This window comes from Pseudarthrobacter sp. MOO13, assembly GCF_058267655.1.
Window position 1 is genome coordinate 397,037 of record NZ_CM177848.1, and the last position, 52,768, is coordinate 449,804.

General features: G+C 66.1%; 63 protein-coding genes and 2 pseudogenes (2 of these 65 cut by a window edge). 25 read left to right on the plus strand and 40 right to left on the minus strand.

Features of this window, described 5'->3' with window-relative positions; translation table 11 throughout:
• The 5 genes from AC4EEO_RS01750 to AC4EEO_RS01770 form a co-directional block, all read right to left on the minus strand.
• Positions 1-604: the 5' portion of an ABC transporter ATP-binding protein gene (locus AC4EEO_RS01750; RefSeq protein ID WP_491339735.1), read on the minus strand. The gene continues 167 nt to the left of window position 1, outside the view; only the first 604 of its 771 coding nucleotides appear in the window; its start codon is at positions 602-604; the stop codon falls past the left edge of the window.
• Complete coding sequence (locus AC4EEO_RS01755) at positions 580-1,434, minus strand: ABC transporter permease (protein WP_491339736.1); 855 nt, start codon at positions 1,432-1,434, stop codon at positions 580-582. Before AC4EEO_RS01755 ends, AC4EEO_RS01750 begins: the two co-directional genes overlap by 25 nt.
• Positions 1,431-2,546 carry an ABC transporter substrate-binding protein gene (locus tag AC4EEO_RS01760; protein ID WP_491339737.1) on the minus strand — a complete coding sequence of 372 codons (1,116 nt, stop codon included), beginning with the start codon at positions 2,544-2,546 and terminating at the stop codon, positions 1,431-1,433. Before AC4EEO_RS01760 ends, AC4EEO_RS01755 begins: the two co-directional genes overlap by 4 nt.
• Before the next feature lie 318 nt (positions 2,547-2,864).
• Complete coding sequence (locus AC4EEO_RS01765; protein WP_491339738.1) at positions 2,865-3,512, minus strand: hypothetical protein; 648 nt, start codon at positions 3,510-3,512, stop codon at positions 2,865-2,867.
• A gap of 62 nt (positions 3,513-3,574) precedes the next feature.
• Positions 3,575-4,468 (minus strand): helix-turn-helix transcriptional regulator, encoded by an 894-nt coding sequence (locus AC4EEO_RS01770; protein ID WP_133831754.1) that lies wholly within the window; start codon positions 4,466-4,468, stop codon positions 3,575-3,577.
• A 140-nt stretch (positions 4,469-4,608) separates the two neighbouring features.
• Here AC4EEO_RS01770 and AC4EEO_RS01775 point away from each other — a divergent pair, with 140 nt between their 5' ends.
• Together AC4EEO_RS01775 and AC4EEO_RS01780 are read left to right on the plus strand one after the other, a co-directional pair.
• On the plus strand, positions 4,609-5,622 hold the full coding sequence (locus tag AC4EEO_RS01775; RefSeq protein WP_491339739.1) for a zinc-dependent alcohol dehydrogenase family protein: 1,014 nt from the start codon (positions 4,609-4,611) through the stop codon (positions 5,620-5,622).
• A gap of 149 nt (positions 5,623-5,771) precedes the next feature.
• Positions 5,772-6,812 (plus strand): NAD(P)-dependent alcohol dehydrogenase, encoded by a 1,041-nt coding sequence (locus tag AC4EEO_RS01780; protein WP_018760997.1) that lies wholly within the window; start codon positions 5,772-5,774, stop codon positions 6,810-6,812.
• Positions 6,813-6,901: 89 nt separating this feature from the next.
• Here AC4EEO_RS01780 and AC4EEO_RS01785 read toward each other — a convergent pair whose 3' ends face one another.
• From AC4EEO_RS01785 to AC4EEO_RS01860, 16 genes are all read right to left on the minus strand, one after another.
• Positions 6,902-7,939, minus strand: a complete 1,038-nt coding sequence (locus AC4EEO_RS01785; protein ID WP_491339740.1) for a nitronate monooxygenase — start codon at positions 7,937-7,939, stop codon at positions 6,902-6,904.
• 145 nt (positions 7,940-8,084) lie between these two features.
• A complete protein-coding gene (locus AC4EEO_RS01790) occupies positions 8,085-8,429 on the minus strand; it encodes a hypothetical protein (RefSeq protein WP_109045706.1) in 345 nt (114 codons plus the stop codon).
• Positions 8,426-9,001, minus strand: coding sequence for an anti-sigma factor (locus AC4EEO_RS01795; RefSeq protein WP_240617783.1), 576 nt, complete (start codon positions 8,999-9,001; stop codon positions 8,426-8,428). The genes AC4EEO_RS01790 and AC4EEO_RS01795 overlap by 4 nt, the downstream gene beginning before the upstream one ends.
• A 2-nt stretch (positions 9,002-9,003) precedes the next feature.
• Positions 9,004-9,570 (minus strand): RNA polymerase sigma factor, encoded by a 567-nt coding sequence (locus AC4EEO_RS01800; RefSeq protein ID WP_018761001.1) that lies wholly within the window; start codon positions 9,568-9,570, stop codon positions 9,004-9,006.
• A gap of 114 nt (positions 9,571-9,684) precedes the next feature.
• Positions 9,685-9,915: a CsbD family protein gene (locus AC4EEO_RS01805; RefSeq protein WP_018761002.1), complete on the minus strand. Its 231-nt coding sequence runs from the start codon at positions 9,913-9,915 to the stop codon at positions 9,685-9,687.
• 34 nt (positions 9,916-9,949) lie between these two features.
• Positions 9,950-10,570 carry a hypothetical protein gene (locus tag AC4EEO_RS01810; protein ID WP_491339741.1) on the minus strand — a complete coding sequence of 207 codons (621 nt, stop codon included), beginning with the start codon at positions 10,568-10,570 and terminating at the stop codon, positions 9,950-9,952.
• Positions 10,567-11,148 carry an Asp23/Gls24 family envelope stress response protein gene (locus AC4EEO_RS01815; protein ID WP_133831748.1) on the minus strand — a complete coding sequence of 194 codons (582 nt, stop codon included), beginning with the start codon at positions 11,146-11,148 and terminating at the stop codon, positions 10,567-10,569. Before AC4EEO_RS01815 ends, AC4EEO_RS01810 begins: the two co-directional genes overlap by 4 nt.
• Complete coding sequence (locus AC4EEO_RS01820) at positions 11,145-11,516, minus strand: hypothetical protein (RefSeq protein WP_133831747.1); 372 nt, start codon at positions 11,514-11,516, stop codon at positions 11,145-11,147. The genes AC4EEO_RS01815 and AC4EEO_RS01820 overlap by 4 nt, the downstream gene beginning before the upstream one ends.
• The gene (locus tag AC4EEO_RS01825) at positions 11,513-11,704 is read right to left on the minus strand and encodes a DUF2273 domain-containing protein (RefSeq protein ID WP_133831746.1); all 192 of its coding nucleotides are present in this window, start codon (positions 11,702-11,704) and stop codon (positions 11,513-11,515) included. Before AC4EEO_RS01825 ends, AC4EEO_RS01820 begins: the two co-directional genes overlap by 4 nt.
• On the minus strand, positions 11,701-12,180 hold the full coding sequence (locus AC4EEO_RS01830) for an Asp23/Gls24 family envelope stress response protein (protein WP_491339742.1): 480 nt from the start codon (positions 12,178-12,180) through the stop codon (positions 11,701-11,703). The genes AC4EEO_RS01825 and AC4EEO_RS01830 overlap by 4 nt, the downstream gene beginning before the upstream one ends.
• Positions 12,181-12,374: 194 nt before the next feature.
• Complete coding sequence (locus tag AC4EEO_RS01835) at positions 12,375-12,572, minus strand: hypothetical protein (protein WP_018761008.1); 198 nt, start codon at positions 12,570-12,572, stop codon at positions 12,375-12,377.
• A gap of 233 nt (positions 12,573-12,805) precedes the next feature.
• The gene (locus tag AC4EEO_RS01840) at positions 12,806-13,567 is read right to left on the minus strand and encodes an ANTAR domain-containing response regulator (RefSeq protein WP_491330625.1); all 762 of its coding nucleotides are present in this window, start codon (positions 13,565-13,567) and stop codon (positions 12,806-12,808) included.
• A complete protein-coding gene (locus AC4EEO_RS01845) occupies positions 13,564-13,818 on the minus strand; it encodes a hypothetical protein (protein WP_491339743.1) in 255 nt (84 codons plus the stop codon). Before AC4EEO_RS01845 ends, AC4EEO_RS01840 begins: the two co-directional genes overlap by 4 nt.
• Entirely contained in the window at positions 13,815-14,543 is a 729-nt protein-coding gene (locus tag AC4EEO_RS01850) for a GAF domain-containing protein (RefSeq protein WP_491330624.1), read from the minus strand. The genes AC4EEO_RS01845 and AC4EEO_RS01850 overlap by 4 nt, the downstream gene beginning before the upstream one ends.
• 168 nt (positions 14,544-14,711) lie before the next feature.
• Positions 14,712-15,053 carry a hypothetical protein gene (locus AC4EEO_RS01855; RefSeq protein WP_133831743.1) on the minus strand — a complete coding sequence of 114 codons (342 nt, stop codon included), beginning with the start codon at positions 15,051-15,053 and terminating at the stop codon, positions 14,712-14,714.
• Between the two features lie 7 nt (positions 15,054-15,060).
• The gene (locus AC4EEO_RS01860; RefSeq protein ID WP_109045715.1) at positions 15,061-15,777 is read right to left on the minus strand and encodes a GAF and ANTAR domain-containing protein; all 717 of its coding nucleotides are present in this window, start codon (positions 15,775-15,777) and stop codon (positions 15,061-15,063) included.
• 114 nt (positions 15,778-15,891) lie between these two features.
• Between AC4EEO_RS01860 and AC4EEO_RS01865 the strand changes: the two genes are divergently transcribed.
• The 4 genes from AC4EEO_RS01865 (at position 15,892) to AC4EEO_RS01880 (ending at position 18,315) form a co-directional block, all read left to right on the plus strand.
• Positions 15,892-16,626 carry an ANTAR domain-containing protein gene (locus AC4EEO_RS01865; RefSeq protein ID WP_491339744.1) on the plus strand — a complete coding sequence of 245 codons (735 nt, stop codon included), beginning with the start codon at positions 15,892-15,894 and terminating at the stop codon, positions 16,624-16,626.
• A gap of 81 nt (positions 16,627-16,707) precedes the next feature.
• Positions 16,708-17,040, plus strand: a complete 333-nt coding sequence (locus AC4EEO_RS01870; RefSeq protein ID WP_018761015.1) for an ArsR/SmtB family transcription factor — start codon at positions 16,708-16,710, stop codon at positions 17,038-17,040.
• Between the two features lie 12 nt (positions 17,041-17,052).
• A complete protein-coding gene (locus AC4EEO_RS01875) occupies positions 17,053-17,550 on the plus strand; it encodes an SRPBCC family protein (RefSeq protein ID WP_018761016.1) in 498 nt (165 codons plus the stop codon).
• Positions 17,551-17,715: 165 nt separating this feature from the next.
• Positions 17,716-18,315: a DnaJ family domain-containing protein gene (locus AC4EEO_RS01880; RefSeq protein WP_491340383.1), complete on the plus strand. Its 600-nt coding sequence runs from the start codon at positions 17,716-17,718 to the stop codon at positions 18,313-18,315.
• A gap of 50 nt (positions 18,316-18,365) precedes the next feature.
• Here the strand turns inward: AC4EEO_RS01880 and AC4EEO_RS01885 are convergent, their stop codons facing one another.
• Positions 18,366-20,537 carry a transglycosylase domain-containing protein gene (locus AC4EEO_RS01885; protein ID WP_491339745.1) on the minus strand — a complete coding sequence of 724 codons (2,172 nt, stop codon included), beginning with the start codon at positions 20,535-20,537 and terminating at the stop codon, positions 18,366-18,368.
• Between the two features lie 179 nt (positions 20,538-20,716).
• Here AC4EEO_RS01885 and AC4EEO_RS01890 point away from each other — a divergent pair, with 179 nt between their 5' ends.
• A complete protein-coding gene (locus tag AC4EEO_RS01890; protein ID WP_133831738.1) occupies positions 20,717-21,343 on the plus strand; it encodes a PadR family transcriptional regulator in 627 nt (208 codons plus the stop codon).
• 80 nt (positions 21,344-21,423) lie between these two features.
• On the opposite strand, the gene AC4EEO_RS01895 is transcribed toward AC4EEO_RS01890, so the two are convergent.
• A complete protein-coding gene (locus tag AC4EEO_RS01895; protein WP_491339746.1) occupies positions 21,424-22,773 on the minus strand; it encodes an ammonium transporter in 1,350 nt (449 codons plus the stop codon).
• Positions 22,774-23,098: 325 nt separating this feature from the next.
• On the minus strand, positions 23,099-23,893 hold the full coding sequence (locus AC4EEO_RS01900; protein ID WP_491339747.1) for a carbon-nitrogen hydrolase family protein: 795 nt from the start codon (positions 23,891-23,893) through the stop codon (positions 23,099-23,101).
• 32 nt (positions 23,894-23,925) lie between these two features.
• Between AC4EEO_RS01900 and AC4EEO_RS01905 the strand changes: the two genes are divergently transcribed.
• Complete coding sequence (locus tag AC4EEO_RS01905) at positions 23,926-24,582, plus strand: GntR family transcriptional regulator (protein ID WP_491339748.1); 657 nt, start codon at positions 23,926-23,928, stop codon at positions 24,580-24,582.
• Here the strand turns inward: AC4EEO_RS01905 and AC4EEO_RS01910 are convergent, their stop codons facing one another.
• Positions 24,583-25,992, minus strand: a complete 1,410-nt coding sequence (locus AC4EEO_RS01910) for an MFS transporter (protein WP_109045721.1) — start codon at positions 25,990-25,992, stop codon at positions 24,583-24,585.
• Between the two features lie 158 nt (positions 25,993-26,150).
• Between AC4EEO_RS01910 and AC4EEO_RS01915 the strand changes: the two genes are divergently transcribed.
• Positions 26,151-26,837 carry a DUF2848 domain-containing protein gene (locus AC4EEO_RS01915; protein WP_026264390.1) on the plus strand — a complete coding sequence of 229 codons (687 nt, stop codon included), beginning with the start codon at positions 26,151-26,153 and terminating at the stop codon, positions 26,835-26,837.
• Between the two features lie 80 nt (positions 26,838-26,917).
• On the opposite strand, the gene AC4EEO_RS01920 is transcribed toward AC4EEO_RS01915, so the two are convergent.
• Positions 26,918-27,154, minus strand: a complete 237-nt coding sequence (locus tag AC4EEO_RS01920; protein ID WP_109045723.1) for a DUF2630 family protein — start codon at positions 27,152-27,154, stop codon at positions 26,918-26,920.
• Positions 27,155-27,240: 86 nt separating this feature from the next.
• Between AC4EEO_RS01920 and AC4EEO_RS01925 the strand changes: the two genes are divergently transcribed.
• The gene (locus AC4EEO_RS01925) at positions 27,241-27,639 is read left to right on the plus strand and encodes a DUF3592 domain-containing protein (RefSeq protein WP_018761026.1); all 399 of its coding nucleotides are present in this window, start codon (positions 27,241-27,243) and stop codon (positions 27,637-27,639) included.
• Between the two features lie 9 nt (positions 27,640-27,648).
• On the opposite strand, the gene AC4EEO_RS01930 is transcribed toward AC4EEO_RS01925, so the two are convergent.
• Genes AC4EEO_RS01930 through AC4EEO_RS01945 form a run of 4 tightly spaced genes read right to left on the minus strand, consistent with a single transcriptional unit; the run spans position 27,649 to position 30,027 of the window.
• Positions 27,649-27,981, minus strand: coding sequence for a DUF202 domain-containing protein (locus tag AC4EEO_RS01930; RefSeq protein ID WP_018761027.1), 333 nt, complete (start codon positions 27,979-27,981; stop codon positions 27,649-27,651).
• Complete coding sequence (locus tag AC4EEO_RS01935; RefSeq protein WP_133831733.1) at positions 27,981-28,385, minus strand: YidH family protein; 405 nt, start codon at positions 28,383-28,385, stop codon at positions 27,981-27,983. The genes AC4EEO_RS01930 and AC4EEO_RS01935 overlap by 1 nt, the downstream gene beginning before the upstream one ends.
• A gap of 39 nt (positions 28,386-28,424) precedes the next feature.
• Positions 28,425-29,627: an L-2-hydroxyglutarate oxidase gene (lhgO, locus tag AC4EEO_RS01940; protein ID WP_491339749.1), complete on the minus strand. Its 1,203-nt coding sequence runs from the start codon at positions 29,625-29,627 to the stop codon at positions 28,425-28,427.
• A gap of 40 nt (positions 29,628-29,667) precedes the next feature.
• The gene (locus AC4EEO_RS01945; RefSeq protein ID WP_018761030.1) at positions 29,668-30,027 is read right to left on the minus strand and encodes a YnfA family protein; all 360 of its coding nucleotides are present in this window, start codon (positions 30,025-30,027) and stop codon (positions 29,668-29,670) included.
• A gap of 55 nt (positions 30,028-30,082) precedes the next feature.
• Here AC4EEO_RS01945 and AC4EEO_RS01950 point away from each other — a divergent pair.
• From AC4EEO_RS01950 to AC4EEO_RS01960, 3 genes and pseudogenes are all read left to right on the plus strand, one after another.
• A pseudogene (locus AC4EEO_RS01950) lies at positions 30,083-31,111 on the plus strand (LLM class flavin-dependent oxidoreductase).
• 142 nt (positions 31,112-31,253) lie between these two features.
• A complete protein-coding gene (locus tag AC4EEO_RS01955) occupies positions 31,254-32,351 on the plus strand; it encodes a ferredoxin reductase (RefSeq protein ID WP_026264392.1) in 1,098 nt (365 codons plus the stop codon).
• A gap of 13 nt (positions 32,352-32,364) precedes the next feature.
• Positions 32,365-33,534 carry a fatty acid desaturase family protein gene (locus AC4EEO_RS01960; RefSeq protein ID WP_018761033.1) on the plus strand — a complete coding sequence of 390 codons (1,170 nt, stop codon included), beginning with the start codon at positions 32,365-32,367 and terminating at the stop codon, positions 33,532-33,534.
• Positions 33,535-33,603: 69 nt separating this feature from the next.
• On the opposite strand, the gene AC4EEO_RS01965 is transcribed toward AC4EEO_RS01960, so the two are convergent.
• Positions 33,604-34,503 carry a cation diffusion facilitator family transporter gene (locus tag AC4EEO_RS01965; protein ID WP_491339750.1) on the minus strand — a complete coding sequence of 300 codons (900 nt, stop codon included), beginning with the start codon at positions 34,501-34,503 and terminating at the stop codon, positions 33,604-33,606.
• On the opposite strand from AC4EEO_RS01965, the gene AC4EEO_RS01970 reads away from it, so the two are divergent.
• Positions 34,489-34,659, plus strand: coding sequence for a hypothetical protein (locus AC4EEO_RS01970; protein WP_491339751.1), 171 nt, complete (start codon positions 34,489-34,491; stop codon positions 34,657-34,659). The two genes, AC4EEO_RS01965 and AC4EEO_RS01970, sit on opposite strands and share 15 nt — an antisense overlap.
• A gap of 17 nt (positions 34,660-34,676) precedes the next feature.
• Here AC4EEO_RS01970 and AC4EEO_RS01975 read toward each other — a convergent pair whose 3' ends face one another.
• Entirely contained in the window at positions 34,677-35,054 is a 378-nt protein-coding gene (locus tag AC4EEO_RS01975; RefSeq protein ID WP_081624115.1) for an ArsR/SmtB family transcription factor, read from the minus strand.
• A 149-nt stretch (positions 35,055-35,203) separates the two neighbouring features.
• Between AC4EEO_RS01975 and AC4EEO_RS01980 the strand changes: the two genes are divergently transcribed.
• Positions 35,204-36,040, plus strand: a complete 837-nt coding sequence (locus AC4EEO_RS01980) for an alpha/beta fold hydrolase (protein ID WP_491339752.1) — start codon at positions 35,204-35,206, stop codon at positions 36,038-36,040.
• A 52-nt stretch (positions 36,041-36,092) separates the two neighbouring features.
• Here the strand turns inward: AC4EEO_RS01980 and AC4EEO_RS01985 are convergent, their stop codons facing one another.
• Positions 36,093-36,500 carry a response regulator transcription factor gene (locus tag AC4EEO_RS01985; protein WP_491339753.1) on the minus strand — a complete coding sequence of 136 codons (408 nt, stop codon included), beginning with the start codon at positions 36,498-36,500 and terminating at the stop codon, positions 36,093-36,095.
• 68 nt (positions 36,501-36,568) lie between these two features.
• Entirely contained in the window at positions 36,569-37,312 is a 744-nt protein-coding gene (locus tag AC4EEO_RS01990; RefSeq protein ID WP_133831729.1) for a GAF and ANTAR domain-containing protein, read from the minus strand.
• 290 nt (positions 37,313-37,602) lie between these two features.
• On the opposite strand from AC4EEO_RS01990, the gene AC4EEO_RS01995 reads away from it, so the two are divergent.
• From AC4EEO_RS01995 to AC4EEO_RS02005, 3 genes are all read left to right on the plus strand, one after another.
• Positions 37,603-38,196, plus strand: coding sequence for an adenylate kinase (locus AC4EEO_RS01995; protein ID WP_491339754.1), 594 nt, complete (start codon positions 37,603-37,605; stop codon positions 38,194-38,196).
• Between the two features lie 41 nt (positions 38,197-38,237).
• Entirely contained in the window at positions 38,238-39,116 is an 879-nt protein-coding gene (locus AC4EEO_RS02000) for an NAD-dependent epimerase/dehydratase family protein (RefSeq protein ID WP_491339755.1), read from the plus strand.
• A 118-nt stretch (positions 39,117-39,234) separates the two neighbouring features.
• Positions 39,235-40,032, plus strand: coding sequence for a phosphatase PAP2 family protein (locus AC4EEO_RS02005; RefSeq protein ID WP_491339756.1), 798 nt, complete (start codon positions 39,235-39,237; stop codon positions 40,030-40,032).
• A 34-nt stretch (positions 40,033-40,066) separates the two neighbouring features.
• On the opposite strand, the gene AC4EEO_RS02010 is transcribed toward AC4EEO_RS02005, so the two are convergent.
• On the minus strand, positions 40,067-40,381 hold the full coding sequence (locus AC4EEO_RS02010) for a MerR family transcriptional regulator (RefSeq protein ID WP_491339757.1): 315 nt from the start codon (positions 40,379-40,381) through the stop codon (positions 40,067-40,069).
• A 142-nt stretch (positions 40,382-40,523) separates the two neighbouring features.
• On the opposite strand from AC4EEO_RS02010, the gene AC4EEO_RS02015 reads away from it, so the two are divergent.
• From AC4EEO_RS02015 to AC4EEO_RS02025, 3 genes are all read left to right on the plus strand, one after another.
• Positions 40,524-40,949, plus strand: a complete 426-nt coding sequence (locus AC4EEO_RS02015; protein WP_026264393.1) for an Hsp20/alpha crystallin family protein — start codon at positions 40,524-40,526, stop codon at positions 40,947-40,949.
• Positions 40,950-41,045: 96 nt separating this feature from the next.
• On the plus strand, positions 41,046-41,423 hold the full coding sequence (locus tag AC4EEO_RS02020; protein ID WP_018761045.1) for a hypothetical protein: 378 nt from the start codon (positions 41,046-41,048) through the stop codon (positions 41,421-41,423).
• Between the two features lie 95 nt (positions 41,424-41,518).
• Entirely contained in the window at positions 41,519-43,066 is a 1,548-nt protein-coding gene (locus tag AC4EEO_RS02025; protein ID WP_491339758.1) for a glycoside hydrolase family 1 protein, read from the plus strand.
• A 27-nt stretch (positions 43,067-43,093) separates the two neighbouring features.
• Here the strand turns inward: AC4EEO_RS02025 and AC4EEO_RS02030 are convergent, their stop codons facing one another.
• Together AC4EEO_RS02030 and AC4EEO_RS02035 are read right to left on the minus strand one after the other, a co-directional pair.
• Positions 43,094-44,206 carry an App1 family protein phosphatidate phosphatase gene (locus AC4EEO_RS02030; RefSeq protein WP_133831726.1) on the minus strand — a complete coding sequence of 371 codons (1,113 nt, stop codon included), beginning with the start codon at positions 44,204-44,206 and terminating at the stop codon, positions 43,094-43,096.
• A 31-nt stretch (positions 44,207-44,237) separates the two neighbouring features.
• Positions 44,238-44,969: a DUF72 domain-containing protein gene (locus tag AC4EEO_RS02035; RefSeq protein ID WP_285319797.1), complete on the minus strand. Its 732-nt coding sequence runs from the start codon at positions 44,967-44,969 to the stop codon at positions 44,238-44,240.
• Between the two features lie 40 nt (positions 44,970-45,009).
• Here AC4EEO_RS02035 and AC4EEO_RS02040 point away from each other — a divergent pair, with 40 nt between their 5' ends.
• The 4 genes and pseudogenes from AC4EEO_RS02040 to AC4EEO_RS02055 all read left to right on the plus strand — a co-directional run bounded on the left by AC4EEO_RS02040 (position 45,010) and on the right by AC4EEO_RS02055 (position 49,157).
• Positions 45,010-46,818, plus strand: coding sequence for a glycoside hydrolase family 15 protein (locus AC4EEO_RS02040; protein ID WP_491330611.1), 1,809 nt, complete (start codon positions 45,010-45,012; stop codon positions 46,816-46,818).
• Between the two features lie 114 nt (positions 46,819-46,932).
• Entirely contained in the window at positions 46,933-47,223 is a 291-nt protein-coding gene (locus tag AC4EEO_RS02045; protein WP_018761050.1) for a YegP family protein, read from the plus strand.
• Positions 47,223-47,933, plus strand: coding sequence for an HAD family hydrolase (locus AC4EEO_RS02050; RefSeq protein ID WP_491339759.1), 711 nt, complete (start codon positions 47,223-47,225; stop codon positions 47,931-47,933). Before AC4EEO_RS02045 ends, AC4EEO_RS02050 begins: the two co-directional genes overlap by 1 nt.
• A gap of 43 nt (positions 47,934-47,976) precedes the next feature.
• Positions 47,977-49,157 (plus strand): annotated as a pseudogene (locus tag AC4EEO_RS02055) (zinc-dependent alcohol dehydrogenase).
• A gap of 87 nt (positions 49,158-49,244) precedes the next feature.
• On the opposite strand, the gene AC4EEO_RS02060 reads toward AC4EEO_RS02055, so the two are convergent.
• The 3 genes in view from AC4EEO_RS02060 to aceB are tightly spaced (at most 16 nt apart) and all read right to left on the minus strand, a layout consistent with a single transcriptional unit that may run on beyond the window.
• Positions 49,245-50,057 carry a bifunctional allantoicase/(S)-ureidoglycine aminohydrolase gene (locus AC4EEO_RS02060; protein WP_018761053.1) on the minus strand — a complete coding sequence of 271 codons (813 nt, stop codon included), beginning with the start codon at positions 50,055-50,057 and terminating at the stop codon, positions 49,245-49,247.
• Between the two features lie 16 nt (positions 50,058-50,073).
• Positions 50,074-51,348 (minus strand): DUF6986 family protein, encoded by a 1,275-nt coding sequence (locus tag AC4EEO_RS02065; RefSeq protein ID WP_285319802.1) that lies wholly within the window; start codon positions 51,346-51,348, stop codon positions 50,074-50,076.
• A 1-nt stretch (position 51,349) separates the two neighbouring features.
• Positions 51,350-52,768, minus strand: partial view of a malate synthase A gene (gene aceB, locus AC4EEO_RS02070; RefSeq protein ID WP_285319803.1) — the 3' portion only. The gene runs 180 nt beyond the window's last position; the window shows 1,419 of its 1,599 coding nt (coding positions 181-1,599); the start codon falls outside the window, past its right edge; its stop codon occupies positions 51,350-51,352.

Consider the following 52,768-nt stretch of genomic DNA (forward strand, 5'->3'; position numbering starts at 1 on the left):
CGTCCACGTCGTGCGTGACCAGCAGGACGGCGGGAAGATGTGCTGCCACCAGGTCCTGGAGCAGTCCGTGCATCCTGATCCGGGTCAGCGCGTCCAGGGCGCCGAACGGCTCGTCGGCCAGCAGCAGCTGGGGTTCGCGGACCAGTGAACGGGCCAGCGCCACACGCTGCTGTTCGCCGCCGGAGAGTTGGTGCGGCCATGCTTTTTCACGTCCGGCGAGCCCCACTTCCGCGAGGGCCTTGCGGGCCCGGGCCCCGGCGTCGTGCTCCCGGACGCCCAGGGTGACATTGCCCAGCACGCTGTCCCACGGCAGCAGCCGGGAGTCCTGGAAGACCACGGAGACGCGGTCCGGGACGCTGATCACGCCGCTGCCGCGGACGTCGTGGTCCAGCCCGGCGAGGGCGCGCAGCAGCGTGCTCTTGCCGCAGCCGCTGGGTCCGAGCAGGGCCACGAACTCGCCGGGCGCGATGTCCAGGTCCACACCGTCCAGGACACTCTTGGTACCGAAGCTGCGGATGAGCCCGCGGACTGAAACAGCGGCGCCGGACTTAGTGCCGGCGGGGGAGGGGGCGAGGGCGGTCAGCCCGCCAGGGTGCGCTGCCATGAGAGGGCCTTTCGTTCGATGAAACGGACAATGCCGTCGGAGAGGAGGCCAAGGATGCCGTAGACGGCAAGGCCCAGGATGATGATGTTGGTCTGGCCGTAGGTGCGGGCGAGCTCCATCATGTAGCCGATCCCGCTGGTGGCGTTGATCTGTTCCACCACCACCAGGGACACCCAGGCGCCGGTCACCGCGAAGCGCAGGCCCAGGAAGAAACCGGGCAGGGCTCCGGGGAGGACCACCTTGCGGATGAAGCCGGCCCGGCCCAGGCCCACCGTCTGGGCAAGTTCGACGAACCGCAGGTCGATGCCGCGCAGCCCGGCATGGGTCTGCAGGTAGACGGGGACAAAGACGCCCAGGGTGATGGTGAGGACCTTCATGGTCTCGTCGATGCCGAACCACAGGATGAGCAGTGGGATCAGGGCCAGGCCGGGGATGGCGCGCTTGATCTGCACCGGCCCGTCGATGAGTGCTTCACCGATCCGGCTCAGCCCGGACAGCATGGCCAGCACCGCTCCCACCAGGATGCCGAAGAACAGTCCCAGGCCGGCGCGCTGGGCGGAGATCGCCAGGTTCTCCTGGAGCCGGCCGTCGGCGATGAGCTCACCGGCGGTGGCCACAACGGTCCAGGGTTCGGAGAGGATGCGCGGGTCCAGCGCCCCGGTGGCGGAAGCAGCTGTCCACAGCAGCAGCAAAGCGGACGGGCCCACCCAGGCGAGCCGCCGTCGTCGTCCGGGCCCGAGCCTCCTGCCTGTGGGCCGCACGTCCGGCCGGCCAGCCTGCGCCGGGTCCTGGTGCGGTGCGACGACGGGACGGTCCAGGACCGCGCTCATGCCGCGCCAGCCTTGGCGGCGGAGGCGAACGCCGTGCCGGCGATGGCCTCGAAGCGGGTGTCGTAAAGATCTGCCGCCGTCAACTGCGGCTTTTTCTGCTCGCGCGCCAGCAGGTCGATGGTTTCCTGGTGCCGGGCGATCGCGTCGGTCCACGTGGTGGGCAGGTCGCGTTTGCCGGTGGCGTCGATCAGGTACTGGCCATCCTCACGGGACAGGCCCTGGTCCTTGACGTAGTAGCCCTCCAGCCACTCGGCCGGGTGGTCCTCGATCCAGCGCTGCGCCTTGCCCCAGACCTTTGCGTAGCCGGCAAGGGCGGCAGCCTTGGCGGGATCGACCAGGACTTTGGCGGGGGAGTAGAGGAGGCTGGGATCATCGCGCAGCCCGTGGCGGAGGGTGCTGGCGCCGTCGGCCTTGTACTTGGCCAGGTAGCGCTTGATCTGGACGCCGCCCAGCGGAGCCGCGTCCACCTGCTTGCTGGCCAGCGCCGTGGCGTAGGCGTCCCCGGTGCTGGGGAGCTCCACGAGCTTGACGTCTTCCTGCTTGAGGCCGGCTTTGTCCAGGATGCGCAGCACCAGGGCGCCCTGTGCCTGGCCCGGGGAGTAGGCCACTTTCTTCCCGCGCAGCTCCTCGAGCTTGCGGATGCCGGCTCCCGGCGCCACACCGAGCTCGTAGATGGGGTGGTTCACCGCGTCCTGCCGGTAGCCGGCGGCGATGATGCGGACGTCCAGCCCGGTCCAGGTGGCGTGGATGGGCGGAATGTCCGCCACTGACCCGACGTCCAGGGCGTTGGCGCGGAAGGCCTCGGTGGTCTGCGGGCCGCCGGAGATGTTGGCGAATTCCACCGTAAAGCCGTCCAGGTCCTTGATCAGGCCGGACAGTTCCAGGGCCACTTTGATGCTGGGATCTCCCACCGTGATGGTGGTCCCGGCCGGGACGGAGGCGGCCAGCGGTCCAAGGGATGACTGGCTGATGCGTTCGCCGCCCGCGGTGGCGGCACCGCCGCAGGCTGAGAGCAGCCCCGCGGCAGGCAGGGCCAGGAGGGCGCCCAGGGCGCGGCGGCGGGTAAACGTCCGAGCGGGGCCGGGGCGGGGCGGGGATGCTGGGAAGGACATGGTGTTCCTTTCGGGAAGATTCCGGGTACGACGACGGCACCCGGGATGGGTGCCCGGGTGGGCGTGGGAGGTTGGTGGCGCCTGAACGGCGCTGGGTGCGTGTTTTTGCGCTGATGCCTCAGGTGGTGCGTACGGCTTGGCCGGTGCCGTGGAAACACCTAAACACGGCCTGTGGGATCTTGGCCAGCACCACGCAACGGACGCTCAACGCGGCGAAATGGCGCTACTTATGGCGCCATCCTGGAGACAAAGCAGGCAACCCGGCGCCATGAACCGCAACGGAGGTTAATGTGACTGGACGTCCGCGAAGGCCCGTCGTCAGGCGCGGAAAAGCTTCCTGCCGAGGCCCTGGAAGAACCCCGGTTCCAGCGCAGGGTCGATGACGGCCGGCCGTGCACCGGGATCCGTCCCCCAACGTTCCACCGGCCGGCGCCTGTTGTTCCAGTCGACCGCCCCGAACTCCGGATTGTAGAGCGGCGGGTCTACCCCTTCCGCAGTGAAGATGGCCCACATCCAGTCAGGGATGCAGTCCGCCGTCCGGGGGTAGGCCAGGAGTTGGCGTGCCCAGATGGACGCACCAGCCGGTTCCGCGCCGGGGTGCCACCGGCCGTCGTCCGTCTTCTTGAGAAGTTCCTCATCAAAGAGCTCCACCACTCCGGGGCGGTCAGGGTAAACATGGACCTCCGCCGAGGTCCAGGTTCCGATACCCGGTTCGTAGGCCCGGCTGCGGTATTCGTCCAGCCATACGATCAGCGCCTCGTAGGAGAACTCTTCCTTGCCATCCACAAGGTCACGAAGTTTGCCGCCGGTGCGGGCACAGCCGTGGCCCAGGGTACTGGAGCCCCGGTGGACCAGCACTTGCACCACTTCCTCAGTCCCGCGGGCAAACCCGGCGGGACCAAAGGCCTCACGGCTGAGCCGTTCAAGCCCCTCAATGACGAACGGATCCGCTCTTAGGTCACGCACGGACAGGTCACCGGCTTTCTGTTGACTGAGGATGGAACGGTGGCCCGGTGTCAGGCCCGATGTCAGGCCCGCACGCGGCCCTGGGCCAAGCCGGCAATATTCTCGGTGACCGCCCAGGACGCAAGGAGCTTGAGGGCTTCCTCGGAGGGGCTGCCGGGGGTGGCCGGATACACGGTGAGGGTATGTCCGGGGTCCTCCTCCAGCCCGAGGACCTGGTAGTTCAGCTCAAGGAGCCCCACCACCGGGTGCTGGAAGAACTTGGTGCCCGCGTAGTGGCGCCGGACGTTGTGCGCGGCCCACAGGCTGCGGAATTCGTCGCTGCGCATGGACAGTTCGCCGATGAGTTCCGCGATCCCCTTGTCATGCGGATTGCGGCCGGCCTCGCGGCGGAGGATGGCCACGTTGGTGTTCGCTGCCCGCTCCCAGTCCGTGTAGAAGTTGTGGGCTCGGGGGTCCAGGAAGATGAACCGCGAGTGGTTGGCCGGCCGCGACGGAGTGCGGTACATGTCCGAATAGAGCGCATAGCCCAGGGTGTTGGCAGCCACGATGTCCAAACGGTTGTTGCCAATAAAAGCCGGTGCCCCCGTGATGGTGTCCAGGAGGAACTGCAGCTCCGGCCGCACCGCCGTGGACGCCGAACCGCCGGCGCCCGCAGCCCGCTTGCGTCCCGAGGAGTTGGCTGCCCGGGCCAGGTCGTAGAGGTGGTCGTGCTCGGCCCGGTCCAGTTCCAGGGCGCCGGCAATGGCATCCAGGACGCTGTCCGAGACGCCATTGAGGTTGCCCCGTTCCAGGCGGGTGTAATAGTCCACGCTGACGCCCGCCAGCCGGGCTACCTCCTCGCGCCGCAGCCCCGGGACCCGGCGCCGGCCGCCGTACGGTTCAATGCCTGCCTGCTCGGGGGTGATGCGTCCACGGCGGGAGGAGAGGAACTGCCGTACCTCGGCTCGGTTATCCATAGGGACCACGTTACGACGATTCCGCGAACCGTAAGGAGGGTCTGCCAAAACCAGTTTCGGCAAGACCCTCGCCAACTGCCGGCGCTGCGGGTTTGATGTACTTGTCCGCTTTCAGCCGTTCACCATTTGGAGGACCCAGCATGCGCGCAACCATCATGCACGCCCCCGGAGACGTCCGCGTCGAGGACCGTGACAAACCAGCCGTCCAGCGGCCCACGGACGCAGTCATCAAGCTCGTTGCCGCCTGCGTGTGCGGGTCCGATTTGTGGCCCTACCGAGGCGCCGACAAGCTGGCCCGGCCGCAGCCCATGGGCCACGAGTACGTGGGCATCGTCGAAGAAATCGGCGCCGACGTGAAGAACGTCCAACCGGGCCAATTCGTCGTGGGGTCCTTCTTCGCCTCGGACAACACCTGTGAGATCTGCCGTTCCGGCTACCAAAGCGGCTGCGTCCACCGCCAGGGCGTGGGCGGCGCCCAGGCCGACCTGCGCGTCCCGCTGGCGGACGGCACCCTGGTGGCTACCCCGGAAATGCCCGACGACGCACACATTCCATCCTTGCTTGCTGCCTCCGATGTGCTGGGCACCGGATGGTTCGCCGCCAAGGCAGCCGAGGTGGGCCCTGGCAAGACTGTAGCGGTCGTGGGCGACGGCGCGGTGGGGCTCTTGGGGATCCTGGCAGCCAAGCAGATGGGCGCCGGGAAGATCATCGCCATGTCCAGGCATGCCGACCGGCAGGCCCTGGCCCGCGAGTTCGGTGCCACCGACATTGTCGAAGAACGTGGTGACGCAGGCGTGAAAAAGATCAAGGAACTCACCGGCGGCCTTGGCGCGCATTCGGTGCTGGAGGCCGTGGGCACCCAGGAATCGATGCTGCAGGCCATCCACGCCACCCGCGCCGGAGGCCACGTAGGGTTCGTGGGCGTCTCCCATGATGTGGCGCTGCCCGGCCGGGACCTCTTCTACTCGCACGTCCACCTGCACGGCGGCCCTGCCCCGGTCAGGCAGTACCTGCCCGAGCTGATCGACCTGATCCTCCGCGGCGAGATCAATCCCGGCAAGGTGTTTGACCTTGAACTTCCCCTGGAACAGGCAGCGGAGGCGTACAAGGCCATGGACGAACGCCGGGCCATCAAGGTGCTCCTGCGCCCGTGACCACGGTCCTGCCCCCGACTGGAGGCCGTCGAGGGTAGGACTCCCAAGACCAGTTACAACAGGGCCACCCTGGCCGCCTCAACACACAGGGTTTCACCAGGGAAGCCCTTGTAGCATCGAGTTATCCCCCAACAGATCAGAGGAGAACCATGACTACCGTCAAGGCTTATGCATCCCCGTCCGCAACGGAGGACCTGGTGGCCACCACCATTGAACGCCGCGAGGTGGGTCCGCACGATGTCATGATCGAAATCAAGTTCGCCGGCATCTGCCACTCGGACATCCACACCGTCCGCGGCGACTGGGGCCCGCAGCAGTACCCGCTGGTCCCCGGCCACGAAATCGCCGGCATCGTCACCGAGGTTGGCTCGGCCGTCACCAAGCACGCCGTGGGCGACCGCGTGGGTGTTGGCTGCATGGTCAACTCCTGCAAGGAGTGCGTCAACTGCCAGAAGGGCGAGGAGCAGTACTGCCTCAAGGGCAACGTGGGCACCTATGGCGCCGTTGACCGCGATGGCACCATCACCCAGGGCGGCTACTCCACCCACGTCGTGGTCACCGAGGACTTCGTGGTGACCATCCCTGAGGGCATCGACCTCGACGTTGCCGCGCCGCTGCTGTGCGCAGGCATCACCACCTACTCGCCCCTGCGCCACTGGGGTGCCGGCCCCGGCAAGAACGTTGCCGTCGTCGGCCTCGGCGGGCTGGGCCACATGGCCGTCAAGCTCGCCCACGCCATGGGCGCCGAAGTGACCGTCCTGTCGCAGTCGCTGAAGAAGCAGGAAGACGGCCTGAAGCTGGGCGCCGACCACTACTACGCGACCAGCGACGAGAACACCTTCTCCGAGCTCGCCGGATCCTTCGACCTGATCATCAACACGGTCAGTGCCTCGATCGACATCAGCTCCTACCTGGGCCTCCTGAAGCTGGACGGCGCGCTGGTGAACGTCGGTGCCCCGGCCGAGCCGCTTCCCGTCAACGCCTTCGCACTGATCGGCGGGCGCCGCTCCTTCGCCGGTTCCATGATCGGCGGGATCCGAGAAACCCAGGAGATGCTCAACTTCTGCGCCGAGCACCACCTGGGCGCCGAGATCGAGGTCATCCCGGCCGAGAAGATCAACGAGGCCTACGAGCGCGTCCTCGCCTCGGATGTCCGGTACCGGTTCGTGATCGATACCGCCACCCTCTAAAGCACCACCACGTGCGGCGGGCCGGCTCCGAAAGGGGCCGGCCCGCCGTCGTGCTTAACCCGTGGGTGAAGGACGACGCCGGACCGGCCTCACGGCGCGAGGCTTCGCAGGATCGACGCGGCCGGGCCCGCCGTGGTGGTCCGGTAGTTGATGCCTGCCCAGAGGTTCAGCCCTTCCGGATCCCCTGCGGCTGAAGCCGCGGCACGCAGGGGAGTGGTGAGGTGGTGGATTTCCGGGTACCCGTAGGGGGCATCGGCGTCGTGGCGGCGCATGAACGCGTTGTACAGCCCGCGGGCATTGCGGCCGGAAAACGCACGGGTAACGGCGGTGGTGGTGAAATGCTCCGGGGACGCCAGTGCCGCCCGGTGCGCCGGTTTGGTTCCGGCTTCGTCGGCGCGGAGGAAAGCCGTGCCGGCCTGGACGGCTGCTGCACCGATGCTGAGGGCGGCCCGCGTTTCGTCCGCAGTGGTGATCCCGCCGGCCGCGACCAGGGGCACGTCGAGGTCGGACAGCTCCTCGAGGATCCCGTGCAGGGGCACGTCCGGCGGGGCGCCGGCGGCGTCGAAGGTGCCGCGGTGGCCGCCGGCCTCGGGCCCTTGGACGCAGAGGGCATCCGCACCCCGGGTAAGTGCCTGGAGTGCCTCGTCCCGGCCGGTCACCGTGGCCATGACGTACACGCCGCGTTTCTTCAGGGAATCCACAACGTCTGCACCCGGAAAATCGAAGGTAAAGGACACCACCGCCGGTGCCAGGTCCAGCAGGACCTCGAGCTTCCTGTCCCAGCCGTCATCGTCGTGCCGTGGATCCCCCAGTTCGACGCCGAAGCGTTCGGCGTCGGGGGCGAGCGAGGCGGCATAGCGCTGCAGGGCGTCGGGAGTGATGACGGAGGGCTGGGGGACAAAGAGGTTGACACCGAAGGGTGCGCCCGTGTGTTCCCTGACGGCTTCAATGTCGGCGCGCATCGCGTCCGCCGTCTTATACCCGGCGGCCAGGAAACCCAGGCCGCCGCCGGCGCTGACCGCAACCGCCAGCTCCGGAGTGGACGGCCCGCCCGCCATGGGCGCCTGGATGACGGGCAGTTCCAGGGACCTGGGACTGAACCGACGTGGTTTCCGCTCGCTGTTCAACTCATGCCTCCCGGGCCGGCTGCGCCTACCTGACGAATGCTACGCCGGTCCTGCTCCGGCACGAAGCGGCGGGGATGGAGCCGCCGGTAAGGACCCGCCGGTATGGACCGGTCGTGACAGGGCCGGGGCGTGCGGGGGAACGTCCCTAGGCGTCGTGGCTACCTGCCGTCACCGGGCCTGCGGGCGCAATCCGCGCCACCGTGACCTTCACGGAAACGTCCGCCGGGGCAAAGTGCTTGCGGACCGCGGCGGCAACACCACGGACCACATCCGGGGTACGGGCCTCCGCGCTGACGCCTACCCGCACCGTCACCTCGGTGCGGCCGTCCTGGTCACGGACGTCCACCAGGGCGTCGTTTTCCGGCTCCGCGGCCCGCGGGTTCAGTACGGACGCGGCCCGGGCCGGAAGGCGCTGCCACAGGCTCCGTGCGGGAAAAACTTCCGTGACGCCGTCGACCGCCATGACGACGTTCTTCAATGGTGTGGTCACTGTTCCTCCCGGGGGGCGTCGATGACGTCGGTGATGGTGATGTCGATGGCCGCAATGGTCAATTCCGTGTGCCTCGCCAACGCCTCGGCCAGATCCTGCCGCAGCGATGCCGCACTGTCCATGAGGTGCTGGCCGAACAGCACGGCGAGGTCCACACGGACCGTCACCGGCTCTCCGGGGAGGGTGACGTCGCCGTCGAGCTTTACGCGTCCGGCTACTGTCCCTGGCAGGTTGTCAGCCACGGACCGGACCAGCGCAAGCACGGCCCCTTCCGTTTCGGACAGCGTGTCGGCGGAGTCGTCGGACCGCAGCGGGATGGTCCTGCCGGGCCGCAGTTCCAAGGCCAGGTTCGCCAGGATGTCCTTCATCCACTCGTCCGTGCCACTGCCGGCCGCGGCAACGTCGCTGGCAAAGAGCTCGTTGCCGGCGGCGGAAAGCCGGCGGAGGGAGTCGAGCCCGTTGCGGCATTCCGGGCAGGATTCCAGGTGGTGCGGGTCGGCGAATTCACCCGTGTCCAGGTAGATGCTGAGTTCCTCAAGTGTGTGGCCGCACTCGAATGTGTCGTGGGGCATGCTCATCGCCAATCCTCCATTTCGCGGACCAAGGCAGTCCTGGCACGGGCAAGCCGCCCCCGGACACTGGCTGGGCTGATGTTCAGGGTTTGCGCAATTTCTTCGTAGCTCTGTCCGTTGATCTCTTTCAGGATCCAGCAGCGCCGCTGCTCTTCGGGCAGGGTGGCCAGGGCCGCCTTCAGCGATTCGATGCCGGCGCCGGCCACCGCTGTCGTCTCGGGCCCGGCTCCGGGCGAGACAGTGTCCGGCGGCGCGTCGTCCTCCCCGCCGGCCAGGCTGGTGTGGTTCCTGCGGCGGCGCAGCAAATCGATGCTCCGGCTGCCGGTCAGCCGCAGCAGCCACCCTTTGACGGCCGCCGGGTCGCGCAGGGTGTCCAGTTGCTTCCACGCTTGGACCAGCGCTTCCTGCACAGCGTCGTCGGCGTCCGCGTAGGAACCTGTCAGCCTGCGCGCGGAGGCCCGCATGTGTGGGCCGTAGCGCCGGGCGAGGGCTTCAAAGGCCGCCGTGTCGCCGTCGGCCGCCCTGCCCACCAAAATGGCATCGGGGACCAGATCCAACTGGTCCCGCATCAAGGGTGAACCTGTCACCGAACCCTGCTTTCACTATCGGCGCGAACGCCTGACGCGCGGCAGGCAGGTCCGCGGACCGCCGTGGCGGTGCCGCGGGCCTGCCGCCGGGATTGGCTAGTCTTTGCGGAAACCTTCTTTGACCTTGGCGGCAGCGTCCTTGAGGTTGCTGCCGATGCCCTTGGCTGCGTCCTTGACCTTCTCGCCCGCTTCCTGGAGTTTCGCCTGCGCCTGGTCCCGCTGGCCTTCACGTTCCAGCTCCTCGTTGCCGGTCAGCTTGCCGGCACCTTCCTTGGCGGCGCCGAGGTGGTTGGTTGCCGCGTTGTTGAGCTTGTCGTCGAGTCCCATGATGGTGTGCCTTTCTGTCGTGTTCGGTTTCGTGCTAGCCCGCGCGCAGTGCCCGGGCCAGTTTGGTCCTGGTTCCAGTTCCTATTCGGACCAGGATGTCGGTGTGATGGCCCAGCAGTGCATCAATGCTGCGGACCAGTTCCTCGGCCACGTCCGCCACCTCCCGCGGCGAGGCGCCGCGGCGTGCCTGGAGGGTCAGGCGCAGGGAGGTGCGCGCCGCGTTTTTGGAGCCGCGCCGGCGCCACGCGGTCAGGGAACTGCCGACGACGGACCGGTTGCCTTCCAGCGCCGCCTCCACGGCGGCTGCCAGGTAGGAGACCTCCACTGCGGTAGCCCCCAGTTCCGGGTCGTCTTCCCGCGCCGCCGTCCTGGTCCGGCCGCCGCCTTGGCGGGCCAGCCAGAGAATCGTGGTGAGCGCCGCCAGCAGCAGTACCGCTGGCACGGCCAAGGACCACCAGCTGCCCAGCGGTTCCGGCGACGGCGCGGTGTCCCGGAGGGCCTGCCACGCCGTCAAGGCGCTGCCGGCAACGGCGGTCCAGCCCGTGCGTACGTCCGCGCTCAGCCCGGCGGCCGCCGCCAGGATTCCAGCGCCGATCAGGATCACTCCGGCAAGGGCCAGGAAGGTCCTGTTCATTGCCCTGTTCGTGTTGTTCATCGTCCTACTGCCCCTTCCGCGGCAATGGCCACATCCGCTGCCAGGTTCCTGGCCAGCCGGCAGGAAGCGACTTCCCGGGCTGCCGCTTCGGTGAGCGCGTCCCGGTCAAGGGGCTGGCCCGACGTCGGCCGGACCGACACGTGCGCGCGGCGCCGTCCCACCGTTGTGCTCACCTGCTCCGGCGCCAGGTTGGCGGCCAGGCGCACTTGGCGTGAAACGGCGGCGGCAATGGCTTCGTCATCCACCACCAACGCCAGGCGCTCGCTGTGCATGGCCCGCCGGCCCCGGCGGCCGCCCTTGAGCGCAGCCACGAGAAGCACTGCCCCAAGTACCGCCGCCGCGGTACCGGCTGCTGTCAGCCCGGCCGGTTGCACCGCCTGTGGCAGGTCCCTTATGGCATTCGCCATGGCATCGGGGCCGGCCACGAGCGGACCGCGGCCCAGGAGTGCGAGGACGCACTCGGCCCCCAGCCACACGAAGCCGGCGAGCAGCAGCACGGCCGTGGCCACGGACAGTCCGGTGCGCGATGAGTGCGTCTCCCTCCGGAGCATCCGCTTTTGCATGCGGCCCTGGTTCATGGCTGCCTCCCGTCCTGTTTCCGTGCCCGGTCCGTGCGGGCTGCTTTGGCCGCCCGTGGGGCCGCGGTGAGCCGGATGTTGATCCGGCCAATGTCCATCCCGGTGATCCGCCGCCCGGCGAAGGCGATCCTCAGCCGGGCAATGTTTGCCTGCTCGAAGGTGGAGTGTTGCTCCCTTCCCGCCGGGGCCGCGGCCAGGAGCGGGGGAACAGGGAGCCGCATCTGGAGATCGACCCCGAGTTTTCCGGCATCGTCCCGGAGGGCGGCGGAAACGTCATCCCGCGGGACGCCGTACGCGCCGGCTGCCACGGCTTCCAAGGTGTGCCGCAGGGCAGCCGGGGCGATCCGGGTATGGCCCCGGCGGGTCACGACGACGAGCGCCGGCCGCGCAGGGCGTCCAGCACGGCGCCGAGGTCCAGTTGCCCCTCGGCCGCCCGGCCCAGGACCGCGCCGATGGCCATGAAGATGGCCGTCAGCAGGAAGCCCCAGAAGCCGAAGGCGAGGGCGGCCAGAGCCAGCACGGCCCCTGCGGCCGTGCCGGCGACGACGGGGGTCATGCGACCCTCGGTTCGCGCTCGGCGTCGTCCGCGTCATCGCCCTCGGACGGGACGTGGACATCGGTGATGGTGATGTTGACCTCGGTGACTTCCATGCCCACCAGGTCTTCCACTGCCGTGTAGACGGCATCGCGGGCCCGGTCCGCCACCTGCTGCAGGGGGTGCGGGTACTCGACCACCAGGGTGACATCCACGGCCACCTGGGTCTGGCCGACCTCCACGCTGACACCCTGGGTGAGGTCCTTCTGGCCCACCTTCTCGCGGAGGGTGCCAATGGCGCGGGCTGCCCCACCGCCCAGCGCGTACACGCCGTCAATCTCCTGGATGGCGATGCCGGCGATTTTTGCCACTACGCCGTCGGCCACCGTGGTGCGTCCGCGGCCGTCCGCGCCATTGGCGGGGGACAGTCCATGGCCGGGTGCGGTGGCTGCCTTCTTCTGCTGGACTGCTGCGGGGTTCTGCGCCTGGGTAGTCATTGCGTCACTCCTTGTTTGCTCTGGAAAGGGTTCCAAGGGCGCGTTGTGCGCCTTCACAAGTAAGGACGGGGCCAGGGCGGAAAACGTCACGCAGTTTTTTGAGTGACCCCTGTCACACCTGACTGGGGGCGTGAAAAAGGGGAGTGGACCACGACGGGAGGTCCCGTCGTCGTCCGCTCCCCGTGGGGCGCTGCTTAGACGGCCGCCAGGGCCGCTTCGTCGCCTCGAACGCTCAGCGTGAAGGTGTTGGGGCCGCTGCACGTGACGGCGATGCGGCAGGTGGTGGTGTTGTGCCGGGCGGAAAGGTCTGTTACCGCGGAGTCGAGGGTCTCGTGGAAAGACGCCCGGTCCCAGATCTTCAGCGTCACGGATTTGGCAGCGTTAAACGTCATTGTTCAGTACTTTCCTTCGTCAGTGCGGCCCCTTTCGGGCCGCTGGAGTGGCCTGTCCACGCTTCGGGGATCGGTGGCCTGCGCTCACCGGTGGGCCTCGTTGCGTCACCAGGATTTCGGAGCGGGAGCTTGCCCGCCCTCCATATCCATAGTGCCCAGGCCGGAACGGCGCTCGAAACCAAAAAGCGCTTTATTGCGGGTGTTTCTCGTCACGTTTAAGCGGGGCGCGGCGTCTATTCGTCGAAGTGCGCCGGGATCGTTTGCTCTCCGGAAATGGATGCAATGACGGCGGTGGCCACCTGCCGGAGCTTGATGTTGCGGGTATTCGAGGCGCGGGTGAGGATGCCGAACGCCGTGTCCCGGGTGCAGCGGTTTTGGGCCATGACCGCTCCCACCGCCATATCGATGACTGTCCGGGATTGCATGGCCGCGGAGAGGTCGTTCCTGGTTTCACGCAAGCGGGCAATCCGCAAGACCAGGCGCAGCGAGTTTGCCGCGTGCCGGGCGAAAGTCTCCACGGTTGCGATGTCCTCGACCGAGAAGCCGTTGGTGCGGCCGGAATAGAGGTTCAGCACTGCCTCGCCATCTCCACCGAGGTCCAACGGGACGGCGAGGATGGCGGAGACCCCTTGATGCAAGGCGGTCCGGACGTAGTCCTGCCAGCGGGTTTCGGCGGCAAGGTCGGGAACCAGGAGGGTGCGTTCCTCCCGCAGCGCTGTCAGGCAGGGGCCTTCGCCAAAGCCGTTCTGCAATTCATCCAACACGCTCGCGGCGGCGTCACTGGCGGCAACGGCTTCGGGTTTCTTTTGCCGGATAACCGTGACGCCGCTGTGGATGGTGTTGCCGGGGATGCTCAGCCGGGAAGACACCAGGACGGCCAATTCCGTCATGAATGCCCTGATGTCGCTGCTCTCAAGGACGAGTTCCTGCAGCGACAAATCGGCATCCCATCCACTCCTGAATCCGGTGGGAAGGGAACCTTCGTTGTCGGTCATGCGCCGTCGCCTCCAATGAATTCGTTCATAGCCAGCGTGACGAGTCCCACCTGTGCTGCGGGCAGGTGCAGGGCTTCATTGAGGTAGGCATCCAGAGCCAGTTCGTCAACGTCCCCGCCGATGCCGTAGTAGTACGTCCAGAGTTCAACCAGCGTCACCTTGGAGGCCTGGAACCGCGTCGCTGCAATCCGGCGGTGCGCATCTGCCTCGTTCAGTTGGTCCGGGCCACCCATCCAGTCCGCGTTCATCATTGCCGTCCATCCGGCGATCCCGGGATGTAGCCCCCATCAACGATCTCGGCAGCAATTTCCCGGATCCGCTTGTTGTTTGATGCGGCAGCGGCCTGCAGCACCGTGAGGGCGCCGTTCCTGCCGCCGCGGGTCTGGAGCATGACCAGGGCGACGGCCGCGTCCACAACGGCGCGGGATTTGAGCGCAGATCGGAAATCGTCTCCAGGGGCCTCCGGCGCATGCAGCCGCAGCGCCAGGCGGAGGATGCGGGACATCGAGGCCGCGTGGTCCTCCACGAAGGCAATGGCGGCCGGATTGAAGGCGTGTGTGGTGTAGGCGTAGGAGTTCAGCGCTGCACGTGCGGAGGAGTCTGTGTGGATGGGGACCGCCAGTACGGAGCGGACATTGTCTTCAGCGATGCTGTCCAAGTACCGGCTCCAGCGCAGATCATTGGCCAGGTCGCCAATCAGTACCGTTCTTTGCTGCCGGAGGGCCGTAAGGCAGGGTCCAATGTCGAAACCATACTGCGTCTCGTCGAGCCGGTACCCTTCCTGGCTGCTCGCGGCCACGGTGGCGAGTCCGCCGTTCCGCTCCACCGTGATGGTGCACTCCATGGTGCGGCCGTCCGCGCCCAGTTGCGCAGCGGAGATAGTTGCCAGGCCAAGGAGGAAGTCCGGGAAGCCGGGGCTGTCCAGGAGCAGGTCCTGCAGCCTGTCTGACGGGGAGATGATATTTTCCTTGGCCATCGGGCCTCGATCCTCAGTACGCCAGGGTTGCTGCTCCCGGCTTGCGACCCCCGCTCTCTGCGCGGCTGGCCCGTGTGGCAACCCCTGGATCTGCTGGCTATCCGGAAATCTCCTATATCCGACACTACGCCTCCGCACCTGCATTTGGTACGCGGGCGCCGGCACGCGCTACCCGTCGGAACCTGCACGGTGGCCACCGTCCTGGTCGCCTCCGTCCTTTTCGCCGCTGTCTTCCGTTTCGGAGTGGTGGGAGCCGTTGAAATCGTCGGAGTAGGGCGCCCGGGGCCGGGGAAGGTCGTCGATCAGCTCGTTCGCCGCCAAGGCAAGCAGGTCCCGTTGGATCGGTGGGAGGGAAAGAAGCCCTTGCAGGTAGGCCTCCACTTCGTACTCGCCGGCGTCTCCGGAGAGGCCAAAGTACTTCAGCCAGAGGTCGGGGACCGAGATGTCGGCAGCCTTCATCGCGGCTCTGAGTTGGCGTCGCTGTTCCGGTTCGTTGGGGTCGAAGCCCATGGCGAACCTAGGTTCCGGAGGCCGGCGTCCCGGCCACGACGCGTTCGCTGACCTGCTGCAGCGATGTTTTTTCCTCCCGGGCCTGCCTGATGAGGAACCGCACGGCGTCTTCCTGCCGCAAACCCATCCGTTCCATGACGACCCCGGTGGCACGGTTGACCAGGTCGCGGGTATACAGCGACGCCTGGAGTTCCGCCGTCATCCGATGCGGAGCCTCATTGGCCTGAATATGGGAGATCAGCGTGGCGGCCGGCGCTGCGAAGAGCTGGAGCAGTGCAGCGCTCCCGTGGTCGTAGGTGTCGGGGGCTGCGGCGTACAACTTCAGGGCACCCAGGGATTCCTTCCCCGCCAACAGCGGCGCGCTGACTACTGCGAGTATGGGCAGCCCGGCGATGCCGTTGCGCCACTGGGGCCACCGCTGTTCCACGTTGAGGTCGGTGACCAGCACGGGTCGCTCTGACGCCCACGCCGTAAGGCAAGGTCCTTCGCCATATTCATACTGAACCGTGTCCGCCTGGGAAACGATCGTGTCGGTGTATCCACTGCTGGTACGGCGTCCCCGGCCGTCGATGAGTGAGACGCCTGCCCCGATGGTGCCGGGGACTGATTCCTTGGCGGCCCGGGCCAGCAAACGGATGGCGGTTGTGACCTTTTCTTCCGTTAGCAGTAATCCCTGGATGCGAGCAATCACTGCGGTTAGCTCGTCAAGGGGAAGTTGCGCCATGGTCCCAGCATAGATCCACACCCGCACCGGGGCTCCGCACGGCCCGGACCGTCCGAAACCCGCCCAGGCAGGGAGGGCTTGACTGGATGGGTGGGTGGCGGTTCGCTGGAGGACATGTTGAGTTTATCCGACCCTGAATCTGCCCAAGACCTCCAGAGCATCCTGGTGGGCTCAGAGAATGGCATCGAGTTCCTTTCCGGGTTGTCACGCCTTGCCGCCGCCGCCGTTTCAGAGGCAGGCGGGGGTGTGGTGGAGTGTGCCGTCACCCTGAAGATGAAGCGACGGCCCACCACGGCTGCGGCCAGCAGTGCACGTGCCCTGGAGCTGGACCAGCTGGAACAGGCGTTGGGTGATGGTCCCTGCGTGAAGGCGTTGCGTGAGATGTCATTGGTGTTGATCGACGACGTCGAGTCCGATTCGCGATGGCCTGAATACAACCGGGCGCTCCTGGCGGCCAACGTCCACAGCTCGCTCGGTGTTCCCTTGGAGATCACGGGCGAGACCGCCGCGGCATTGAATTTTTTCGCCTCGCGGCCCGGCGTATTCACAGCGGACGTCCTCGAAAAGGCACTCGGCTTTGCGGCCGCCGCCCAGAACACACTGCATTTGTCGGTGCGCATCGATACCGCCCGGAACCGTGCTGACAACTTGGAGGCTGCCCTGGAGAGCAGGACCGCCATCAACCTTGCCTGTGGGGTGATCATGGCGCAGAACCGCTGCTCACAGCAGGAGGCGATGGATATCCTCGCCCGGGTCTCCAGCAACCGCAACCGGAAACTCCGGGATGTCGCCAACGAACTCATCGAGCAGTTGACCGGGAATGGCGTCAGGACCCATTTCGAGGCGTAACTGTATGCCGGCCGTTCCGGCGTCCAAGGCTGTTTGGAAACCCATTGACACCTCCATACTGGCGGACTAACGTACAACCAAATGGTTGTAGATCAGCTCCGTGAGTCCGAACGTGACCGCCTCTTCCAGGCGTTCGCCGATTCCACCCGGCGTGACATCGTCCGCCGGGTCACGGTGGGCGAGTACACCGTGTCCGGGCTCGCGGCCTTCTATTCCATGAGTTTCGCCGCCGTCCAGAAGCATGTGGCGGTGCTGGAACGCGCATCACTGGTCACGAAGGAAAAACGCGGAAGGGAGCAGGTTGTCCGGGGCAACCACGAAGGGCTCCAGGAAGCCCGGCGGCTGCTCGACGAATACGAAAAGATCTGGCGGCAGCGGGCCGCCAGGATGGCAGACATTCTTGCTGAAGGTTAGGAAGGCACGGCCATGGCAGTCATCAGTATGGACAAGAACCCCGAGGCGCTCTCCCTCACGCTGGTCGCCGAGTTCGACGCCGGCGTCGAACGCGTCTGGCAGCTCTGGGAAGATCCCCGCCAGCTCGAGCGTTGGTGGGGACCACCCACCTGGCCGGCTACGTTCCACCGGCACGACTTCGTCCCCGGCGGGCGCGCAAACTACTACATGACCGGCCCGGAGGGCGAGAAGGCCCATGGCTGGTGGGAGTTTACGGCCATCGAGGCACCCCGGGAGCTTCAGTTCGACGACGGGTTCGCGGACAGCGACGGAAACCCCACGGGCGACCTGGGCGTCACCCATGCGACGGTCACGCTCGAGCCGCTGGGGGAGCGGACGCGCATGACCATCCATTCCGCGTTCGAGTCCGAAGAGCAGCTGGAGAAGATGGTTGCAATGGGGATGGAGGAAGGGATGACGCTGGCCGCCGGCCAGATCGACGGCATCCTCGCAGAGCCCGCCAACATCTGAACCTGCATCTGAACCCGGCAACCGGCAGGAACCTTGCGGCGGCGCCAGGTGGGCGGACGACGGCGGGACGTCCCGCCGTCGTCCGCCCACCTGCGGGCGTTGAACGCGCAGGCCGGCGCCGCAATACTGGAAGGCGGACCAACCTGAGGTGAGGCGGTGGCGGAAATGAGTGGCGGGTCGGCGGGGTTCCGGAGGCGGCTGGAGCGGGCGGCCGAAGTGCGTTCATACCGCGGTGCGGGTATCAGCGCCGAGGAAGAAGCCACGTTGGATGCCCTGGACGCTCAGGAGCGCGACAAGCGCCGGAAGGTCAGCGACGCCGCCCGCGCGGAATACCTGGTCCGCGATGCCATGGCGCAGGGCAAGTTCGACAACCTCAAGTACGCCGGCAAACCGATTCCCGGCCTTGGCGATTCCTATGATCCGGACTGGTGGGTCAAGGGGCTGATCCAGCGGGAGAATATCAGCGGCCTGGGGCCGGCAGCCATCCTGCTCCGCGCTGAGGATGCCCACCTTGATGGGACTCTCGACGCCCTGTCCACGGAGCAGCAGGTGCAGGACCTCCTGCAGGACTTCAACAAGCGGGTTGTCGATGCACGCCGGCAATTGCAGGGCGGTCCGCCGGTCATCACGAAGACGCGGGACGTAGAAGTGGAACTGGACCGCTGGCGGAACCGCCGGGCAGCGCGCGTTGTGGAAGTACCCGCGGAGCCGGAGCCTGTGCGTTCCTGGTGGCAGCGGCTGTGGAAAGGGCCCGGCCGGGGCTAGCGCAATTTGCGGCGCAGGCCGATCCCGCGCTGGTATCAGGGCTTCGGGTATTAGGGCTTGGGTGTCGGATTTGGGCCGATCATCGATGCTGGCGGCGGAGCGAACGGTGCTGCGGGATACAGGGCCGCCGCCTTGAGCATGTAGTTGGCCCACTGCGGCCCGGCAATCATGTAACCGTCCAGGCTGGGATAGAACGTGCCGTTGATGGTGACGTTCTGGCCGGCACGCGTCTGGCCTCCCAGGGCATCCCCAAAGAAGGACGCGGTGACCAGGCCGGTGGTGTAGCCCACCACCCAGGTGGAGCCATTATTGTTCGACGTTCCGGTCTTGGCTGCGGTGGGGAACTTGTCCTGCACCTTCGGGTTGATCCACACGCCTGATCCCCGCTTCAAAACGTCCTGCAGCACCGAGTTCACGCCACGGGCCACATCAGGCTTGACGGCGTCACGGCAGTCCGGGGCCGGTACGGGAAGTTTCGCGCCCGCGCCATCAGTGACCTCCACCAGGGCGATGGGCGTGCAATAGCGGCCCTCGGTGGCGAAGGTGGCAAAAGCGTTCGCAAGGGTCAGGGGTGCGACTCCTGTGCCGCCCAGCAAGTTGCCCAGCTGGTGCATGTTGACCGGCGTGCTGTCCAGCCCGCTATGCAGGCCCACCGAGTCCACCATCTTCTGGATGCCACAGAAATCGAGCTGTGCTGCCGAGGCGAACGTGGCGGTGTTGATCGAGTTGTAGAGGCCGAAATTGACAGGCATTGGCCGGTAGAAGCCGTCCTCGGCGTTCTGCAGGTCGTCCGCCGCGCCGAGCGTGGGATTGTTCTGCGCTGTGTCATAGGCGCCCAGTACTTTGCCGCAGCTGTCCTTCCACGGGAAGTCGAGGGGATAGACCCGGCGTGACGCGTCCACCACCGCGGTAAGGGCCTTCCCCTCGTTCAGCCACTCGGCAAACGTGAACGGCTTCATGGTCGATCCCGGCTGGAACCCACCTGCCCCGTTGAGGTCGTTCCCCTGCGCGTCCTTGGCGTCCACGTTAAAATTCAGGTTCGTGTCGAACTTGCCCGGTTGTGGAAGGAACACCGTGTTCTGGGCCATCGCCAGGATCTTGCCGGTGCCCGGCTGGATGCTCACCAGGGATGCGGCCCAGCGGTCCGGGTTGGCGCCTGCCGTCCCGTCCACCTGTGCCTGGGCCGCAGCTTGGAGCCTGCTGTCCAGGGTGGTCACGATCGTGAGTCCGCCCCGGTACAACCGCCGCTCCCGCTCGGCCTCGCTTTGCCCGAACGCGGGATTGTCCAGGATCAAGTGGGAAATGTAATCGCAGAAGTACGGCGCCAGGGCGGCATTGGCGCACCCCTGTTCCGGGGGCGTGATCTTCAATTCGATGGGAGCGGCCACCGCCTCGTCATGCTGGGCCCGGGTGATCTTGCCCAGGCGCAACATTTCGGACAGGACCTGGTTCCGGCGTACTGCCGAGTTGTCCGGATGGGTGGCCGGATTGTAGAACGTGGGGCTGTTCACCAGCCCGGCCAGCAGGGCCGCCTGCGGCAGGGTAAGGTCCTTTGCCGTGGTGCTGAAGAAGTAGCGGGCCGCCGCCTCGATCCCGTACGCGTTGCTGCTGAAGAAGACGATGTTCAGGTAGCCCTCAAGGATCTGGTTCTTGGTGTACTTCTTCTCGAGGGCGATGGCCAGCTTCATCTCCCGCAGCTTGTCGCCCAGGTTCTTCTGCCCGCTCAGGACCACCGCATCCGGCCTGTCCTGTGAAAGCTGGGCTTCATTGAGGACATTCGTGACGTACTGCTGGGTGATGGTTGACGCCCCTTGCTCGCCGCCTTTGGTCAGGTTGGAAAACAGTGCGCGGAGGATGCCCTGCGGATCCACCCCGGCATGCTCGTAGAACCTGCTGTCCTCGATCGAAACAATGGCGTCCTTGATGAACGGTGACATCTGGTCCAGCGGCACCCGAACGCGGTTCTCCGCATAGAGGGTCGCGATCGGCTGGCCGTCGGCGCTCAGGACCCTGGTGGCTTGTGACGGCGGCTGCACCGTCAGTTCCGCAGGCAGGTTGTCAAAGAATCCAATGGAGGAGCTGACGCCGAGGCCCGCGGCTGCCACTGCCGGGACCACCAGGCTGGCAGCCAGTACGCCACACAGGATGCTGGCTGCAATGAACCCCACGAGCCGTCCCACGGCTGCGCCAAATCCATGCCTGCGCTTCCGCTTCTTCGCCATTCCTCAGCCCTCGTGCTCCAGGGTGTGATCAGGATACGCCGCCGGCCACCGGCGTAACAGAGGCTTGACGGTCAGGATTTGGTCACGTCAAAGGTCTTGACCAGCGATAGTTACCGACATATCGTTAACTATCGCTGAAGTAATCAGCGAGATACCTGAAGTGAAAGGACGATGCCGCTATGAAAGGCATATTCGACGACAAGCACCCCGGCCCGGAGTTCGCCAAAGGCCGCTTCGAGCGGGGGAGGGCCCACAGGGGGCCGCACGGGCACCGTGGGCCGGGGTTTGGGCCCGGCTTCGGACCCGGTTTTGGACCCGGTTTTGGCCCGGGCTTTGGTCCCGGGTTCGGTCCCGGTTTTGGCCGCGGCGGCCGGCGCGCCAGCCGGGGGGATGTCCGCGCGGCCATCCTCTCCCTCCTGGCCGAGGCGCCATCCAACGGGTACGGACTGATCAAGACCATTGCCACGAAGACCGGTGGCATGTGGCGGCCCAGCCCCGGATCGATCTACCCCACCCTCCAGCAACTGGTGGACGAAGGCCTGATCGAGGCGCTCAGCGAAGGCCGGGGAACAGAGTTCGCGCTCACCGATGCGGGCAGGGCCTATGTGGCAGAGCATGCAGAGGAGATGGAAAACGCCTGGAATGCAGAGCCCGACAGTGCAGACCGGGACTTCCACGAGAGCATTGGAAAGCTAATGGGTGCCATCCATCAATTCCGCGCGGGTGTGACCGGGGAACAGCGCGCTGCAGCTGTCGCAAAGATGGATGAAACGCGCCGGGCCCTCTACAAGATCCTTGCTGACTAGCAGCTCCAGGCGGTCCGGGCCGGCAGGCGCCGGCAGCGCCCGGCCGCGGGTCCCGGAAACAGAGTTCCCGGGCGGAGAAGCTACGCGAACGCGTCTTCCTTGGCGGGCACCCCGGCCTCGGCTGGTGTAGCGGCTTTGGCCGGTCCCGCGGCGGCGTGGGCAGCGTGGTGGTTCAGCATGTGGCCCAGGGCGCTGAAGCCCGAGCCCATTTCTCCGAAGGCGTAGGCCGTTTCCGCATGCTCGGACAGGTCCACGCCGGCGGTCTCAGCTTCATGGCTGACACGGAACCCCACCGTCTTGTTGATGACCAGGCCAATGATTGCCGTCCCGATTCCGGACAGCAGCAGGGTAATGACGACGGCGGCCGCCTGGGCCACCAGCTGCTGGATGCCGCCGCCGTAGAAGAGTCCGCCTCCTTGGCCGTTTACGGGCAGGGCAATGAATCCCAGCGCCAAGGTGCCGATGAGGCCCGCGCCCAGGTGGACTCCCACGACGTCCAGCGAATCATCGAGGCCGAAGCGGTACTTGAGGTCCACGAACACGCAGCAGGCAACCCCGGCAACGAGGCCCAGTCCTACGGCCGCGAGCGGGCTGATGTTTGCGCAGGACGGCGTGATGGCGACCAGTCCGGCAACCACGCCGGAGGCGGCGCCCAGGGAGGTCGGGTGCCCGTGGCGGACCTTCTCGGTCACCAGCCAGCTCAGCATCGCCGCGGCGGGGGCTATCAGGGTGTTGACCCAGATCAGCCCGGCCTGCTCCACGCTGGTTGCGGCGCCGCCATTGAAGCCAAACCAGCCGAACCACAGGATTGCTGCGCCCAGCATGATGAACGGGATGTTGTGCGGTCGGTGGTTGGGGTCCTTCGCGAAGCCGTGCCGCTGGCCAACGATGATGGCGAGCACCAGGGCGGCCGTGCCGGAGCTGATTTCCACCACCGCGCCGCCGGCGAAGTCGATGACCTGGCCGAAGATTGCCGTGACGGCGCCGCCTGCACTCATCAGGCCGCCGCCCCAGATCATGTAGGCGAGGGGGCAGTAGATCACCGTGATCCAGACGGGCACGAAGAGGGCCCAGGCACTGAATTTGGCGCGGTCGGCGATGGCACCGCTGATCAAAGCCACGGTGATGATGGCAAAAGTGGCGCTGTACCCGGCCTTGAGCAGGTCCGGGGACCCAATGAGGTTCTGCAGGCCGAAGCTGGTGAAGGGATTGCCGAAGAGTCCCAGCACACCGTCGCCGGTGGTCATGGAGTAACCCCACAGGACCCAGACCACGCCGACGATGCCGGCAGAGATGAAGCTCATCATGATCATGTTCAGGGCGGCCTTGGCGCGGGTCATGCCGCCGTAGAAGAGGCCAAGGCCAGGAGTCATCAGCAGTACCATCGCGGCTGAAATCATCAGCCAGACGTGTTGGGCAGTGATTTCCACTGGTGGGTCCCTTCGCAGCGTGAACGTTGTGCGGGGCCCTTTTGGCCCCGCGGCATTTCCCCCGCGGTCCATTTTTCGTGCCGCGTGTTTCAGCCAGTGCCGCTTAAAGTTGCGGCCGCGTTACACAAATCGCTCCTGCGTGAAGTTCACGTATCAGCCATGTTTCAGGAATGTAAACGCGCCCCCACCGTGAGGAATCGTCTTGGCCGCCGGATCCCGCGATGCTGCGGACTTCGCGGGGTTTCCGGCTGTTTCAGGGGTGAGAATCCGCCGTCGTGCGTCTTTTCGCCTTATGTTTCGGCGCCGTGAACGGCGATTCGCCCGTTCAGAAGCTGCGGGCGTTGGCCAGGACCGGCAGCGTGGCGCGCACGGAGTCCACGGACGCCGGATCGATGTCGACGACGGCGAGTTCGGGATTTCCGCCTAGTGACACCACGGCGGTACCCAGGGGAGTGACGACGGCGCTGTGCCCGATTCCGGTGGGCGCCGCACCTGCGGGGCCTGCGCCGATGGTTTCGGGATCGCCCTGGCCGCACGCAACCACGAACGTGGTGCTGTCCAGTGCCCGGGCACGCACCAGCAGGTCCCACTGCTCGGCCTTGCCCTCGCCGGCTCCCCAGGAAGCGCACACAATGTTGACGTGTGCTCCCGCGTTGGCGTTGGCCGTGAACAGGGCCGGGAAACGGACGTCGTAGCAGGTGGCCAGGCCGAACACGGTGCCGTCGAGCTCGAACGTTACCGGCGCCTGCCCGGCGTCCACCGTCTTGGATTCGGTGAAGCCGAATGCGTCAAAAAGGTGGACCTTGTCGTAGGATGCCTCCACGGAGGGGCCGGTGACCAGCAGCGTGTTGCGGACGCGCCCTTCCGCGCCGGGGGTGAACATGCCTGCCACGATGGTGATGTCCAGGTTTTTGGCGACGCGGCGCACCTCGCCTGCCCAAGGGCCGTCAAGTGGTTCGGCAATGTCTTTCAACGAGTTCCCAAAGGCCCGCATGGCCGCCTCCGGGAAGACCACCAACTGTGCGCCGGCGTTTTTCGCCTGGGCCGCGTAGTCCCTGATGATGCCGAGGTTGGCCGCGGTGTCGGCGCTGCTGATGATTTGGGCGATGGCGATACGCATGGAAGATCTCCGATCTGTTGTATACATAATGTATGGTAAAAATTTCGGGTTCGGCCGCCTCGGGCCGCGAAAAGGCGTACGCCTACCTGCGCGAGAACGTCCTGACGGACCCGGAACTGCAAGGCCGCTTCCTCAACGAACAGGAGCTTGCGGCGGACATCGGGGTGTCCCGCACTCCGGTGCGCGAGGCGCTGTTGCTTCTGGTTTCCGACGGGCTGGTGGAGCTTATTCCGCAACGGGGCGCCTACGTTCCGGTGGTCACCGGCCGGGAGATTTCCGAGCTGATGGAACTTCGCGGCGTGCTGGAAAGCCATGCGGCCAAGCTTGTCATTGACGAACACCGGGTGCCCGCCAAGCAAATGCAGGACACCCTGCGGCAGCAGGCGCAGATTCCGGACAACGATGAACCGGACGATGCCCGCGAATTCATCCGCCTGGACACGCTCTTCCATCAGCAGCTCATCGACGCCGCCGGAAACGAACTCATTTCCCGAACGTACAGCAAGCTGCATGTCCGCCAGGTCCTGGTGGGCGTTGCCGCACTGTTCCGCACCGGAGGCAGGCGCGAGGCGGTGTGCGCCGAACACCAGGACATCCTCGATGCCCTGGTGGCCGGCGATTCCGCACGTGCCAAAGAGGCTCTCGACCATCACCTCGCGGTGACGCGGGACATCCTCCTGCGGAGCTGATCACCGGGCTTCGCCTGCGCCGGACACGCGAGCCGCTTCGCCGGCCGCCCTGGATTCAGCACTGCCTTCCAGCAGCAGGCGGTAGTCCTGGTCCTCCACGGTGTTGCTGTCTCGGCCCAGGGCAAGCCCCACGAGGGTTACGGCCGCTGCGACCGCAACGTAGATGGCCACCGGAATCCAGGTGCCAAACTGCGACAGCAGCACGGTGAACAACAAGGGTGCGATGGCGCCGCCGATGACGCCTGCGAAGGTGTAGGCCAGTGAACTGCCCGTGGACCGGAGCCGGGGTGAGAACTGCTCCACGATGAAGGCGGCCTGCGGCCCGTACATGAAGGAGTGCGCCGCCAGGCCCAGGACAATGCCCACGATCAGCATCGGCTCATTGTTGCCGCCAAGGACGCCAAAGAAGACAAAGGTCCACACGGCGCCGGCCACTGCGCCCACGCCGTAGACCAGACGCCGGTTGAAACGGTCCGAGACTGCGCCGGCCAGGGGAATCATGAACAGCTGGAAGGCCGAGCCCACCAGGACGGCGGTGAGCACCTGGTTGCGTTCGTAGCCGAGCGCCTGGATGCCGTAGGTGAGGGTGAAGACGGTGAACAGCGCGTACAGCACGTCCGGGCCCACCCGGCACAGGATGGCGGCAACGAGTGGCCGCAGTTCCGTACTGAACACTTCCCGGATGGGCGCGGCGGGCTGTTCTCCATGGGCTTCGATCGCCTTGAAGATGGGGGTGTCCTCCAGCTTGAGCCGGATCCACAGGCCGAAACCGACCAGCAGTGCGGAGACCAGGAACGCGATGCGCCACCCGAAACTGATGAACTGCTGTTCGGTGAGCATCAGGGTCAGGACGGCCAGCGCACCGTTGGCCAGCAGGTTCCCGGCGGGCGGACCCACCTGCGCGGCCGAGGCCCAGAAACCCCGGCGCTGCGGGTCGCCGTATTCGCTGGAGAGCAGCACTGCGCCGCCCCATTCACCGCCCACGCCCACGCCCTGGGCGAAGCGCAGGAGCACCAGGATGATCGGGGCGGCAATGCCAATGCTGTCGTAGCCCGGAAGGACGCCGATCAGCACCGTTGCCACGCCGATGATCATCAAAGTGGTGACCAAGACCTTCTTGCGTCCGATCCGGTCACCGAGCCGTCCGAAGACCACACCGCCCACGGGCCGTGACACATAGCCGACCGCGTAGGTGGAAAAGGCGAGGATGGTGCCGGTCAGGGGATCGGAGGACGGAAAGAAAACGATGGGGAAAACGACAGCGGCCGCCGCGGAATAGACGGCAAAGTCATACCACTCCAGTGCCGTGCCGGTCAGGCTTGCCGCAAATGCCTTGACCAGGCCCTTCGGACGGATTGGCGGGCCTGACTGGGACGCTGCGCCCGCACCGGAAACCGGAGAATTGCTCATTGTGTCCTCCACAGTGGATTTTGAGGTGACGCCTGTCACGCTGGCGTTAAATGTATACATTACGCATACTGGATGTACATTGGCGACTGTTTCCGGTTTCCGGTTTGTTAATTTTCCCGCGGTGCACCGGCTCCGCGGCCTTCGAAAAGGACGGCACCATGACGGCTCTCAGCTTTGAACTTCCCGACGGCAGCATCAAGAACGTGCAGGTCCGGCACCTCCTCAACGCCGGCTACGCGGGGCGTGAGCAGGATGAGGTGCAGGCCCACATCGCAGAACTTGCCGAGCTCGGGGTCCCCGGCCCCACCACCACTCCGGCCATGTACCCCGTCTCGCCCTACCTCGCGCAGCAGGTATCCGAGGTCCGGGTCCAGCATGGACGCACGTCCGGTGAGGCGGAATGGGCGCTGGTCATCACCGACGACGGCGTCCTGCTCACCGTCGCCTGCGATCACACGGACCGTGAGCTCGAAGTGCATGGTGTGGCGTGGAGCAAGAATGCCAGCCCTGACGTCCTTGGCCGCAAGGCGTGGCGGCTTGACGATGTGCGGGACCACCTGGACCGCATCACGCTGCGTGGCTGGGTAGGGGAGGGGGAGACCCCGGACACCCTCATCCAGGACAGTTCCCTCGAGGCCCTGCTGACCCCGGACTACTGGCTGGAGGTGCTGGCCGCGCGCGGGCTCAACCAGCCGGGCACCGTGCTGATTTCCGGCACCGTGGCGATGACGGGCGGCGTCAACCAGTTCGCCCGCAGCTGGAAGGTGGAGATGGCGGATCCGGAGACGGGAGAATCGCTGGACGTCCAGTACGTCGTGGAGCAAATGCCGCAGCCCATCGGCTAAGCGCTGCACCTGGGCAATAACGGCATAAAAAAGGTTCCGCCGCCCCACCAGGGGCGGCGGAACCCTTCCGCGCCTCGAAGCTACTGCCTGTAGCCCTCCACTTCACTGACGGGACGGGCCTGGGCCTCGTTGGGGTTCTCCCCGGATTCCTTCTTGGCCCGCCTTTGTCGCAACAGGTCCCAGTATTGGTCCAGGCTTTCCTCCACGTACTTCAGGCGCGCCTGGTCCGGAGCCTGGCCTCCGGCGGACCCCTCGCGCAGCGCATGCTCCTCTTCCACGAGGGCCTGGATGTGCGTCAAAATATCCTGATCATTCATTGGGCTTCCCCTCACTCCGGTCCGGTCACCTTCAGCCTACGTAGCTGGTGCTGAAGCCACCAGTCCCGCGCTGTACCATCGATTTCATGTCCACTGCGCTCGATATGGCAGGTCCCATCCTGGAAGTACTGACCTGGTTGTGCCTGCCCGCCGGGCTGGGACTGCTGTTCTACACCGGGTTCCTCCGCCGCTTCATCCACCCGTGGGACGTGGCAGAAGCCGTGGTGTATTCGGACTCCACCGGCGTAGGGTTCCGCTGGTACGACCGGAAGCACCAGGTGCACAACGCCCCCATGTCCCCGTACGACATCAGGGACATGGCCGTGGGGGACACGTTGCCGATCTACTACCACCCCAAACGCCCAACCCAGTGGCAGTCCACCGTACCGGAAGAGGCGGGCAGGACGGCGTCAGTCCTGGGCCGCTGCCTGACGGCCATCGGCACCGTGGCCCTGTTGGGCGGCTTCGTCCTGCCGATGTTCTAGCTTCGGCTGCTAACCCGTCACCACCACCACAACGCCGAGGGCGCCCAGGACGACGCCCGCGAAGGCGGTCCAGAGCACAGCCGAAAGGTCCGCTTCGATGCTCTCCCCGGCCAGGCCGTGGGACCTCGCCCGGTAGCGGCGGCGCTGGGTGAGGTAAATGGCCAAGGCGGCGGCTCCGGACACCGCCGGGAGCATCAGGATGGGCGGCCCGTACGTGGGAAGCCATCGCAGGAAGAAGGCGCTCGCCGTCACCAGCGCCAACATGGTCCGGCCCCAGGCCAGCGCCGTCCGTTCGGGTTGGAGACCCGGATCACCGTGCGGCCGGGGTGCGCCGGATGCCATCAGCGCAGAAGGACAAAAACGAGGACGACGGCGGCCGCCAGCGCGCCTGCCCCGGCCAGCAGGGGGACGAAGAAAGGCAGCGGAAGCGGTGCTTTGTTGCGCATGCTGCGCTCCACGCGAAGCCACCGCATGGCAGCGCCGCCGCTGAGCATCATGCCCATGAGAAGGAGGATGATGGCCAGGCCTTTGCGGACCGGTTCGATGAAAAGGCCTGAGGTAAAGGCTTCGAGGGCAATGCCACCGGCGAGCAGCGCAAGGGAGGTGCGGATCCATGCGAGGAAGGTGCGTTCGTTCGCGAGGGTGAACCGCGGATCCGGTTCCTCGCCGCCCGGCAACAGGCGTTCGGCGAGCCGTCCGCGCGGCGGCGGGGCTGCGGTCCCGGGCGGATGCTCACTGTTGGTCACGGGCCCAGTGTAGCCGCGCCGTCAAAGCACGGACTCCGGTCAGGCCGCCCGGCGGAGTGCCGCCTTGCCGGCCAGATGCTCACCGATGGGGAGCGCGGCAGTGGCTGCGGGGGACGGGGCGTTCAATACGTGGAGCATCCGGTCGGTCCCTGCCAGCAGGAAATCGTGGAGGAGCGTGCCGTCCCGGCGTACCGCCTGCGCCCTGATGCCTGCCTCGCGGGGCAGCAGGTCGCCTTTGGCCAGGCCAGGCGCGTATTTTCGGCATTCCTGCAGGTAGCTTCCCTTGAACAGGGAGTTCCGGACCTCCCGCACGGCGGTGGCGGCATTGGACCTCGCCACGTGCCACAAGCCCGGAAAGCGCAGGTAGCGGGCCACGTCCTTCGGATGGACCGAGAACTTGGTGTACCCCTCCCGGGACAGGCCCAGCACCGCGTTGGGTCCTACGGTGATGCCGCCGTCGATGGTGGGCGTCAGGTGCACGCCCAGGAAGGGCAAGTCCGGGTCGGGCACCGGGTAGATCAAGTGTTTGACGTAGTCCGATTTTGCGGCCGGCAGCTCAAAATACTCGCCCCGGAAGGGAACGATTTGGACGTCGATTTTCATACCCGCCAATTCGGCGAGCCGGTCCGACTGCAGCCCGGCGCAGGCCACCAGGCGGCGGCAGGCGTAGGTGTCCCGGTCCGTCCCAACCTCCACGTGGCCGGCGTGCTCCACGATGGAGGTGACCCGGGCTCCGGTGTCGACGCGTCCGCCGGCGGCCGTGATGAGTTCGGCCAGCTTGCGCGCCACCTCCGGGTAGTCAACGATGCCGGTGCTTGGGATGAACAGGGCACCCAGCCCCGCAACATTGGGTTCGCGCCGGTTGAGCTCTGCGCCGTCGATCCGCTCGCAGTCCAGGCCGTGGATGGCGGCACGCTCCTCAAGCCGGTCCAGCCGTTCCCGTTCCACCGCCGAGGTTGCCACCAGAAGTTTGCCCGGCTCGGCATACCTGATGCCGTGGTCCCGGCAGAATTCCCTGGTCTGGCGGGCTCCGGCCTTGCAGAATTGGGCCTTGAGGCTGTCCGGGGCGTAGTAGATGCCGGAGTGGATGACGCCGCTGTTGTGCCCCGTCTGGTGCGAAGCCAGTGCGGGGGCCGCCTCCAGCAGGACCAATGATGCGTCGGGCTCTTTCCGCAGGAGCTGGTAGGCGGTGGCAAGGCCCACGATTCCGCCACCAATGATGCAGTAGTCCGTCCGTTCCACGGCTCTCCGCCTTTCGTTGTGGCTAGAGTCTAGCTACCCGTCACGCTCCGCTCCGCGGTGCGAACATGATCAGTGCTACGCCCAGCAGGCACACCACGGACCCCGCAATGTCCCACCGGTCAGGACGGAAACCGTCGAACGCCATGCCCCAGGCCAGGGAACCGGCCACGAACACTCCGCCGTACGCCGCCAGGATCCGGCCGAAGTGCGCGTCGGGCTGGAGGGTGGCCACAAAGCCGTAGGCGCCCAGGGCGATCACGCCCAGTCCGGCCCACCACCAGTCCCTGCCCTCGCGGACGGACTGCCATACCAGCCATGCGCCCCCGATTTCGGCTGCGGCGGCGAGGACGAACAGCACAATCGTCTTGAAGACACTGACAGTTCCTTCAGGAATATCCACGCAGCCATCATGCCAGCCGGGAATTCGGCAGGCTGCCGCGCGGTTGGGGGAAAGTATGGAGCGCATCGGATTTCTTTCCTTCGGCCACTGGGGTCCCGGACAGGGTTCCCGTACCCGGACAGCGGCCGACGCCCTGCTCCAGGGGATTGATCTTGCGGTAGCCGCCTAAGAACTCGGAGTTGACGGCGCATTTTTCCGTGTCCATCACTTCGCCCGCCAGCAGGCCTCCCCGTTCCCACTTCTTTCTGCCATAGCCGCGCGCACCAGCAAGCTGGAAATCGGCACAGGCGTTATTGACATGCGCTACGAGAATCCGCTGTACATGGCGGAGGAAGCGGCTGCGGCAGACCTGATCAGTGGCGGCAGGCTGCAGCTGGGAATCAGCCGCGGCTCACCCGAACCTGCCCGGAACGGCGCTTCGGCTTTCGGATACCGGCCGGAGCCCGGGGAGACCGACGCGGACATGGCCCGGCGCCATACGGCGGCTTTCCGCCAGGCCATCACGGGTGCGGGCGTGGCCCAGGCAGACCCCCGGTACGCCGGCGGTGCCACCGGACTCCTGCCCGTCCAGCCCCAGTCGCCCGGTTTGGCGGACCGGATCTGGTGGGGTGCAGGCAGCCGGAAGACCGCGGTGTGGGCTGCTGAACTCGGCATGAACCTGATGAGCTCCACCCTGCTCACGGAGGACACCGGCGTTCCGTTCCATGAACTCCAGGCTGAACAGATCCAGCTGTTCAGGGAGGCGTGGGCCGCGGCAGGACACACACGCCCTCCACGGGTGTCGGTCAGCCGCAGCGTCCTTCCCATCGTGGATGACGAGGACAGCTACTACTTTGCGGGCAGCGCGCTCCGCGACGGCCGCGACCAGGTGGGCGTGATTGACGGCTTCACCGCAAGGTTCGGCAAGAGCTATGTTGGCGCACCTGACCTCTTGGCGGAGCAGCTGGCGGCAGACACGGCAGTGCAGGCGGCCGATACGCTGCTGCTGACCGTCCCCAACCAGCTGGGCGTGGAGTACAACTCCAAGCTCCTGGGCACCATCGTGGAACACGTTGCGCCGGCCCTGGGATGGCGCCGCCGCTGACGCCGGGGAACTTTCCGTGAGACCTAACCGTTACTCTTGAAGAGCGTGGTGGGGGCTTCGCGCCCCTACTACTGTGTGACTGCGGAACGGTCATATGACGGAGAGAGAGAAATATGGCTCACACCGCCTTAGGCTTGATCGCATGATCCGGCTACGACAGCTGGCCCAAGCGGCCTCTGTGCTGACCACGCCTCTGGCGCCAGAGGACATTCTGTCCCTGTTCAACCCTGTCTACTCGGCCCGGCAGCTTCGGGGCGTCGTGACCCGCGTGGTCCAGGAGACGGCCCAGTCGGCCACGATCTTTTTCCGTCCCGGGCGCGGCTGGAAGGCGCACCTTGCCGGGCAGTGGGCGCGCATCGGCGTCGAACTCGACGGCGTACGCCACTGGCGTTCGTACTCCCTCAGCGCCCCGGCGGGCAAGGACCCCGCCATCACCGTCACCGATGTCGGAGCTGTTTCCGGCACATTGGTGCGCACCACCAAGCCGGGCGACGTCTTGTTCCTTGCCCCGCCGCAGGGTGATTTTGTTCTTCCTGAGCACCCCAGGCCCCTGCTCATGGTCACGGCCGGCAGTGGCATCACCCCGGTGATGTCCATGATCCGCACCCTTGTCCCGCGGCGGCCTGATGCCGACGTCGTCCTGGTCCATTCCGCCCGCACCCCGGGTGACAGCCTCTTCCGCGAGGAACTGGCCGAGTTGGCGGACCAGTTCCCGAATTTCCGGCTGGCGCACTGGTACACGGGCGAACAGGGCCGGATGGACTTCTCCAGCACCCGGGAGCTGGACGAGATCTGTCCCGACTGGAAGGAACGGTCAGCCTACGCCTGCGGCCCGGACAGCTTCCTGGACGACGCCGAAGCGCTGTGGAAGCGGGCAGCCCTGACCACCGGCGCGCCCGGGACCGACGTCGCAGTGGCCGGAGACGCCGGCAACCTGATGATCGAACGCTTCAACACCACCTTCAACGCCGGTGTAGGCCACGACGGCGGCCTGGTCACCTTTGAGGCCTCCGACCGGGAGGTGGAGGCCGACGGCGACACCCCCATCCTGGACATCGGCGAGGACGCCGGGGTCCTGATGCCCAGTGGCTGCCGGATGGGTATCTGCCACAGCTGCCTCACCCCGCTCCTGGCCGGCCAGGTCCGCGACCTCCGCACCGGGGAAGTCCATGGCGAACCCGGCGAACTTATCCAAACGTGTGTCTCGGCAGCCGCCGGACCCGTCAACCTCGAAATCTGAGGAGCACCACGGTATGTCAGTAATCTCACCCGCCAAGGCCACGGCCACGGGAAGCTCAAGAACGCGCCCCGGCAAGCTCGCAGAATCCGGCAGCCCCACGGTCCGGCCCCCGGCGGCAGCGCACCTCAGCGACGAACAAGTGGCGGAGCTCGGCCGTGAGCTCGACGCCATCCGGGACGAAATCCTGGGAAAGCGCGGTGCGGAAGACGCCGCTTACATCCGCCGCATGATCAAGATCCAGCGCGGGCTTGAAATCTCCGGCCGGGCCGCCCTGCTGGTCAGCAAGAACAAAGCAGCCTGGGTTACCGGCACCACGCTCCTGAGCCTGGCCAAGATCCTGGAAAACATGGAGCTCGGCCACAACATCCTGCACGGACAGTGGGACTGGATGCGGGATCCGGATATCCACTCCACCACGTGGGAGTGGGACTTCGTTACCCCGTCGCGCTCCTGGCAGCACACGCACAACGACCTCCACCACCGCTGGACCAACGTGGTGGGCAAGGACAACGACGTCGGATACAACCTCCTCCGGATGGATGAGAACCAGCCGTGGAAGCCCATCAACCTGGCCAACCCGCTGTTCAATGCGATCCTTGCGCCGGTGTTCGAGTGGGGGATCGCCGTCTACGATCTCGAGCTGACCGAATACAAGGAAGGCACCAAGTCCAAAGAGGCCCTGCTCAAGGACCTCAAGGCCCTCGGCCGCAAGGTGATCACCCAATTCACCAAGGACTACGCTGCCACCCCTGCGCTCGCGATGATCACCGGCTCCGCCAAGCAGGCCCTGTTCGGCACGATCGCCGCGAACGCCATCCGCAACGTGTGGGCCCACGCCGTCATCTTCTGCGGCCACTTCCCGGAAGGCACCGACACCTTCACCGAAGAAATGGTGGAGGGTGAAACCCGGGGCGACTGGTACGTTCGCCAGATGATCGGCTCCGCCAACATTTCGGGGTCCAGGTTCATGCACCTCATGACCGGCAACCTGTCGCACCAGATCGAGCACCACCTCTTTCCGGACCTGCCCTCCAACCGGTACGCGGAGGTGGCCCCCAGGGTCCGCGAGATCTGCCAGCGCTATGGCCTGAAATACACCACCGGTCCGCTGCTCAAGCAGGTGGGTTCGTCTTGGGCGAAGGTGTTCAAGCTGGCGCTGCCCGGCAAGGCTGCCCGGGCCTAGGAACCACACACGACGCAAAAAGTGACCCTGCCGGCGAAATCCGGCGGGGTCACTTCCTGCGTTTGGGCCCTAGCGCCGGGCTTCAGGCGCCAGGAGCATGTGGTCCAGTTTCGGCAGGGCGTGCCGGAGCCGGTGCTCGGCGCGCTCCAGGGTCTCTGCCGCCTGCGACAACCCGGTTTCGGCCAGTTCCAGGCGGGCAGTCCCCTGCAGCCGGTGGCCGGACCACCGCAGCTGCAGCTGCCGGACCGCGAGGACCCCGGGAGTCCCTCCGAGTGCGGCCTCGGCGAGCTCCACCAGTTCCGGCTCGATGCCGTCCATGAGCCGCCGCCCGATGCTGCGGACCGTCCCCCACAGGAGCACCATGATGGCGGCGGAAATGGCCAATCCCACGATCGGGTCCGCCAAGGGGAAACCAAGCATGACGCCAATGGCGCCGATCACCACGGCCAGCGACGTGAAGCCGTCCGTCCTGGCGTGCACACCGTCCGCCACGAGTGCCGCAGAACCGATCCTGCGGCCCACCCGGATGCGGTAGATTGCCACCGCCTCGTTGCCGGCGAAGCCAATCAGGCCCGCCGCCATGACCCACCCCAGGTTTTGCAGGGCCTGCGGATTGATGAGCCGGTCAACGGACTGCCAGGCCGCCACGATGGCGGAAAGGGCCACTACAGCCACGATGAACAGGCCGGCGAGGTCTTCTGCCCGGCCGTACCCGTATGTGTACCGGCGGGTCGCGGCCCTGCGCCCCAGGATGAAGGCGATCCACAGTGGCACTGCGGTCAGGGCGTCGGAGAAGTTGTGGATGGTGTCCGCGAGCAGGGCCACGGAACTGCTGAACAGGACCACCAGGAACTGCAGCAGCGTGGTGGCCAGCAGGACAAACATGCTGATCTTCAGCGCCCGGATGCCCTCCGTGCTGGCCTCCATGGCGTCATCGATGGAATCCGCGGCATCGTGGGTGTGCGGCACGAACAGCTCGAAAAGCCATCCTTTGAAACCGGAATGGTGATGGTGCCCGTGGTCGTGCCCATGCCCGTGCTGGTGGTCGTGATCGTGCGCATCGTCATCGTGGTGGTGATGGTGGCCCGCGTGGACGTCGTCGTGATGGCTGTGCGCATGCGTTGATTCCTGGTGCGGCCCGGTCATGAGGCGCTCCCTTGTGCGTGGTGGGCGGGTGCGCGGTGGTGCGCCGGTTCGCCGCCTAGCGCGTGTTCGGCCTGGAAAATGGCGTCAGCCACCAATTGCCGGGCGTGTTCGTTCTCCAGCCGGTACAGCACCCGCGTCCCGTCCTGCCGGGTGGATACCATCCGGGCCAGCCGCATTTTGGCCAGGTGCTGGGACACGGCAGCGGGGGACTTGCCTACCGTGTCGGCCAAGGCGCCCACTGCCATTTCGCCGTCGCGAAGGGCAAGGATGATCCGCACCCTCGTGGCGTCAGCCAGCATCGAGAAGACCTCCACGGCCAACTCCACGTACTGGCTGTCCGTCCCCAGCGAGCAAGCATTCTTATCTGCATTCATGCGCATATAGTGTCACAACGCGGACCGGGACGCACTGCACGCCTGTCTGTCGGACGGCCATCGCGGGCGAGCCAGCGCGGCCACCTACAGTAGGAGGGGTACGGCGTGACGCCGGCCGCTTCGGCCAGTCTCGAAAGGAATTTACCCCGATGGCTTTCATTACCGTTGGTACGGAGAACAGCACCGACATCGAGCTCTACTACGAGGATCACGGTTCGGGCCAGCCCGTGGTGCTTATCCACGGCTACCCGCTGGACGGATCGTCCTGGGAAAAACAGACTGCCGCGCTCCTTGGCGCGGGCTACCGGGTCATCACCTACGACCGCCGCGGCTTTGGCAAGTCCAGCAAGCCTGCCGACGGCTACGACTACGACACCTTCGCGGCAGACCTCAACACCCTGCTGACCACCCTGGACCTGGACAACGTGGTGCTGGTGGGCTTCTCCATGGGCACCGGCGAGGTGGGCCGCTACCTTGGCACCTATGGCTCGGCGCGGGTGGCCCGCGCCGCATTCCTCGGATCCCTGGAGCCCTACCTGCTCAAGACCGACGACAATCCTGACGGCGTTCCGCAGGACGTTTTCGACGGCCTCAAGGCCGCGGTTACTGCCGACCGGTATGCGTTCTTCACAGAATTCTTCAAGAATTTCTACAACTCGGACACCTTCCTGGGCACTCCGCGCCTCAGCCAGGAAGCCGTCGACGCCAGCTGGAACCTCGCCGCCGGTGCCGGTGCCACCGCGTCCGTTGCCGCCCAGCCCACGTGGCTGACGGACTTCCGGCAGGACATCCCCAAGATCGATGTTCCCGCCTTGATCGTCCACGGCACCGCCGACAACATCCTGCCCATCGACTCGACCGGGCGGCAGTTCGCCAAGGCGTTGCCCACGGCGGAATACGTCGAGATCGAAGGCGCGCCGCACGGCCTGCTCTGGACGCACGCCGCAGAGGTCAACGAGGCATTGCTCGGGTTCCTTTCCAAGTAAGGAATCCTCGGGGCGGCGGCGGGACTCCCGTCGTCGCCCTATGCCGCTCCGCTCAGCAGAGGGAGGTGCCGGTGGTGCTGGACTCCTCTGCCAATGGTGTGGGGCACAACCGCCGTGCCAGCGCTTCAAGTTCCCTGGGGTGGAAAGGCTTGGTGAGGTAGGCGGCGGCCCCGGACGCCATGCCTGCCAGGACGTCATCCCCCTCCGAGCGGGCCGTGAGGAAGAGTAACGGGGCAGAGCTCCTGGCGCGGATGGCACGGGCAACCACGTGCCCGTCCATGTCCGGGAGTCCCAGGTCCAAGGTGACCAGGGCGATGCCTGGGTCGGACGCCGCGGCGATGGCTTCCGACCCGGTGCCAACGGCTTTCACTACGAAGCCCGCACGTGAAAGGACTATTGAAATCAGTCCGCGGATGTCGTCGTTGTCTTCAACGACAAGGCAGGTGCGCTGCTGTTCCATCCAAGCCCCCCGGCGAAAAAGTTGGCAACAGTCTATCGCCCCTGTGCCGGGTGTCCGGGGCCCTGGCCCTATCCGTCGTAATGTGTCCGCGCGGGTCCCTGCCCCAGGGAGTGGACCACGGCGGCGGCCACATCGTGAAGCTTGGAATTGCGGGTGCTTGACGCCGTCTTCAGGATGTCGAAGGCGTCCTGCTGGCTGCACCGGTTCTGGGCCATGATGATCCCGACGGCCATGTCAATGACGGTCCGGCTTTCCAGGGTGGCGCGGAGGTTCGCCGCCGTTTCGCTGAAGTGCGCAAAGCGGATCGCCAGCCGCAGGGCCAGCGAGGTCTGGCTGACAAAATCCTCGGCGCATTTCATGATGCGGCCCTCGAAACGGTGCGCACGGCCGGAGTAGAGCAGCAAGGCTGCCTTGGTGTCGCCCTCCAGCCGGAACGGGAGCGCCGCGACGGACCGGATCCCCTCTGCCTGCACAGCTGAGGAGTAGTCGGGCCAGCGGCCATCAGCGTTGAGATCCGGGACGTGGACAGTTTCCTGGGCTGTTGCTGCAGTCATGCCCGGTGTCTCGGTGAACCGGTGCTCAAACCGTCCAATGACCCGTGCCTCATCGCTGCTGCTGGCTACCGTGGTGCCCTTCCGCTGCCTGAGCAGGGTGACGGCGCACAGCATCTCATCGCCGGGTTCGGAGAGGTTGCGCGCGGAGACCTGCGCCAACTCATTGAGGAAGTCCTCGACGTCGGAGCTGTCCAGGACAATTTCATGCAGGTACTCGGTTATGGATGTATCGGGTTTAGCTGTTGACTCGCTGGCCACTGTTTCTTGGTGCCATTCGCTCAGGTCAAAACGAGCCGGCAACACACAAACGCCCCGCAATGTGGGCGGGGAGTCGGTGATGGTCGCTGGATCGAAGAACTTTCCAACGGCCCGCTGCTAAACCGATAACCAGAGTATATACATCCGCAAGGAAGGCGAAACGTCATGCCCGCTGCGCCGTCACAGCCCGGACGCTGGCGCCATGCAGGGGGTAACCGGCACAATGAAGCGGGAGCCGGCCACCGGATGCGGCGCCAACCCAAAGGCAGCCCGCCGGGGAGGACAGGAACATGACCAGGCTTCTTATCATCGGCCCGCCGGGCTCCGGCAAGGGAACCCAGGCTGAACACCTGGCCAGGCACTTCGGGGTCCCGGCGGTGTCCACAGGGGATATCTTCCGCAGCAACGTCAGCCGGAAGACGGAGCTGGGGAACCAGGCTGCCGTATACCTCGACGGCGGCCATTTCGTTCCCGACCACCTCACCAATGCCCTCGTGAAGGACCGCCTCCTTGATGGCGACGTCAGCCACGGTTTCCTGCTCGATGGTTACCCGCGCACGGCACCGCAGGCAACGGAACTGGACAGTATGCTCGCCGCCCAGGGGCACGGGCTGGACGCTGTCATCGAGTTGCGCGCTCCCGACGCCGAACTGGAAGAGCGCATGCACCGGCGGGCGCAGGAACAAGGCCGCACCGACGACACCATCGACGTCTTCCGACGCAGGTTGGACCTCTACCACCGCCAGACGCATGAAGTAGTCTCGGTGTACGCGGGCCGGGGAATCCTGGTATCCGTCAACGGCAGCGGGGATCCGGGGGAGATTACCGCATTGGCGATTGCCGCCGTCGAACAATTCCTGGCAGCATCGCGACGGCCATCCTGACCGGAGCAAAGCATGGTGGACTCGAACAGAAGGAAACACTGATGAGAATTGCGGTTACAGGCGGAAGCGGAAAACTTGGCCGGCACGTGGTGCGCCGGCTTACCGACGACGGCCACCAGGTCCTCAACCTGGACCGCGCGGGTAGCCGGAGCCCGGGCCTGCTGGTGGTGGACCTGCGCAACTACGGCCAGGTGGTGGATGCGCTCCTGGGCGTGGATGACCGCCACGACGGATTCGACGCCGTGGTGCACCTTGGGGCCATCCCCGCCCCTGGCATCCTTCCGGACGCCGCGACGTTCGAGAACAACATGCTCTCCACCTACAACGTCTTCCAAGCAGCGCGACGGGCCGGCATCAAGAAAGTGGTGTACGCCTCCAGCGAGACCGTGCTCGGCCTGCCGTTCGACGTCGACCCGCCCTACATTCCGGTGGACGAGGAATACCCTCCCCGGCCGGAGAGCACCTATTCCCTGGTGAAGACGCTGGAGGAACGGATGGCCGTGGAACTGACCCGCTGGGACCCGGAGCTGAGCATCACCGGGCTGCGTTTCTCCAACGTCATGGACGAGTCTGACTACGAGCGGTTCCCCTCGTTCGATGAGGACGCAACGCTGCGCAAGTGGAACCTTTGGGGCTACATCGACGGCAGGGACGGTGCGCAGGCAGTGGCCCGGGCACTGGAGAACGCAAAGCCCGGCTTTGAAGCCTTCATCATCGCCAACGCAGACACCGTTATGAGCCGCCCGAGCGCCAGCCTGGCCGCGGAGGTCTTCCCCGGCGTCAAGGTCACCAAGGAACTGGGCGAACACGAAACCATGCTCTCCATCGACAAAGCCCGGCGCATGCTTGGCTTCGAACCCGAGCACAGTTGGCGGAACCACGCAGCCGCTCCTGCCGGCACGGCGGGCGGCATCGGGTAGCGCCTGCGTTTTTCCCGCGGCCGCCGCGATTGCCGGGCGCATGATGGAGTGAATGGGCCTTCACCGGGATAGTGTTCAGCCCTAAGCATTTATCACGGCGCAGGGACAAGGCAGCACATTGGTACAGAGATCATCAGGGTCCGGGGTTGCGGAGCACAAGGCCGGCAAATGGCATACCTTCAACGAGAAGTTCGTCGTGGAGGAGCGCTACGTGGACGTGGCGGACCGGCGCGGGCTGTACCGGGCGTCGGTCATCCTCTCCGTAGTGGGGCTGGCGCTCTTTACCGCCATCCTTGTCAGCGTGGTGCAGTCCACTGGATTGACGGTGGCCGACGAACCCGTGCATGACTGGCTGCTGACCACGCGTTCGGGCACCGTCACCGCCATCATGATTTTCCTGGCGGTGTTCTTTGGACCCATCGCCCTGCCCATCATTGTGCTGGTGGTGATCCTCGTCTGGGGCTTCGCGGCCAAACATGCCTGGCGGCCCATCCTGCTGGCGTCCGCGATGCTGGCGGGGGTGATCGTTTCGCAGATCATCCTCCACATCGTGCAGCGCTCTCGGCCGCCGGTGGACCAGATGTTGTTCGGTGCCGACCAAACGTTCTCGTTCCCATCCGGGCATGTCCTGGGTGCCTGCGACTTCCTGCTGGTGGGCGCGTACCTGATCGTGTCCCGGCGCCGCAGCCGGCGGGCAACCCTTTTCGGATTTATTGGAGCCGGCATCGGAATTGTCCTGGCGATCGCCAGCCGCCTTTACCTGGGCTACCACTGGCCCACTGACACCTTGGCGTCGTTCTCCCTCTCGCTGATGATCCTCGGCGGAGTCATCGCCCTCGACACCTGGCGGACGGCCAGGATCGAAGGTGAACCGATCACCGGGGAGCTCTCCAAGGCGGAATCGCCGCAGGAGTGAACCGGCGCGACGAGCCGGTTGGCTTCCTGCCCCGCTAAGGCCTTGACCGCGCCCGTTTCAGCGCCCGGTGCAGTTTCAGGTTTGCTGCCTCCAGCTCCAGGACCTTGGCGACACCGGCGAGGTTCAATCCTTCCTGGAGGAGTTCGCCAATCCGAAGCAGCACGGCGATGTCCTCCTCGCTGTATTGCCGCGTGCCGCCTGCGGTCCGGGCAGGCGTCAGCAAACCTTTCGCCTCGTACAGCCTGATGTTCTGCTGTCCGGTGCCTGCCAGTTCCGCCGCTACCGAGATCGCGTACAGGGCGCGTGGGCCGGGGGAGAGGCCGGGCCGGCCGCCTGCAGGTTCCGTCATGGGTTCTCCCAAAAAATCCGCGCAACAGGGTCTTGCCCAATTTTCCCACTGGTGCTATAAAAAATCTACATTCACCACCATAGATAAATAGGTGGTGGGTGGACGGATATCCGACACCTTGAAGCTGAAGGAGTGGGAAATGATGTTGATGCGTACGGACCCGTTCCGTGAGCTGGACCGGCTCGCGCAGCAGGTTTTGGGAACCGCCGCCCGCCCGGCAGCCATGCCGATGGACGCCTGGCAGGAAGACGGCGAATTCGTGGTGGCGTTCGACCTTCCCGGCGTGGACGTGGACTCCGTGGACCTGAACGTGGAACGGAACGTCCTGACGGTGCGGGCCGAACGCAAGGACCCCACGCAGCCCAACGTGGAACTGGTGGCGTCCGAGCGTCCACGCGGCGTGTTCAGCCGCCAACTGATCCTGGGCGACACCCTGGATACCGACAGGATCAAGGCCGCCTACGACCAAGGCGTGCTCACCCTGCGGATCCCGGTTGCCCAGCAAGCCAAGCCGCGAAAGATCGAGATCCAGACCCAACAAGGCGGCATGCAGCAGATCGACGCCTAGGATCCGTGGCGCTGCGCCGGCGTCCCTGCCTTCGGGTGGGGACGCCGGCAGCCATTGGCGGGCACAGAGGACTTCATCCAAGGAGGCGGAAACCCCATGAGTGAGTGGCGGCGCTACGATTCACCGCTGATTCCTGCATTCCATGAGCGCTTCGAGCAGCGGTGGGGCCCGGGAACTGCGCCGTTTTTGGACCCGGAAGCACATGAGCAGCCCATGCCGCGGGCGCAGTGGATCAACCCGGCCACCGGTGCTGCCTTGGCAGTGGTCCCCATCTGGACGGCCGATGAGGCGCAGCAACGGTCCTTCGGCGTGTTCTACCTTCCACCTGCCGGCGATATCTGGGTCCTGCGGCCCGGCTACACCGGGTACCTGGAACCGTCCGACGGCGACGCAGAGCATCTGGTGACCCTGCGCAATGACGCCTTCCGCAAGGCAGTGGCGCACGCCAAGGAGTTCCTCTTCGGCTCGCAGTAGCCAACGTGCCGGCCAAGGGAGTGGCTGTTCGTCAGCCTGTCCCTGCTGTGTAATCCTGAGACGTACCCGAACCACTGCAACAAAGGCTGGCCTCCATGCACAAATCCGCCAAGGACCTCGCAGCGCTTATCCCCCCGGGGTTCACGCTTGGCGTCGCCACCGCAGCATTCCAGATTGAAGGGGCGCTGGACGAAGACGCCCGCGGCAAGTCCGGCTGGGAAGTGTTTGCCGCCAAGCCCGGGGCTATCGTGGGGGACCACAGCCCGGCCATAGCCACCGACCACTACCACCGCATGCCGCAGGACGTGGCCCTGCTGAAGCAGCTGGGCGTGGACTCGTACCGCTTCTCGTTCTCCTGGCCCCGCATCCAGCCCGGCGGAACCGGGCCGGTAAACCGTGCGGGCCTGGCGTTCTACGACCGGCTCCTGGATGAACTCCTGGCCAACGGGATCTCACCCATGGCCACCATCTACCACTGGGACACGCCGCTGGAGCTGGACGAGGCGGGCGGCTGGATGAACCGGGACATGGCCTACCGGCTGGGGGAGTATGCGGGCCTCGTAGCCGATGCGTTCGGCGACCGGGTGGCCCGCTGGGTCACCATCAACGAACCGGCAACGGTGAGCGCCAACGGCTACTCGCTGGGAGTGCATTCACCCGGCAAGGAGCTGGCCCTGGGTGCATTCCCCACCGTCCACCACCAGCTGCTCGGCCACGGCCTGGCGGTCCAGGCACTCCGTGCCGCTGGGGTGCCGGGAGAGATCGGCATGACCAACGTCTATTCCCCCATGGTGCCGAACTCCATCAACCCTCTGGACAAGCTCAGCGCCGGCCTGATGGACCTGGGCCAGAACCGGCTGTACGCGGACCCGGTCCTGACCGGCAAGTACCCGGACGTGATCCGGGCGGCCAAGTTCTTCAGCTCCTTCGAGCATCCCGAGGAGGACATGCAGATCATTTCGCAGCCCCTGGATTTTTACGGGTTGAACTATTACATGCCCACCAAGGTCGCCGTGGGGCCCGGAAGCGGCGCGGTGCCGCCGAGCATGGCGGAGGCGATGGGGAGCGACCTCAACGCAGCAGGCGGCGGTGCCACACCGTTCCACGTCGAGGCGTGGCCTGAAGCGGACATCACCGCCTACGGGTGGCCGGTCAAGCCCGAGTACATGGCGGTCGCCCTGAAGGAGATGGCGGAGCGGTACCCCAACCTGCCTCCGGTGATCATTACCGAGGGTGGAGCGAGCTTTGAGGACATCATTGTCCGGGACAAGTCCACCAATACAAGGTTCATTCCCGACGAGCGCCGGCTGAAGTACATTTCCGACCACCTTGAGGCCGCCTTGAAGGCCACGGCCCCCGGCGGCGAAGCCGAATCGGTTGACCTCCGCGGCTACTACGTATGGTCCTTCCTGGACAACTTCGAATGGTCCGCCGGATACAAGCAGCCGTTCGGCCTCCTGCACGTGGATTTCGAGACCCTGGAGCGGACGCCCAAGGCCTCCTACTTCTGGTTCCAGGAGCTCATCGAGGAACGCGACCTCGCCTTGGCCGCGGATGCCGCCATCGCCCAGGCCGTTGTTCCGGAGGCCTTGGACGGCAGTGAAGCGCCCGACGACGGCGCGGCGCTGGGTGCCAGCGCCTAGACCGTGCGGGGCCGGGCCGGTTCGGGGTCAGCCCCGGAGCAGGTCCAGCATGGCCAGTTGCTTGGCGATGCCTGCCCCGTCCGGGGAGTAGATCCACGGAACTTTTGATGAGGTGTGGTCACCGTCTTCGGAGTGGCCGCCGGCGAACACCGATTCGCTGACGGACAGCTGCCGGATGGCGATGGCCGCCACCTTGTCGGCGTTTTCCGCGGCGAACGCCGAATAGATGGCTTCATCGTGCTGGCCGTTGTCACCGATCAGGAGCCACCGCATGTCCGGGAATTCCTGCGCCAGGCGATCCAGGTTCCGCCGCTTGTGTTCCTGGCCGCTCCGGAACCATCGGTCCTGGGTCAAGCCCCAGTCCGTCAGGAGCAGCGCGCCCTTGGGGTACATGTTGCGGGTCAGGAAGCGTCCCAGGGTGGGGGCCGCATTCCAGGGGCCCGTCGACAGGTAAATGACGGGGGCATCGGGATGCTCGATGGTCAGCCGGTCCAGCAGCACCGCCATGCCCGGAGTGGCCATCCGTGCCCGTTCGCTGAGCACGAAGGTGTTCCACAGCGCCAGGAAGGGCCGGGGCAGCGCGGTCACCATGACGGTGTCGTCGATGTCCGAGACGATTCCGAACTTCACCTCCGGTGCGATCACCTGGATCAGCGCCTCGGCCGGTTCGGTTCCCTCAGCGCGCAGGACCGCCGTGTGCCAGCCGGGGGGAAGCTGGACGTCCACTTCGGTGTCGATCAGTCCGCCCCGGTCCGCGGTCATGTGGGTGACGACGTCGCCGATGGTGATCTCGACGTCGGAAAACTGCAGCGGCACGCCAGTGAAGGCACGCCAGCCGCGGATGTTCTGGTTGCCGATTTTCGCTTCCCGCTCCGCCCGGCTTCCCGGCAGCGGCTTCTGCGTCAGCAGCACGCGGCCCAGCACACGTACCCGGGTCGTGGAACCGTACCCCTGGTAGGCGATGGTCTGCGGCACGAAATTCCAGCGCTTCGCCAGCCGGATCCGCAGGCTGTTGACCGCGTCCGAGACCCGGTGGGCCAGCCGGAAGGCCTGGTTCCCGGAGAGGGCGTACTGGGCCAGCACCGCCTGCGTGGGCTTGCGTGCCGTCTTCCGGGCCGGATGCTGGGGAGCCGTGTCCATGCCACCACTCTGCCACAGCGTGGAGTTCGGATCAGCCGGCGCCGAGGATCCCACGCAGTGTTTCGGCGTTTCGCACGGCGTTCCCGCCGCCGTCGTTGTTGAAGTACGCGTAGACGTCCAGGCCGCCGCTGTCCCATTCGCGGATCCGGTCCGCCCACCAGTGCAGGTCGGCCTCCGAGTAGGAGCCGCCGTACAAGTGCTCGTGGTCGGGACCATGCAGGCGGACATAGGTAAATGGCGCGGTGGCGCGCAGGATGCACGGCAGGTTGGCGCCGCTCATGATGCAATAGGCCGCCTGGTGCCGCTCCAACAGGGAAAACACCTCCGGGCAGTCCCAGCTGGGGTGCCTGAACTCAATGGCAACCCGGATCCATTCCGGAACCGCTGCCAGGAAGTACTCCAGCCGGGCGTCGTCGCGGCCCAACTGCGGCGGGAGCTGGACCAGGAGCACAGCCCGTTTGTCCCCCAGTTCATGCCAGCACCGGGCGATGCGTTCCACCCAGACTTCGGGTGCGTACAGCTTGCGGGCGTGGGTAAGGCCGCGGGGAGCCTTGACGGACATGCTGAAACCGGGTGGCAGCCGCCTGTTCCAGCCGGCGAAGGTGGTGTCGCGGGGCCAGCGGTAGAAGCTGGCATTCAGCTCAACTGTGCTGAACCTGGCGGCATAGCGTTGGAGCCGGTCCCGGACCGGCAGGCCGGGCGGGTACAGGACGTTCTCCCAATGGTCGTAGCTCCAGCCGGAGGTACCGATGTGGACTGCCATTCTTCGATGTTCCTACAGTGTTGTGTGGCAGGGTAATGCCATGGCGCGAATTGAGGATTATGCGGTCGTTGGCGACCTTCACACAGGTGCCCTCATCAGCAAGGAGGGTTCGATCGACTGGCTCTGCCTGCCGCGGTTCGATTCCCCTGCGTGTTTCAACGCTTTGTTGGACTCACCGGACGCCGGGCGCTGGCTGCTGGCTCCGGAAGGCGGTGGTACCTGCACCCGCCGGAGCTACCGCGACGGAAGCCTGATCCTGGATACCGAGTGGGAAACGCCGGACGGAACGGTTCGCGTCACAGACTTCATGCCGCCCCGCGACTCCGTGGCCGACATCGTCCGGATCGTCGAGGGTGTGAGCGGCAGCGTAAAGATGCACGGCGAGTTGGTGCTTCGCTTCGACTATGGGCATATCGTGCCCTGGGTGCGTAAGGACAAGCGCGGCCTGCACGCCATCGCCGGCCCGGACGCCGTCTACCTGGTGACCCCCGCACCCTTGCATGGCGAGAACATGCATACCGTCAGCGACTTCACGGTCAATGCGGGCGAGAAAGTGCCGTTCGTGCTGACGTGGGCTCCCAGCCATGTGGGCCGGCCGGTTTCGGTCGAGGCGGAAAAAGTCCTGCACAGCACGTTCGAGTTCTGGCAGGGCTGGTCCTCGCAATGCACGGTCCAAGGGAAGTACCAGGATGCCGTGGTGCGCTCCCTGGTAACCCTCAAGGCCCTTACCTACGCGCCCACCGGGGGGATCGTCGCCGCTGTCACAACATCGCTGCCGGAACAGCCGGGCGGCCAACGCAACTGGGACTACCGCTATTGCTGGCTGCGGGATGCCACCATGACCCTCCAGGCGCTGCTGGCTGCCGGGTACAAGGCCGAAGCGGCCGCTTGGCGGGACTGGTTGCTCCGTGCTGTGGCAGGAGACCCCGCGGACCTGCAGATCATGTATGGGATCCACGGCGAGCGGCGGCTGCCGGAGATGGAACTGCCCTGGTTGAAGGGCTACGAGAATTCCGCTCCGGTGCGGATCGGAAATGCGGCGGCCGAGCAATTCCAGTTGGACGTATGGGGTGAGGTCCTTGACTGCCTGGCGCTGACCCGGAACTCGCTGCTCAAGCACACGGACGAGGCCTGGGACGTCCAGATTGCCCTGATGGAGCACCTGGAGACCATCTGGGACCAGCCGGACAACGGGCTCTGGGAAATGCGGGGGCCGCGCCGGCACTTTACGCACTCCAAGGTCATGGCATGGGTGGCCGCGGACCGGATGGTCAAGGGAGTGCGGGACTCCGGGCTGCCTGGGCCGGTGGAGCGCTGGGAGGCGTTGCGGGACCGGATCCGGCAGGACATCCTGGCCAACGGCTACGACGCGGAGCGCAACACGTTCGTCCAGTCCTATGGCCGGCCTGAGCTGGACGCCAGCCTGCTGTTGATTCCCAGGGTGGGCTTCCTGCCCCCGGACGATCCCAAAGTGGTGGGGACCATCGAGGCCATCCAACAGGAGCTGACCCAGGACGGGTTCGTGCTCCGGTACCGGCCGGAACAAAGCGACGACGGCTTGCCTGGGGATGAGGGCGTCTTCCTGGCCTGCTCATTCTGGTTGGTGGAGGCGCTCCTCGGCGCCGGACGACACGAAGAGTCACGGGAACTGTTCGAACGGTTGCTGGAACTGCGCAACGATGTGGGGCTGCTGAGCGAAGAATGGGCGGTCAAAGCCGGCCGCCAGTTGGGTAACACGCCACAGGCGTTCAGCCACTTCGCCCTTGTGACTAGCGCCCTGGAACTGCATCAGGATACGGTTCGGCGCAGTGACGCTCCCATTCCGCCGGAAGGGGCGGACTCGCGCTGAGGCGGCGCGGGCCGGGGCCGCAACTTCTCCTTCGCGGGATAGATAAGTATACTTACTAACACCTCATGGAGTGCTCCCCAGCACAATGCCGTGATTGACGGAGGAGTGATAGTTGTGGCCGGATTTTTTGAACTCGTGGATGCCCCTGACGGCGGATACCGGATCAGGATGATGGACGGAAGCGGGAACCTGATGGCCATTTCAGTGACTTTCCCGACTAAACGGGCGGCCGTCGCAGGCATTGCCATGGCCAGGGAGATCGCGGGCACGGGACTCATTCGGGACAAGAGCCTGGATGGCGCGGGTTCGGTGATACGGGAGCGGGTGCGGCCTGTCAGCTCCCCGAAGGAAGACGCGGCGAAACGGAAAAAAGCGCCGGATGTGCGGCGGACGGCCGTCGGCTGATGCCCGGAGCCTCTTTGCCACCTGACAATGGACGCCACGGAGTCCTTTTTGACGTTGACGGGACGCTGATCGACTCGTCCTATATCCATACGCTCGCCTGGTGGGGCGCGTTCCGCCAGTACGGACACGATGTTCCGATGGCGGCCATCCACCACTTTGTCGGCATGGGCGGCGCCCGCCTGGTGGACAACCTCCTGCCGCCGGACCGGGACCGCTCCGAAGACGACGACGTCATGGCCAGCCACGGCGCCCTGTATGCCTCGCACTGGCCCTCGCTGCGTGCTTTCGCAGGGGCAAAGGAGCTCCTGGAGCAATGCCACTCGGACGGCTTGGCGGTGGCACTGGCGTCCTCGGCCCGGGAAAGGGACTTGCAGGTAATGCGCTCCGTGCTGGACGCGGACGCCTTTATCGATGCCGCCACGAGTTCCAAGGACGCTGAGGAAAGCAAGCCTGCGCCGGACATCCTCGCGGCGGCCCTGAAAGCGCTCGGAATCGACGCCGCGAACGCCGTGTATGTCGGTGACGCCGTGTGGGACATGAAGGCTGCTGCTGCGCTGGATATTCCCGCCATCGGCGTCACCTGCGGCGGAATCAGCGCGACTGAACTCAGGGCCGCGGGCGCCGTCGAGGTCTATGAAAGCCCCCGTCACCTGCTGGAAAACCTTGGCTCAAGCGCCATTGGCCGGCTGCTGGCGCGCGGGAGCAACTGATCCACCCGAACTGCACCAGGGAAATCAGCGCGAAAGGGAAACTGTGAAAGCACTGACGTGGCAAGGCAAGCGTTCTGTAAGCGTGGAGGAAGTTCCTGATCCGGTGATCCAGGAACCGACGGACGCGATTGTCCGCATCACGTCCACGGCCATTTGCGGCAGCGACCTGCACCTTTACGAGGTACTGGGCCCCTACATGCACAAGGGCGATGTCATTGGACATGAGCCGATGGGCATCGTGGAGGAGGTGGGCAGCGGGGTCACCAACCTCCGCAAAGGCGACCGCGTCGTGGTCCCTTTCAATATCTCGTGCGGCACGTGCTTCATGTGCAGGCAGGGCTTGCAGTCTCAATGCGAAACCACACAGGTCACGGAGCAGGGCTCCGGCGCGGCGCTGTTTGGGTATTCCGAGCTTTACGGCTCCGTTCCGGGTGGCCAGGCCGAATACCTGCGTGTGCCGCACGCGGATTACGGTCCTGTGAAGGTTGGCAAGGAGCTTCCGGATGAGCGGTACCTGTTCCTCTCCGACATCCTGCCCACCGCCTGGCAGGCCGTGGAGTACGCGGATGTCCCGGCCGGCGGCACCCTTGCCGTGTTCGGGCTGGGACCCGTGGGCCAGTTCGCCGGCCGCATTGGCGTACATCGTGGTTTCCGGGTGATCGGTATTGATCCCGTCCCCGAACGGCGCGCAATGGCGGCGCGGCACGGCGTGGAAACGCTCGACTACGGCAAGACCATTGGGGACGAACTCCGGGAGATGACCGCTGGGCGCGGCCCGGACGCGGTGGTGGACGCCGTCGGCATGGAAGCCCACGGTTCCCCCCTGGCAGGATTTGCACACCAGGCGCTTGGGCTGCTGCCGGACAAACTGGCGCAGAAAGCCATGGAGACAGGCGGCGTGGACCGTTTGGCCGCCCTGCATGCGTCCATCGACGCGGTCCGCCGCGGCGGCACCCTGTCGCTGAGCGGCGTCTACGGCGGCCAGGCCAGCCCGCTGCCCATGCTGACCATGTTCGATAAGCAACTGCAGGTCCGGATGGGGCAGTGCAACGTGCGTAACTGGACGGACCGCTTGCTCCCCCTGGTGGAGGACGACGACGATCCTCTGGGCGTAATGGACTTGGTCACCCACCGTGCGGGCTTGGATGGCGCGCCCGCCCTGTATGAAAAGTTCCAGAAAAAGAAGACGGCTGTATCAAAGTGGTCCTTAACCCGGGCGCCTGAGCCCGGGTACCTGGATACCAAAGCAGGGGCTGTTACGGATCTTCCGTAACAGCCCCTGCTTTGTCTTTGCAGGCCCGGAGTGCGCGCCTAGGTGAGCTTCACCTGTCGGTTCATGTCCTTGTACAGCAGGTACCGGAACTCGCCGGGCCCGCCGGCGTAGCAGGCCTGCGGGCAGAAGGCGCGCAGCCACATGAAGTCACCCGCTTCCACCTCCACCCAGTCGTTGTTCAGCAGGTACATGGCCTTGCCCTCCAGGACGTACAGGCCGTGCTCCATGACATGGGTTTCCGGGAACGGGATCACGCCGCCGGGCTGGAACGTCACGATGTTCACCTGCATATCGTGGGCGAGGTCGTTGGAGTCCGTGAACCGGGTGGTCTTCCAGACGTCGTCCGTGTCCGGCATGGACGTGGGCTCCACGTCCTTCTCGTTGGTGACGAAGGACTTCGCCTCGTATCCTTCAAGCCGTTCGTAGGCCTTGCGGATCCAGTGGAAGGACACGACGTCGTCCGAAACGTTCTCCAGGCCCCACTCCGAACCAGCGGCCAGGTAGGCATAGCCGCCTTCCTCCAGCGGGTGCAGTTCGCCGTCCAGGGTGAGGTTGACCTTGCCGCGGGTTACGAAGATGACGCCTTCGACGCCGGCCTCGAACTCGGCCTTGGGAGCCCCGCCGCCCGGGCCGATTTCCACGATCAGCTGGGAGAACGTGGTGGCAAAGCCGGAGATGGGACGGGCGATGATCCAGGACCGGGTGTTCGAAAAGCCGGGCAGGTTGGACGTGACGATGTCCGTCATGACGCCCTTGGGGATCACCGTATACGCCTCGGTCACGATGGCACGCTCGGTGGTCAGGTGGGTCTGCGGCGGGAGTCCGCCGGTGGGGGAGTAGTACTTGCCCATGAGAGGGATCCTTTGCCTAGGAGTTGGAAGTGGTGGCGAGCCGAGGATGCGCCAGGCCGGTCAGCTGCGGAATTCCGACGCCGGCAAGCGCCTGGACTTCCTCGGCACCGACGGCGCCGCACTGGACTCCGCGGAGTACGAATGCGGCCAGGGCCCGGGCGGTGGCGGGCTCGTCCATGACCCCGCCTTCGGTCCGTTCCACGTAGTTGCGCAGCCTGCCCGCCGCGGCGGGCAGGCCCTCACGGTAGAAGGCATAGGTGGCTGCGAAGCGGCTGGCCAGCTGGGCGGGGTGCAGGTCCCAGCCCTGGTAGTAGCCGCGCTCCAGCGACCGCCGGACCAGCCGGCCGTGCAGCTGCCAGGCGTTCTCCACGTTGTCGCCCACCGGAATGATGTTGGTGGAACCGTCGGAGAGCCTGATGCCGGTGCCGGCGACGGCCAGCTGCATGACTTCCTTGGCGAAGTCGGCCACCGGGTGCTCCATGGACTGGTACTCGGCAGAGATCTGCAGCGATGCCGAGTAGTCGTAGGTGCCGTAGTGCAGCCCGCTGATCCTGCCGGGCACGGCATGCGGCAGCTGCGCTACCGGGGAGGTGCCGTCAGGGCCGAGGATCAGCTGCGGCGTCTCCACCTGGACCTCGAAGCGGAGCCGTCCGGCGGGCAGGGAGTGGATATTCTCCAGCCTGGACACCGCGTAGTCCATCGCCTGGACCTGGGCCACGGTGGTGACCTTGGGCAGGGTCAGGACCAGGCCTTCCGGGAGTTCGCCGGCCGCGGCGAGGCCGGAGACAAACAGGTCCAGGGTGCGGAGGCCGCGGGCACGGGTGGGCGCCTCGAAGCACTTGAAGCGGATGCCGATGAACGGGGGAGCGGACCCGGCCTGGACGGCGGCGGCCACCGCGGCCGCTGCGGCAACCGCGGCGGCGTCCTCGGCGTCATCGCCCCGGTCCCCGAAGCCGTCTTCGAAGTCCAGCCGCAAGTCCTCGATCGGCTCGGCAGCCAGTTTGGCCGCCACCCGGGTGGCTACCGCCCCCGCAAGGCCTTCGTTGTGGCCCAGGAGCCGCCCCAGCTTTTCGAAGCCGCCGTGCGCATCCGCCGTCGCAGTTGCCTGGGCGCCCCAGTCCGCGGCGAGCGACGGCGTGAAACGGTCAGCGGGCACGTACACCGTGTGCACGGGCTGGCGTGAGCCGTCGTCGCCGGGGTAGTTCTGCTCCAGCAGCCGGTCCGTGGCGGCCAGCTGTCCGTCGATGTGGGCCAGGTCCGCAGCCGAAAGGGAGGGTTTGGGTGCTGCCATCTCAGCCCACCAGTTCGTACGCGGGGGTGGTGAGGAAGTCCGTGTAGCCGTCCGAGAGGCAGATGTCCGCGATCAGGTCGCTGGCAGGCTGGTAGTAGCGGCGGAAGGCTTCGTCACCGAACTCGGTCCGGAGCCGCTCGGTTTCCTCGCCCAGGATCCGTTCCACCAGCTCCTTGGTCACCGTGTTGCCCGTGTCCGCCAGGATGGACTTGTTGCGGATTTGCTGCCACACCTGCGAGCGGGAGATCTCCGCGGTGGCGGCATCCTCCATCAGGTTGTGGATGGCCACGGCGCCGTTTCCGGACAGCCACACTGCCGTGTAGGCCACGGCCACATAGAGGTTCAGGCGCAGCCCGGCCTCGGTGACCTGGCCGTCGGCGGAGGAGACGTCGAGCAGCTGCTCCGCCGTGACCGACACTTCCGGGCGCTGCTTGTCCACCTGGTTCGGCTTGTCCCCCAGCACGGAGTCGAAGACCTCCCGGCAGGTGGAGACCAGGTCCGGGTGCGCAACCCAGGAGCCGTCGAAGCCGTCGTTGGCCTCGCGCGTCTTGTCCGCCCGCACCTTCTCGAACGCGGCTTCGGTTACTTCCGGGTGGCGCCGGTTGGGGATGACCGCGGCCATGCCGCCCATGGCGAAGGCGCCGCGCCGGTGGCAGGTCTTGACCAGGAGCTCGGTGTAGGCGCGCATGAACGGGGCGGTCATCGCCACGGAGGCGCGGTCCGGGAGGACGAATTCCTCGCCGGCATCGCGGAAGTACTTGATAATGCTGAACAGGTAGTCCCAGCGGCCTGCGTTCAGGCCCGAGGCGTGGTCCCGCAGTTCGTAGAGGATTTCGTCCATCTCGAAGGCTGCCGGGATGGTCTCGATCAGGACCGTTGCCCGGATGGTGCCCTGGTGGAGGCCAAGGTAGTCCTGGGCGAACACGAAGACGTCATTCCACAGCCTGGCCTCAAGGTGGCTCTCCATCTTGGGCAGGTAGTAGTAGGGGCCCTGGCCGTTGAGCACCAGCTGCTTGGCGATGTGGAAGAAGTGCAGCCCGAAGTCCACCAGGGCACCCACTGCGGGTTCGCCGTTGAGCAGCAGGTGTTTTTCCTGCATGTGCCAGCCGCGGGGCCGGGCCACCACCACAGCCAGCGGCGCGTCGGTGCGGAGCCGGTACTCCTTGCCTTCCTCCGACGTGTAGCTCAGTGTGCCTTGCGCGGCGTCCCGGAGATTGAGGATGGCGTCAATGACGTTGGCCCAGGTGGGGGTGCTGGCGTCCTCGAGGTCCGCCAGCCACACCTTGGCTCCCGAGTTCAGGGCGTTGATGGCCATCTTCGCCGGTGAGGCAGGCCCGGTCATTTCCACCCGGCGGTCCTGCAGGGCGGCGGGTGCGGGCGCAACTTTCCAGTCGCCGTCGCGCACCTCCTGCGTCTCCGG

Excerpts from the sequence above, each read along its gene's own strand:
- AC4EEO_RS01755 (WP_491339736.1), bottom strand. The coding sequence starts at position 1,434 with ATGAGCGCGGTCCTGGACCGTCCCGTCGTCGCACCGCACCAGGACCCG.
- AC4EEO_RS01760 (WP_491339737.1), bottom strand. The coding sequence starts at position 2,546 with ATGTCCTTCCCAGCATCCCCGCCCCGCCCCGGCCCCGCTCGGACGTTT.
- AC4EEO_RS01770 (WP_133831754.1), bottom strand. The coding sequence starts at position 4,468 with ATGGATAACCGAGCCGAGGTACGGCAGTTCCTCTCCTCCCGCCGTGGA.
- AC4EEO_RS01775 (WP_491339739.1), top strand. The coding sequence starts at position 4,609 with ATGCGCGCAACCATCATGCACGCCCCCGGAGACGTCCGCGTCGAGGAC.
- AC4EEO_RS01780 (WP_018760997.1), top strand. The coding sequence starts at position 5,772 with ATGACTACCGTCAAGGCTTATGCATCCCCGTCCGCAACGGAGGACCTG.
- AC4EEO_RS01795 (WP_240617783.1), bottom strand. The coding sequence starts at position 9,001 with ATGCCCCACGACACATTCGAGTGCGGCCACACACTTGAGGAACTCAGC.
- AC4EEO_RS01800 (WP_018761001.1), bottom strand. The coding sequence starts at position 9,570 with ATGCGGGACCAGTTGGATCTGGTCCCCGATGCCATTTTGGTGGGCAGG.
- AC4EEO_RS01805 (WP_018761002.1), bottom strand. The coding sequence starts at position 9,915 with ATGGGACTCGACGACAAGCTCAACAACGCGGCAACCAACCACCTCGGC.
- AC4EEO_RS01810 (WP_491339741.1), bottom strand. The coding sequence starts at position 10,570 with ATGAACAACACGAACAGGGCAATGAACAGGACCTTCCTGGCCCTTGCC.
- AC4EEO_RS01815 (WP_133831748.1), bottom strand. The coding sequence starts at position 11,148 with ATGAACCAGGGCCGCATGCAAAAGCGGATGCTCCGGAGGGAGACGCAC.
- AC4EEO_RS01825 (WP_133831746.1), bottom strand. The coding sequence starts at position 11,704 with ATGACCCCCGTCGTCGCCGGCACGGCCGCAGGGGCCGTGCTGGCTCTG.
- AC4EEO_RS01830 (WP_491339742.1), bottom strand. The coding sequence starts at position 12,180 with ATGACTACCCAGGCGCAGAACCCCGCAGCAGTCCAGCAGAAGAAGGCA.
- AC4EEO_RS01835 (WP_018761008.1), bottom strand. The coding sequence starts at position 12,572 with ATGACGTTTAACGCTGCCAAATCCGTGACGCTGAAGATCTGGGACCGG.
- AC4EEO_RS01840 (WP_491330625.1), bottom strand. The coding sequence starts at position 13,567 with ATGACCGACAACGAAGGTTCCCTTCCCACCGGATTCAGGAGTGGATGG.
- AC4EEO_RS01845 (WP_491339743.1), bottom strand. The coding sequence starts at position 13,818 with ATGATGAACGCGGACTGGATGGGTGGCCCGGACCAACTGAACGAGGCA.
- AC4EEO_RS01850 (WP_491330624.1), bottom strand. The coding sequence starts at position 14,543 with ATGGCCAAGGAAAATATCATCTCCCCGTCAGACAGGCTGCAGGACCTG.
- AC4EEO_RS01855 (WP_133831743.1), bottom strand. The coding sequence starts at position 15,053 with ATGGGCTTCGACCCCAACGAACCGGAACAGCGACGCCAACTCAGAGCC.
- AC4EEO_RS01860 (WP_109045715.1), bottom strand. The coding sequence starts at position 15,777 with ATGGCGCAACTTCCCCTTGACGAGCTAACCGCAGTGATTGCTCGCATC.
- AC4EEO_RS01865 (WP_491339744.1), top strand. The coding sequence starts at position 15,892 with ATGTTGAGTTTATCCGACCCTGAATCTGCCCAAGACCTCCAGAGCATC.
- AC4EEO_RS01870 (WP_018761015.1), top strand. The coding sequence starts at position 16,708 with ATGGTTGTAGATCAGCTCCGTGAGTCCGAACGTGACCGCCTCTTCCAG.
- AC4EEO_RS01875 (WP_018761016.1), top strand. The coding sequence starts at position 17,053 with ATGGCAGTCATCAGTATGGACAAGAACCCCGAGGCGCTCTCCCTCACG.
- AC4EEO_RS01880 (WP_491340383.1), top strand. The coding sequence starts at position 17,716 with ATGAGTGGCGGGTCGGCGGGGTTCCGGAGGCGGCTGGAGCGGGCGGCC.
- AC4EEO_RS01885 (WP_491339745.1), bottom strand. The coding sequence starts at position 20,537 with ATGGCGAAGAAGCGGAAGCGCAGGCATGGATTTGGCGCAGCCGTGGGA.
- AC4EEO_RS01890 (WP_133831738.1), top strand. The coding sequence starts at position 20,717 with ATGAAAGGCATATTCGACGACAAGCACCCCGGCCCGGAGTTCGCCAAA.
- AC4EEO_RS01900 (WP_491339747.1), bottom strand. The coding sequence starts at position 23,893 with ATGCGTATCGCCATCGCCCAAATCATCAGCAGCGCCGACACCGCGGCC.
- AC4EEO_RS01905 (WP_491339748.1), top strand. The coding sequence starts at position 23,926 with ATGGTAAAAATTTCGGGTTCGGCCGCCTCGGGCCGCGAAAAGGCGTAC.
- AC4EEO_RS01910 (WP_109045721.1), bottom strand. The coding sequence starts at position 25,992 with ATGAGCAATTCTCCGGTTTCCGGTGCGGGCGCAGCGTCCCAGTCAGGC.
- AC4EEO_RS01915 (WP_026264390.1), top strand. The coding sequence starts at position 26,151 with ATGACGGCTCTCAGCTTTGAACTTCCCGACGGCAGCATCAAGAACGTG.
- AC4EEO_RS01920 (WP_109045723.1), bottom strand. The coding sequence starts at position 27,154 with ATGAATGATCAGGATATTTTGACGCACATCCAGGCCCTCGTGGAAGAG.
- AC4EEO_RS01925 (WP_018761026.1), top strand. The coding sequence starts at position 27,241 with ATGTCCACTGCGCTCGATATGGCAGGTCCCATCCTGGAAGTACTGACC.
- AC4EEO_RS01930 (WP_018761027.1), bottom strand. The coding sequence starts at position 27,981 with ATGGCATCCGGCGCACCCCGGCCGCACGGTGATCCGGGTCTCCAACCC.
- AC4EEO_RS01955 (WP_026264392.1), top strand. The coding sequence starts at position 31,254 with ATGATCCGGCTACGACAGCTGGCCCAAGCGGCCTCTGTGCTGACCACG.
- AC4EEO_RS01960 (WP_018761033.1), top strand. The coding sequence starts at position 32,365 with ATGTCAGTAATCTCACCCGCCAAGGCCACGGCCACGGGAAGCTCAAGA.
- AC4EEO_RS01975 (WP_081624115.1), bottom strand. The coding sequence starts at position 35,054 with ATGAATGCAGATAAGAATGCTTGCTCGCTGGGGACGGACAGCCAGTAC.
- AC4EEO_RS01980 (WP_491339752.1), top strand. The coding sequence starts at position 35,204 with ATGGCTTTCATTACCGTTGGTACGGAGAACAGCACCGACATCGAGCTC.
- AC4EEO_RS01985 (WP_491339753.1), bottom strand. The coding sequence starts at position 36,500 with ATGGAACAGCAGCGCACCTGCCTTGTCGTTGAAGACAACGACGACATC.
- AC4EEO_RS01995 (WP_491339754.1), top strand. The coding sequence starts at position 37,603 with ATGACCAGGCTTCTTATCATCGGCCCGCCGGGCTCCGGCAAGGGAACC.
- AC4EEO_RS02000 (WP_491339755.1), top strand. The coding sequence starts at position 38,238 with ATGAGAATTGCGGTTACAGGCGGAAGCGGAAAACTTGGCCGGCACGTG.
- AC4EEO_RS02010 (WP_491339757.1), bottom strand. The coding sequence starts at position 40,381 with ATGACGGAACCTGCAGGCGGCCGGCCCGGCCTCTCCCCCGGCCCACGC.
- AC4EEO_RS02015 (WP_026264393.1), top strand. The coding sequence starts at position 40,524 with ATGTTGATGCGTACGGACCCGTTCCGTGAGCTGGACCGGCTCGCGCAG.
- AC4EEO_RS02020 (WP_018761045.1), top strand. The coding sequence starts at position 41,046 with ATGAGTGAGTGGCGGCGCTACGATTCACCGCTGATTCCTGCATTCCAT.
- AC4EEO_RS02025 (WP_491339758.1), top strand. The coding sequence starts at position 41,519 with ATGCACAAATCCGCCAAGGACCTCGCAGCGCTTATCCCCCCGGGGTTC.
- AC4EEO_RS02030 (WP_133831726.1), bottom strand. The coding sequence starts at position 44,206 with ATGGACACGGCTCCCCAGCATCCGGCCCGGAAGACGGCACGCAAGCCC.
- AC4EEO_RS02035 (WP_285319797.1), bottom strand. The coding sequence starts at position 44,969 with ATGGCAGTCCACATCGGTACCTCCGGCTGGAGCTACGACCATTGGGAG.
- AC4EEO_RS02040 (WP_491330611.1), top strand. The coding sequence starts at position 45,010 with ATGGCGCGAATTGAGGATTATGCGGTCGTTGGCGACCTTCACACAGGT.
- AC4EEO_RS02050 (WP_491339759.1), top strand. The coding sequence starts at position 47,223 with ATGCCCGGAGCCTCTTTGCCACCTGACAATGGACGCCACGGAGTCCTT.
- AC4EEO_RS02060 (WP_018761053.1), bottom strand. The coding sequence starts at position 50,057 with ATGGGCAAGTACTACTCCCCCACCGGCGGACTCCCGCCGCAGACCCAC.
- AC4EEO_RS02065 (WP_285319802.1), bottom strand. The coding sequence starts at position 51,348 with ATGGCAGCACCCAAACCCTCCCTTTCGGCTGCGGACCTGGCCCACATC.